Annotated in this window: 47 protein-coding genes and 1 tRNA gene (1 of these 48 running past the window's edge); 24 read left to right on the top strand and 24 right to left on the bottom strand. The window is 35.0% G+C overall.

The features are described from left to right. From AAC069_RS15250 to AAC069_RS15240, 3 genes are all read left to right on the top strand, one after another. A partial coding sequence (locus tag AAC069_RS15250; RefSeq protein WP_339921295.1) for an Ig-like domain-containing protein occupies positions 1 to 2,912 on the top strand: 2,912 nt, incomplete at its 5' end. A 64-nt stretch (positions 2,913 to 2,976) separates the two neighbouring features. Further along, complete coding sequence (locus tag AAC069_RS15245; protein ID WP_339921294.1) at positions 2,977 to 3,894, top strand: type IX secretion system membrane protein PorP/SprF; 918 nt, start codon at positions 2,977 to 2,979, stop codon at positions 3,892 to 3,894. An 18-nt stretch (positions 3,895 to 3,912) separates the two neighbouring features. Further along, entirely contained in the window at positions 3,913 to 5,784 is a 1,872-nt protein-coding gene (locus AAC069_RS15240) for an OmpA family protein (protein ID WP_339921293.1), read from the top strand. 69 nt (positions 5,785 to 5,853) lie between these two features. Here the strand turns inward: AAC069_RS15240 and AAC069_RS15235 are convergent, their stop codons facing one another. Continuing rightward, positions 5,854 to 6,435 (bottom strand): tRNA-(ms[2]io[6]A)-hydroxylase, encoded by a 582-nt coding sequence (locus tag AAC069_RS15235; protein WP_339921292.1) that lies wholly within the window; start codon positions 6,433 to 6,435, stop codon positions 5,854 to 5,856. 274 nt (positions 6,436 to 6,709) lie between these two features. On the opposite strand from AAC069_RS15235, the gene AAC069_RS15230 reads away from it, so the two are divergent. Further along, on the top strand, positions 6,710 to 7,954 hold the full coding sequence (locus tag AAC069_RS15230; RefSeq protein ID WP_339921291.1) for a glycosyltransferase: 1,245 nt from the start codon (positions 6,710 to 6,712) through the stop codon (positions 7,952 to 7,954). Between the two features lie 189 nt (positions 7,955 to 8,143). On the opposite strand, the gene AAC069_RS15225 is transcribed toward AAC069_RS15230, so the two are convergent. From AAC069_RS15225 to porU, 5 genes are all read right to left on the bottom strand, one after another. Next, a complete protein-coding gene (locus tag AAC069_RS15225) occupies positions 8,144 to 9,793 on the bottom strand; it encodes a 2-oxo acid dehydrogenase subunit E2 (RefSeq protein WP_339921290.1) in 1,650 nt (549 codons plus the stop codon). A gap of 7 nt (positions 9,794 to 9,800) precedes the next feature. After that, positions 9,801 to 10,799, bottom strand: a complete 999-nt coding sequence (gene pdhA / locus AAC069_RS15220) for a pyruvate dehydrogenase (acetyl-transferring) E1 component subunit alpha (protein ID WP_339921289.1) — start codon at positions 10,797 to 10,799, stop codon at positions 9,801 to 9,803. Positions 10,800 to 10,943: 144 nt separating this feature from the next. Then, positions 10,944 to 11,426, bottom strand: coding sequence for a cytidine deaminase (cdd, locus tag AAC069_RS15215; RefSeq protein WP_339921288.1), 483 nt, complete (start codon positions 11,424 to 11,426; stop codon positions 10,944 to 10,946). A gap of 72 nt (positions 11,427 to 11,498) precedes the next feature. Then, a complete protein-coding gene (porV, locus tag AAC069_RS15210; RefSeq protein WP_339921287.1) occupies positions 11,499 to 12,668 on the bottom strand; it encodes a type IX secretion system outer membrane channel protein PorV in 1,170 nt (389 codons plus the stop codon). Between the two features lie 38 nt (positions 12,669 to 12,706). Beyond that, a complete protein-coding gene (gene porU / locus AAC069_RS15205) occupies positions 12,707 to 16,537 on the bottom strand; it encodes a type IX secretion system sortase PorU (protein ID WP_339921286.1) in 3,831 nt (1,276 codons plus the stop codon). 210 nt (positions 16,538 to 16,747) lie between these two features. On the opposite strand from porU, the gene gldJ reads away from it, so the two are divergent. The 3 genes from gldJ to AAC069_RS15190 all read left to right on the top strand — a co-directional run bounded on the left by gldJ (position 16,748) and on the right by AAC069_RS15190 (position 21,380). Continuing rightward, the gene (gene gldJ, locus AAC069_RS15200; RefSeq protein WP_339921285.1) at positions 16,748 to 18,427 is read left to right on the top strand and encodes a gliding motility lipoprotein GldJ; all 1,680 of its coding nucleotides are present in this window, start codon (positions 16,748 to 16,750) and stop codon (positions 18,425 to 18,427) included. A gap of 62 nt (positions 18,428 to 18,489) precedes the next feature. Next, positions 18,490 to 19,776, top strand: a complete 1,287-nt coding sequence (gene murF / locus AAC069_RS15195) for a UDP-N-acetylmuramoyl-tripeptide--D-alanyl-D-alanine ligase (RefSeq protein WP_339921284.1) — start codon at positions 18,490 to 18,492, stop codon at positions 19,774 to 19,776. 176 nt (positions 19,777 to 19,952) lie between these two features. After that, positions 19,953 to 21,380, top strand: a complete 1,428-nt coding sequence (locus AAC069_RS15190; RefSeq protein ID WP_339921296.1) for a glycoside hydrolase family 30 protein — start codon at positions 19,953 to 19,955, stop codon at positions 21,378 to 21,380. A gap of 165 nt (positions 21,381 to 21,545) precedes the next feature. Here the strand turns inward: AAC069_RS15190 and AAC069_RS15185 are convergent. The 7 genes from AAC069_RS15185 to AAC069_RS15155 form a co-directional block, all read right to left on the bottom strand. Then, positions 21,546 to 21,620 (bottom strand) — tRNA-Val (locus AAC069_RS15185). 86 nt (positions 21,621 to 21,706) lie between these two features. Further along, entirely contained in the window at positions 21,707 to 22,927 is a 1,221-nt protein-coding gene (locus AAC069_RS15180) for a folylpolyglutamate synthase/dihydrofolate synthase family protein (RefSeq protein WP_339921283.1), read from the bottom strand. A gap of 192 nt (positions 22,928 to 23,119) precedes the next feature. Beyond that, positions 23,120 to 23,917 carry an energy transducer TonB gene (locus AAC069_RS15175; RefSeq protein WP_339921282.1) on the bottom strand — a complete coding sequence of 266 codons (798 nt, stop codon included), beginning with the start codon at positions 23,915 to 23,917 and terminating at the stop codon, positions 23,120 to 23,122. A gap of 34 nt (positions 23,918 to 23,951) precedes the next feature. Then, complete coding sequence (locus AAC069_RS15170; protein WP_339921281.1) at positions 23,952 to 24,344, bottom strand: biopolymer transporter ExbD; 393 nt, start codon at positions 24,342 to 24,344, stop codon at positions 23,952 to 23,954. A 2-nt stretch (positions 24,345 to 24,346) separates the two neighbouring features. After that, positions 24,347 to 25,051 carry a MotA/TolQ/ExbB proton channel family protein gene (locus AAC069_RS15165; protein WP_339921280.1) on the bottom strand — a complete coding sequence of 235 codons (705 nt, stop codon included), beginning with the start codon at positions 25,049 to 25,051 and terminating at the stop codon, positions 24,347 to 24,349. A 239-nt stretch (positions 25,052 to 25,290) separates the two neighbouring features. Continuing rightward, the gene (locus AAC069_RS15160) at positions 25,291 to 26,517 is read right to left on the bottom strand and encodes a Glu/Leu/Phe/Val dehydrogenase dimerization domain-containing protein (RefSeq protein ID WP_339921279.1); all 1,227 of its coding nucleotides are present in this window, start codon (positions 26,515 to 26,517) and stop codon (positions 25,291 to 25,293) included. A 67-nt stretch (positions 26,518 to 26,584) separates the two neighbouring features. After that, complete coding sequence (locus AAC069_RS15155; RefSeq protein ID WP_339921278.1) at positions 26,585 to 27,655, bottom strand: anhydro-N-acetylmuramic acid kinase; 1,071 nt, start codon at positions 27,653 to 27,655, stop codon at positions 26,585 to 26,587. Between the two features lie 223 nt (positions 27,656 to 27,878). Here AAC069_RS15155 and AAC069_RS15150 point away from each other — a divergent pair, with 223 nt between their 5' ends. From AAC069_RS15150 to AAC069_RS15105, 10 genes are all read left to right on the top strand, one after another. Further along, positions 27,879 to 29,018: an acyl-CoA dehydrogenase family protein gene (locus AAC069_RS15150; RefSeq protein WP_339921277.1), complete on the top strand. Its 1,140-nt coding sequence runs from the start codon at positions 27,879 to 27,881 to the stop codon at positions 29,016 to 29,018. Positions 29,019 to 29,156: 138 nt separating this feature from the next. Further along, positions 29,157 to 29,834 (top strand): Crp/Fnr family transcriptional regulator, encoded by a 678-nt coding sequence (locus AAC069_RS15145; RefSeq protein WP_339921276.1) that lies wholly within the window; start codon positions 29,157 to 29,159, stop codon positions 29,832 to 29,834. Between the two features lie 81 nt (positions 29,835 to 29,915). Next, positions 29,916 to 30,518 carry a peroxiredoxin-like family protein gene (locus tag AAC069_RS15140; RefSeq protein ID WP_339921275.1) on the top strand — a complete coding sequence of 201 codons (603 nt, stop codon included), beginning with the start codon at positions 29,916 to 29,918 and terminating at the stop codon, positions 30,516 to 30,518. After that, positions 30,518 to 30,976: a YHS domain-containing (seleno)protein gene (locus tag AAC069_RS15135; protein ID WP_339921274.1), complete on the top strand. Its 459-nt coding sequence runs from the start codon at positions 30,518 to 30,520 to the stop codon at positions 30,974 to 30,976. The genes AAC069_RS15140 and AAC069_RS15135 overlap by 1 nt, the downstream gene beginning before the upstream one ends. Before the next feature lie 9 nt (positions 30,977 to 30,985). Beyond that, complete coding sequence (locus AAC069_RS15130) at positions 30,986 to 31,375, top strand: DoxX family protein (RefSeq protein ID WP_339921272.1); 390 nt, start codon at positions 30,986 to 30,988, stop codon at positions 31,373 to 31,375. A gap of 1 nt (position 31,376) precedes the next feature. Continuing rightward, positions 31,377 to 31,865, top strand: coding sequence for a DinB family protein (locus AAC069_RS15125; RefSeq protein ID WP_339921271.1), 489 nt, complete (start codon positions 31,377 to 31,379; stop codon positions 31,863 to 31,865). After that, a complete protein-coding gene (locus AAC069_RS15120; RefSeq protein ID WP_339921270.1) occupies positions 31,853 to 32,563 on the top strand; it encodes an NRDE family protein in 711 nt (236 codons plus the stop codon). Before AAC069_RS15125 ends, AAC069_RS15120 begins: the two co-directional genes overlap by 13 nt. A 9-nt stretch (positions 32,564 to 32,572) precedes the next feature. Beyond that, positions 32,573 to 33,607, top strand: coding sequence for a D-alanine--D-alanine ligase (locus AAC069_RS15115; RefSeq protein ID WP_339921269.1), 1,035 nt, complete (start codon positions 32,573 to 32,575; stop codon positions 33,605 to 33,607). Between the two features lie 4 nt (positions 33,608 to 33,611). Next, on the top strand, positions 33,612 to 34,256 hold the full coding sequence (locus tag AAC069_RS15110) for a hypothetical protein (RefSeq protein ID WP_339921268.1): 645 nt from the start codon (positions 33,612 to 33,614) through the stop codon (positions 34,254 to 34,256). A gap of 9 nt (positions 34,257 to 34,265) precedes the next feature. Then, positions 34,266 to 35,243 carry a M28 family peptidase gene (locus tag AAC069_RS15105; RefSeq protein WP_339921267.1) on the top strand — a complete coding sequence of 326 codons (978 nt, stop codon included), beginning with the start codon at positions 34,266 to 34,268 and terminating at the stop codon, positions 35,241 to 35,243. On the opposite strand, the gene AAC069_RS15100 is transcribed toward AAC069_RS15105, so the two are convergent. Next, complete coding sequence (locus AAC069_RS15100; RefSeq protein WP_339921266.1) at positions 35,230 to 35,817, bottom strand: GNAT family acetyltransferase; 588 nt, start codon at positions 35,815 to 35,817, stop codon at positions 35,230 to 35,232. The two genes, AAC069_RS15105 and AAC069_RS15100, sit on opposite strands and share 14 nt — an antisense overlap. A 132-nt stretch (positions 35,818 to 35,949) precedes the next feature. On the opposite strand from AAC069_RS15100, the gene AAC069_RS15095 reads away from it, so the two are divergent. The 3 genes from AAC069_RS15095 to AAC069_RS15085 are packed head-to-tail and all read left to right on the top strand — an operon-like array spanning position 35,950 to position 37,629. After that, the gene (locus tag AAC069_RS15095; protein WP_339921265.1) at positions 35,950 to 36,627 is read left to right on the top strand and encodes an SDR family oxidoreductase; all 678 of its coding nucleotides are present in this window, start codon (positions 35,950 to 35,952) and stop codon (positions 36,625 to 36,627) included. A 21-nt stretch (positions 36,628 to 36,648) separates the two neighbouring features. Next, positions 36,649 to 37,002 carry a four helix bundle protein gene (locus AAC069_RS15090; RefSeq protein ID WP_339921264.1) on the top strand — a complete coding sequence of 118 codons (354 nt, stop codon included), beginning with the start codon at positions 36,649 to 36,651 and terminating at the stop codon, positions 37,000 to 37,002. 27 nt (positions 37,003 to 37,029) lie between these two features. Beyond that, positions 37,030 to 37,629, top strand: coding sequence for a SprT-like domain-containing protein (locus tag AAC069_RS15085; RefSeq protein WP_339921263.1), 600 nt, complete (start codon positions 37,030 to 37,032; stop codon positions 37,627 to 37,629). 187 nt (positions 37,630 to 37,816) lie between these two features. On the opposite strand, the gene AAC069_RS15080 is transcribed toward AAC069_RS15085, so the two are convergent. The 6 genes from AAC069_RS15080 to gcvP all read right to left on the bottom strand — a co-directional run bounded on the left by AAC069_RS15080 (position 37,817) and on the right by gcvP (position 45,302). Beyond that, the gene (locus tag AAC069_RS15080; protein ID WP_339921262.1) at positions 37,817 to 38,578 is read right to left on the bottom strand and encodes an ATP-binding cassette domain-containing protein; all 762 of its coding nucleotides are present in this window, start codon (positions 38,576 to 38,578) and stop codon (positions 37,817 to 37,819) included. Then, positions 38,575 to 39,324, bottom strand: coding sequence for an ABC transporter permease (locus tag AAC069_RS15075; protein WP_339921261.1), 750 nt, complete (start codon positions 39,322 to 39,324; stop codon positions 38,575 to 38,577). Before AAC069_RS15075 ends, AAC069_RS15080 begins: the two co-directional genes overlap by 4 nt. An 87-nt stretch (positions 39,325 to 39,411) precedes the next feature. Then, on the bottom strand, positions 39,412 to 40,263 hold the full coding sequence (locus tag AAC069_RS15070) for a glycosyltransferase family 2 protein (RefSeq protein ID WP_339921260.1): 852 nt from the start codon (positions 40,261 to 40,263) through the stop codon (positions 39,412 to 39,414). Between the two features lie 142 nt (positions 40,264 to 40,405). Beyond that, positions 40,406 to 40,930 (bottom strand): methyltransferase, encoded by a 525-nt coding sequence (locus AAC069_RS15065; protein ID WP_339921259.1) that lies wholly within the window; start codon positions 40,928 to 40,930, stop codon positions 40,406 to 40,408. A gap of 179 nt (positions 40,931 to 41,109) precedes the next feature. Then, positions 41,110 to 42,168 (bottom strand): 3-oxoacyl-ACP synthase III family protein, encoded by a 1,059-nt coding sequence (locus tag AAC069_RS15060; RefSeq protein WP_339921258.1) that lies wholly within the window; start codon positions 42,166 to 42,168, stop codon positions 41,110 to 41,112. A gap of 290 nt (positions 42,169 to 42,458) precedes the next feature. Continuing rightward, entirely contained in the window at positions 42,459 to 45,302 is a 2,844-nt protein-coding gene (gene gcvP / locus AAC069_RS15055) for an aminomethyl-transferring glycine dehydrogenase (RefSeq protein WP_339921257.1), read from the bottom strand. 138 nt (positions 45,303 to 45,440) lie between these two features. Here gcvP and AAC069_RS15050 point away from each other — a divergent pair, with 138 nt between their 5' ends. Next, positions 45,441 to 46,253: a hypothetical protein gene (locus tag AAC069_RS15050; RefSeq protein ID WP_339921256.1), complete on the top strand. Its 813-nt coding sequence runs from the start codon at positions 45,441 to 45,443 to the stop codon at positions 46,251 to 46,253. A 110-nt stretch (positions 46,254 to 46,363) separates the two neighbouring features. Here the strand turns inward: AAC069_RS15050 and AAC069_RS15045 are convergent, their stop codons facing one another. Further along, on the bottom strand, positions 46,364 to 48,391 hold the full coding sequence (locus tag AAC069_RS15045) for a M3 family metallopeptidase (protein WP_339921254.1): 2,028 nt from the start codon (positions 48,389 to 48,391) through the stop codon (positions 46,364 to 46,366). Between the two features lie 232 nt (positions 48,392 to 48,623). Between AAC069_RS15045 and AAC069_RS15040 the strand changes: the two genes are divergently transcribed. Then, positions 48,624 to 49,292 (top strand): hypothetical protein, encoded by a 669-nt coding sequence (locus AAC069_RS15040; RefSeq protein ID WP_339921253.1) that lies wholly within the window; start codon positions 48,624 to 48,626, stop codon positions 49,290 to 49,292. Between the two features lie 77 nt (positions 49,293 to 49,369). Here the strand turns inward: AAC069_RS15040 and purE are convergent, their stop codons facing one another. From purE to AAC069_RS15025, 3 genes are read right to left on the bottom strand one after another with little or no spacing between them, the layout of a single operon-like run. Further along, positions 49,370 to 49,858: a 5-(carboxyamino)imidazole ribonucleotide mutase gene (gene purE / locus AAC069_RS15035; protein WP_339921252.1), complete on the bottom strand. Its 489-nt coding sequence runs from the start codon at positions 49,856 to 49,858 to the stop codon at positions 49,370 to 49,372. 49 nt (positions 49,859 to 49,907) lie between these two features. Then, positions 49,908 to 51,065, bottom strand: coding sequence for a 5-(carboxyamino)imidazole ribonucleotide synthase (locus AAC069_RS15030; protein WP_339921251.1), 1,158 nt, complete (start codon positions 51,063 to 51,065; stop codon positions 49,908 to 49,910). 55 nt (positions 51,066 to 51,120) lie between these two features. Next, the gene (locus AAC069_RS15025; protein ID WP_339921250.1) at positions 51,121 to 51,651 is read right to left on the bottom strand and encodes a hypothetical protein; all 531 of its coding nucleotides are present in this window, start codon (positions 51,649 to 51,651) and stop codon (positions 51,121 to 51,123) included. A gap of 111 nt (positions 51,652 to 51,762) precedes the next feature. Between AAC069_RS15025 and hpt the strand changes: the two genes are divergently transcribed. Beyond that, positions 51,763 to 52,293 carry a hypoxanthine phosphoribosyltransferase gene (gene hpt, locus AAC069_RS15020; protein WP_339921249.1) on the top strand — a complete coding sequence of 177 codons (531 nt, stop codon included), beginning with the start codon at positions 51,763 to 51,765 and terminating at the stop codon, positions 52,291 to 52,293. 22 nt (positions 52,294 to 52,315) lie between these two features. After that, a protein-coding gene (locus AAC069_RS15015; RefSeq protein ID WP_339921248.1) for an adenylate kinase crosses the window boundary here: on the top strand, positions 52,316 to 52,587 show its 5' portion. The gene runs 301 nt beyond the window's last position; only the first 272 of its 573 coding nucleotides appear in the window; the start codon lies at positions 52,316 to 52,318; its stop codon lies off the right edge, out of view.

Here is a 52,587-nt window from a genome sequence, read left to right as displayed (position 1 = left end):
CTACTCCAAGTGTAGCTACGGTTAGTAGTTCTGGAGTTGTAACAGGAGTTTCAGCCGGTACAAGTGTAATCACGTACACAAATAGTAATGGATGTATAATAGATCAAACTTTTACTGTTTATGCGAGCCCTACTATTTCAGGTAATCCAATTGTTTGTGTTGGTTTAACAACAACATTAACAGGTTCAGGAACACCAAGTACTACAAGCCCATGGACGTCTGCTACTCCGAGTGTAGCTACGGTTAATAGTTCTGGAGTTGTAACAGGAGTGTCAGCAGGTACTAGTGTGATAAGATATACTGATGTAAATGGTTGTACTATTACGCAAACGATAACTGTAAATTCTTTGCCAACGATTACTGGTACTCCAAATGTTTGCGTAGGTGCTACAACAATATTAACAGGTTCTGCTACACCAAATGCTACCAATCCTTGGGTATCTGCTACTCCAAGTGTAGCTACGGTTAGTAGTTCTGGAGTTGTAACAGGAGTTTCAGCTGGAACAAGTGTAATTACATATACGAATGGTAATGGTTGTACTGTTACTCAAACAATAACTGTAAATCCTTTACCAACGATAACTGGTACTCCAAATGTATGTATTGGTTTTTCAACGACTCTAACAGGTTCGGCTACACCAAATGCTACCAATCCTTGGGTATCTGCTAATCCAAGTGTTGCTACTGTAAATGGTTCTGGAGTTGTGACAGGAGTTTCAGCCGGTACAAGTGTAATCACTTACACGAATAGTAATGGATGTACAATAGATCAAAGTTTTACTGTTTATGCGAGCCCTACTATTTCAGGTAATCCAATTGTATGTGTTGGTTCAACAACTTCGTTAACAGGTTCAGGAACACCAAGTACTACAAACCCATGGACGTCTGCTACTCCGAGTGTAGCTACGGTTAACAGTTCTGGAGTTGTAAGAGGAGTGTCAGCAGGTACTAGTGTGATAAGATATACTGATGCAAATGGTTGTACCATTACGCAAACGATAACTGTAAATTCTTTACCAACGATTACTGGTACTCCAAATGTATGTATTGGTTTTTCAACGACCCTAACAGGTTCAGCTACACCAAATGCTACCAATCCTTGGGTATCTGCTACTCCAAGTGTTGCTACTGTAAATAATTCCGGAGTTGTGATAGGAGTTTCAGCCGGTACAAGTGTAATCACGTACACGAATAGTAATGGATGTACAATAAATCAAATTTTTACTGTTTATGCGACGCCTACTATTTCAGGTAGTCCAACTGTATGTGTTGGTTCAACAACTTCGTTAACAGGTTCAGGAGCACCAAGTACTACAAACCCATGGACGTCTTCTACTCCAAGTGTAGCTACGGTTAATAGTTCTGGAGTTGTAATAGGAGTTTCAGCTGGTACTAGTGTGATAAGATATACTGATGTAAATGGTTGTACCATTACTCAAACAGTAACTGTAAATTCTGTACCAACGATAACAGGTACTCCAATTGTTTGTGTTGGTGCTACAACAACATTAACAGGTTCTGCTACACCAAATGCTACCAATCCTTGGGTATCTGCTACTCTAAGTGTAGCTACGGTTAGTAATTCTGGAGTTGTAACAGGAGTTTCAGCTGGTACAAGTGTAATTACATATACAAATAGTAATGGTTGTATCGTTACTCAAACAATAACTGTAAATCCTTTACCGACCATAACTGGTAGTCTAAACGTTTGTGTTGGCTTAACAACAACATTAACAGGCTCAGCTACACCAAATACTATAAACCCATGGGTATCCGCTTCCCCAAGTGTTGCTACGATAAATGGTTCTGGAGTTGTTACGGGAGTTACAGTTGGTACGAGCTTAATAACCTATGCCAACAGTAATGGATGTATAGTGACACAAACATTTACTGTAAATGCCTTGCCAATCGCGACTTTGTCTAGTAATGATTCTGATAATACATTTTGTTCAGGTACTTCAGTAATCTTTACTGCAGGGGGTGGTGTTAATTATAATTTTAGAGTAAATAGTTCAAGTGTTCAAAACGGAACTTCGGCAACTTATGTAACATCAAGTTTAACAAATGGTCAAAATGTAGATGTGGTTGTTACTAATGTGTCAGGTTGTATATCTACAAGTTCAGTAATCACTAATGTAGTGCTTCCATTACCAGTTCAGCCAATATTAAGTATTAATGCCCAGCCAAGTTGTATCTCTTCTTTAGGAAGCTTTAGGATTTCCAATTATAATGCCGCTTATTCATATACTATAAGTCCATCAACAGGGGTTGTAAGGTCTGTGGATTTAGTAACTGCTCCTTCAGGGAATTATGTTGTGATAGCTAATTTTGGAACATGTTCTACTTCAGCAAGTATTACGGTTAATCCAATACCTCCACAAATTCAATTTGAAATCGTCGGCGACTGCACAAATAAAGAATACGTGGCTATAGCTAGTCCATTGGCAAATTCATACAATCCAAATAATGTAGATTATCAATGGAAAGATAGCTCAGGTTCTCCAATAGGGACAAATTCAAATATTTTAAATGTTTCTGATTTGATTGAATCAACTTCTGCAAAAGAAGTTTTTCCTTTAAACTATACTTTAACAGTAGTGTCAACTGCAACAGGTTGTGAAACAACAAAAACGATTACAGTTGAAACCATTTATTGTAATATACAGAAAGGTATTTCCCCAGATGGTAATGGATCAAATGATTATTTTGATTTAAGATTAATGGATGTGAAAAAACTGGAAATATTTAATAGATATGGAATTAAAGTTTATGAACAATCTAATTATACCGATCAATGGAAAGGACAGTCAGATAAAGGAGATAACCTTCCAAGTGCAACTTATTACTATGTAATAGAACTGAATAAAGGCGTAACAAAAACAGGTTGGATCTATCTAATCAGAGAAAAGTAGTAAATTAATTTATTTTTGAAATCCATGTTAATTTCTGGATGAATAAAACGAAAAACAAATAGATATGAATAAAATATTTTTGACCTCTCTTTTAGTTCTTATTGCCTATATTGACTCAAATGCGCAACAGAACCCTCATTATACGCAATATATGTATAATATGAATATTGTTAATCCCGCTTATGCAGGTTCCAAGGAAAGTATATCTTTTGGAGCTTTATACAGAAAGCAGTGGGTTAATATTGAAGGAGCTCCCACTTCTTTTACTTTTTCTGGACATGCACCAGTGGGTAATAATGTTGGAGCAGGTTTGTCTTTTATCTCAGATAAGGTAGGACCAGTAACTGAACAGAACGTATTTGGAGACTTTTCATATACTTTAAAATTAAATGAGACCAGTCGACTTGCTTTAGGAATAAAAGCTGGCGTGTCGTTTCATCAAGTTGGTTTAAGAGACATTCAATCTTCCTTGCCAGATCCTTCAGAAGGAATTTTTGGCGAAGATATTAATGATGCATCATTGAATTTAGGAGCTGGGGCGTTTTATTATACAGGAAATTATTATGTAGCTTTTTCAATTCCGAATTTAGTAAAGTCTGCACATTTAGATTATAATGGGCGTGAATATGGTTCAGATGTATCTCATTATTTTTTAACTGCAGGGTATGTATTTGATGTTAATTATGATTTAAAATTCAAGCCGTCATTTATGCTTAAATCTGCAGCTAATGTGAATCCTTCTTTGGACTTATCTGCAAATTTTTTGTATAAAGAAAAATTTGAGATAGGAGCTACTTATAGATTAGAAGATAGTTTTGGTGGTATGGTAAATTTTGCTGTAACACCAGAATTAAGAATAGGTTATGCGTACGATCATATTATTTCAGATTTGAAAGTAACTAGTCCGTCTTCGCATGAATTTATTCTCTTGTATGATATATTTGTTCCGAAAAAAGTGTCTCGTTCTCCAAGATTTTTCTAATATTAAACTTTACGATTAATGAAAAAATTTACTATACTATTGTTTTTGGTGGTTTCGAGTATCTCACTGACAGCACAAAATAAAGATACAAAGATTGCTGATAAATTGTTTGGACAGTTTGAATATATTCAAGCAACGAAGGAATATCTGTCGTTAGTTGAAGATGGAAATACAGATTCGTACGTTTATAAACAGCTTGGCGATTGTAATTTCAATATGGCTAATACTGTAGAGGCTGAGAAGTGGTATGCAAAAGCTATAATGGGTAAACAAGATGCGGAAGTATATTATAATTACGCACAAGTGTTGAAATCGAATGGGAAGTATGCGGAGTCTAATATTCAGATGAAGCAATTTGCAAGTATGAAACCAAATGATAAAAGGGCTATTGATTTTATAGCTAATAAGGACTATTTGTCTGAACTTTTGAAGAAGGAGAAGTTATTCATGGTTAATAAATTAGAAATTAACTCTGATAAATCTGATTTTGGAGGAGTAATGCAGGGTAATGCCTTGTATTTTACAAGTGCTAGAAACGTAGGGGGTAAAACTTATGGTGTGAATGATGAGCCATTTTTAGATATTTATCAATCTACATATAGTAGTGATGGTAACTATTCTGAACCAATTTCTGTTTCAGAATTAAACACAAGGTTTCATGAAGGGCCGGTGTCGCTATCTAAAGACGGAAATACTATATATTTTTCCAGTGAAAGTTTTAACGATGATTTATATGAAAAAGATAAGGTTAATAAATTAAAAATTGGCCAAGTTAATTTATATAAAGCAACAAAACAAAATGGAAAGTGGACTGGAATTACGCCACTATCATTTAACAGTGGTAGTTATTCAACAAGTAATCCATCAATAGATAGCGAAGGAAAGATGCTTTATTTTTCTTCAAATATGCCTGGATCAATAGGTGGTATCGATATATGGAAAGTTAAAGTTAATAGTGATGGGAGTTTTGGAACTCCCGAGAATCTTGGGAGTACTATAAATACTGCTGGTGATGAAAGTTTTCCTTTTATTTCAGATGATAATGTGTTGTATTTTTCCTCAAAAGGATTAGCTGGTTTTGGAGGGTATGATATCTTTTCGGTAGATTTGAATAAAGTTAATCAACCTTATAATATTGGTGAGCCAGTTAATTCAGCGAAGGATGATTTTGCTTTTACTTATAATAAAGATAATAATATTGGATTTTTATCGAGCAACCGTTCTGGTGTTGATAATATATACAGTGCGATTCCAATATGTAAATCACAAATAGTAACAGTAGTTAAAAACTCCAAGACAGGTAATTTATTATCTAATTCTAGAGTGGTTTTGTTAGATAGAAATGATATTGTAGTTGATAGATTATTGTCTAATGAGAGTGGTGAGGTAAAATTTGATGTAGATTGTAGTAAAGAGTATTTTGTTGAAATAAATAAAGATGGTTTTATTTCTCAAAAAAGTGCCGCTATAAAAACTATCAAGGGGAGTTTAGTTGTTAATATTTCTTTGGATCCTATGAAAGAGGTTGTTGTTACGGAAAGAGAAATCGTTTTGAACCCAATCTATTTTGCTTACGATAAAAGCAATATAACCAAAGAAGGTGCTGCTGAACTTGATAAGTTAGTTTATGTAATGTCTAAAAATGAGGATCTAGTTATTTTTGTAAAATCGCATACTGATTCGCGTGGAGATGATAAATACAACCTTGATCTTTCCGATAGAAGAGCTAAGTCGACTATAAACTATATCGTTTCTAAAGGAATTAGTGCTGATAAAATAGATGGAAAGGGATTCGGTGAATCTGAGCTAAAGATAGATTGTCAACTTAATTGTAGCGATGAAGAGCACGCTACAAACAGACGTTCAGAATTTATGATAGTTAAAAAATAATAGTATGTTTTATAAAAAAAAGGGATGATCGAAAGACATCCCTTTTTTTATTTATCTATTTGTGATTCACTATCCGTGTACAGTTTCATTTTTTCCGTAATTTACAATGATGGATGTTTCAAAATCAATCCATTGTTGCCAACGTTTGTCTACATCAACATTGTCGGCATATTTTCGAGCAAAGCCTAAAAAAGTAGTGTAATGCCCCGCTTCACTAATCATTAGGTCTCTGTAAAATTTTGCCAATTCAGGATCTTTTATGTTTTCTGAAAGTACTTTAAAACGCTCACAACTTCTGGCTTCAATCATGGCTGAAAAAAGCAAACGTTCACATAAGGCGTCATTACGGCTTCCGTCTTTTTTCATGAATTTAAAAAGTTCGTTAACATAGCTGTCTTTGCGTTCTCTGCCTAAAATTAGCCCTTTGCTTTTTATTAAATCGTGCACCATCTGAAGGTGTTCTAGTTCTTCTCGAGCAATGATCATCAATTCGGTTACTAATTCTTCTTTTTCCGAATTTTGCGTGATAAGGCTAATGGCATTTGAAGCTGCTTTTTGTTCACACCAAGCATGGTCTGTCAAAATTTCTTCAATATTTGATTCAACTATATTTACCCACCTTGGGTCCGTGACTAATTTTAATCCTAACATGTCATTTTATTTAATTATTGCAAAATTAGTGTTTTCTTTCTGATTTCTTATTTAAATGATTGGCTTAGAGATATAATACCATTTTACATTCGAATTTACTGGAATAAAACGCACTTTTATCCTTTGTATTTCAACATAAAAGAAAACCGTAACAAAAGCTATGCTTTAATCGGTTGTTCTATTTTAAGAAAAAAATCATCATTTTATTTTACAGTAAAATCAAACATTAAATGGTATAAATTGTATTATTTTGTATCTGATATTAATTACAAAGATGGATCAGTTTAAAAAGCTTTTAATAATAGGTAGTGTGTGGCCAGAACCGAATTCTTCGGCTGCGGGGACCAGAATGCTACAGTTGATTTCTCTGTTTAAAGAGAATGGATTTGTTGTAACATTTGCAAGTCCTGCGATGGTCAGTGATTTTATGGTTGACCTGGTGTTAGAAGAAGTAGTAACAAAAAAAATCACTTTAAACTGTTCGAGTTTTGATGTGTTTGTGCGTGAACTAGATCCATCGGTGGTGATGTTTGATCGCTTTATGATGGAAGAGCAGTTTGGCTGGCGCGTTAGCGAAAACTGTCCAGAAGCCTTCCGATTATTAGACACCGAAGATTTGCATTGCTTGCGGGTAGCTCGTCAGAAAGCATTCAAAGAGAAACGAGCTTTTGTGGAGGCTGATTTATTAGTGGAAGATGTAGCTAAACGAGAAATAGCTAGTATTTTGCGTTGTGATTTGTCTTTGATGATTTCAGAATATGAAATGAAATTGCTTACAGAAATATTTAAGATTGATAGTTCGTTATTATTTTACTTGCCTCTTCTATTGGAAGAAATATCTAATGCCGATATGGATACGTTGCCTTCATTTGAAGAAAGGAATAATTTTGTTTTCATTGGTAATTTTCTCCATGAACCCAATTGGAATGCGGTTCAGTATTTAAAAGAAACTATCTGGCCTCTTATAAAAAAACAATTACCTCAGGCTGTTTTAAATGTTTATGGCGCTTATCCATCACAAAAAGTGTTGCAACTCAATAATATTAAGGAAGGTTTTATTGTAAAGGGCCGCGCCGCTAATGCGAGTGCTGTGGTGCAAGAAGCTCGAGTGATGTTAGCTCCATTGCGTTTTGGTGCAGGAATTAAAGGAAAGTTGTTAGAAGCGATGCAGTGTGGAACGCCAAGTATTACTACGTCTATTGGAGCAGAATCGATGCACGGTGATTTGGATTGGAGTGGTTTTATAGCAGGTAATTCGGTAGTTTTTGCAAATGAAGCGGTATTGTTATATCAAGATGAAAGACTTTGGCTTCAAGCTCAAAAAAACGGAGTTGATATAATTAATCACCGGTATTTAAGAGGATTGTTTGAGGATGATTTTATGGAGAAGATAAAATGGCCACAAGCTAATTTACAAAAACATCGTTTGAATAATTTTATGGGATCATTGTTGCAGCATCATACTTTGAAAAGCACCAAGTATATGTCGATGTGGATTGAAGCTAAGAATAAAGTATAGGGTATTTTTTGTAGTGGGGCGTTTTCGCATGAGGGATGGAAGCGGCATCCTTTTATGGAATGAAATGGAATAAAAGATATAGCGAACAGCCCGCCGCCGCTGAAACTTTAGTGGAAGCGGGGCCATGCCCAAATAAAAAACCCGTCAAGATTACGCAAGACGGGTTTTGGTTTTGTATAGAAACAGTAATTATGCAAGCATCGTAACTGGGTTTTCTATGTATTGTTTCAATGTTTGTAAGAACTGAGCTCCAGTTGCTCCATCGATAGTACGGTGGTCACAAGCTAGAGATAACATCATGGTGTTTCCTACTACAATTTGGCCGTTTTTAACCACTGGTTTCTCTACAATTGCTCCTACTGAAAGGATAGCAGAGTTAGGTTGGTTGATGATAGAATTGAATTCTACAATACCAAACATTCCTAAGTTAGAAACAGTAAAAGTACTTCCTTCCATTTCTGTTGGTAGTAGTTTTTTGTTTTTGGCTCTTCCAGCAAGATCTCTTACGCTTACGCCAATTTGAGATAAACTCATAGCATCTGTAAATTTCAATACAGGAACAACTAATCCATCCTCTACAGCTACAGCAACACCAATATTAACATGATGATTGATTGTAATTGCATCTTCTTTCCACTGAGAGTTTACCTTTGGATGTTTTTTTAATGCCATAGCACATGCTTTGATCACCATGTCATTAAAAGAAACTTTTGTATCAGGAATACTATTGATTATAGTTCTAGATTTCATTGCATCATCCATCGTAACTTCGATAGTTAAGTTGTAATGAGGCGCAGTAAATAAAGACTCTGCTAATCGCTTAGCTATGATTTTTCGCATTTGCGAATTCTTAATCTCTTCTGTAAATACTTCTCCAGCAGGAACAAATACTTTTGGAGTTGGTGCAGCAGTAGTAGCTGTTTTTGCAGCAGCAGCTGGTGCTGCGCTAGTTGGTGCAGCAGGAGTGAAATTTTCGATGTCGCTTTTTACGATACGTCCATTTTCACCAGAACCTTTTACTTGTGTCAATTGAATTCCTTTGTCACTTGCGATTTTCTTTGCTAATGGTGAGGCTAAAATTCGTTGTCCATCAGTTGAAGCTTCTTGAGTAACTGGTGTTGCTACGTCAGCTGGTGCTGATGTAGTTTCTTCAGTTGCTGCTGTAGATGAAGCTGAACCTTTAGCGCTATAATTTTCGGCAATACCTTTGATGTCTGTTCCTGCAGGTCCAATTATTGCTAGTAAGCTGTCAATTGGTGCAGCATTTCCTTCTTCGATACCTATGTATAATAAGGTTCCTTCGTTGAAAGATTCAAATTCCATCGTCGCTTTATCTGTTTCGATTTCAGCTAGGATGTCACCTTCGCTAACTTTGTCGCCTACTTTTTTTAACCAAGATGCTACTGTACCCTCTGTCATAGTATCACTTAAACGTGGCATAGTAACTACAACAACTCCTTTTGGTAAAGATGCTGATTCTGCTGCTGGTGCTTTTTCTTTTTTTGTAGTTTCAGATGGAGTAGGAGCTTTTTCAGTTTCAGATTTAGCTGCTTCGGTTTCAGGTGCTGATTGTCCTGCAATTAATGCAGCAACGTCTTCACCTTCTTTTCCTATAATAGCAAGTAAAGAATCTACTGGTGCTGTTTCTCCTTCTGGAATACCTATGTATAGTAGAGTTCCTTCGTTAAAGGATTCAAACTCCATTGTTGCTTTGTCGGTTTCAATTTCAGCTAGGATATCTCCTTCGCTAATTTTATCTCCTACTTTTTTAAGCCAAGTCGCTACCGTTCCTTCCGTCATAGTATCGCTCAAACGAGGCATAGTTATAATTGTTGCCATAATTGATTTATAGTTTATGAGGTATGAATGGATAGTTTTCTTGATCGTATACTACGTCGTAAAGTTGTTGCACTGGAGGGTAGTCAGATTCTTCTGCGAATGTTACACATTCTTGGACTAAATCTTTAACTCTTTGGTCAATTGCAGCAATTTCTTCTTCGGTAGCATATTTTTGCTCTTTTATCAAGTCTAAAACTTGAGTAATAGGGTCAATTTTTTTATATTCTTCTACTTCGTCTTTAGAACGGTATAGCTGAGCATCAGACATTGAGTGTCCTCTGTAGCGATATGTTTTCATTTCGAGGAATGTAGGTCCGTCTCCACGTCTTGCTCTATCGATAGCTTCTGTCATCGCTTCCGCTACTTTTACTGGATTCATTCCGTCGACTGGTCCGCAAGGCATTTCGTACCCTAAGCCTAGTTTCCATATATCTGTGTGGTTTGCTGTTCTTTCTACAGAAGTTCCCATTGCGTAACCGTTGTTTTCAACGATAAAAACAACTGGTAATTTCCATAACATAGCCATGTTAAAAGCTTCGTGAAGTGATCCTTGACGAGCAGCTCCATCTCCAAAATAGGTCATGGTAACTCCGCCTGTTTCAAAATATTTATCTGCAAAAGCTAATCCTGCTCCTACAGGAATTTGCCCTCCTACAATCCCGTGACCACCATAAAAACGGTGTTCTTTAGAGAAAATATGCATAGAACCACCCATTCCTTTTGAAGTTCCGGTAACTTTTCCTAAAAGTTCAGCCATTACACGTCTTGGGTCTACACCCATTCCGATTGGTTGAACGTGATTCCTGTACGCCGTAATCATTTTGTCTTTTGTCAAGTCCATCGCATGCAGAGCACCTGCAAGTACGGCTTCTTGACCATTGTATAAATGTAAAAATCCTCTGACTTTCTGTTGTATGTATAATGCTGCAAGTTTGTCTTCAAACTTTCTCCAAAGGAGCATATCTTCATACCACTTTAAATAAACCTCTTTTGTAACTTCTTTCATCTCAATTGTTCTTTTGCTAAAGTTTTTATTGTGTTATCAACTAGTACCTATAACGCAAAATAGTCTCCTCACACAAATTTGCGAATCGCAAAAATAAGACATTCCATCTAAGAAGTAAAATTAAAAGGCTTCTTTTTAGGTTTTTTACAAGAATTTTTTGTCGAACATAAATGGTAGCAAGTTTTTTAAAGAATCTGATTTGTAAATATCGCCTGTTTCTCCCATGAAATAAATTTCTATCGGAGTCTCTTGTCGGGTTTCGTATTCGGCTATTGATTGCCTGCAAGCTCCACAAGGTGGGATTGGTGCGATTGTTTTATTTGTATCTGAAGCTGCGGTGATTGCCATCTTTAGAATTTTTGCATCAGGATATACAGCACCTGCGTGAAAAATGGCGACGCGTTCAGCGCATAGGCCTGAAGGATATGCGGCATTTTCTTGATTTGAGCCTAAAACAATTTTTCCATTGTCTAATAGAAGAGCGGCGCCTACCCGAAATTTTGAATAAGGAGCATAGGCGTTTTTTCTAACCGCGACAGCTTGTTCCATCAAATCTTGGATGTCAGTAGGTAATTCTTGAAGTGAGTTATAAGCCGAAAATTGGCTGGTAATAGTAATTTTTCTCATCGTTTTTTAAGGAAAAAAAATCCAAATTTCATGGTGTTGAAATTTGGATTGTTAATTTGATTTTAGATATCGCTAATATACATCATATTTGTCTCCAAAATTAAAAGTAAGAGAGAAACGTAATGTGTTTTCTAATGGATTTTTAACTTTTGAAGCTGAAAACAAATAAGAGACGTCTACTTTGACTACATTATATTTAAAGCCGGCACCCATAGAGAAGAATTTTCTAGCGCCCTTTAATGGACTTTCATTAAAATAACCCACGCGCATAGAAAAGGAGTCTTGGTATGAATATTCAGCTCCTACCGCATAAGTTACTTCTTTCACTTCTTCGCTAAAACCGTCCGGAGCATCTCCAAATGATTTAAATACACCGGAAACCCAACCGATAGAACGATAATTATCTAAATTTTGTCCTCTTTCTTCAGGTGTGATTGTTCCGTCGCCATTTAAATCAGGATCTTGAGGTGTGGGTACTAATAATTTGTTGAATTCTACATTTAACGCTACTTTGTTGTAATCGTCTAAAATAAAATCAAATCCTGTTCCTACTTTTAAATTTGCCGGTAAAAAGTTAGTGCTTATTTCGTCATTATCATAACTGATTTTCGGACCTAAATTTTGAATATTAAATCCTGCTCTCCATCTTCCATTGAATTCAGTGTATGCCATTTCTTCTGATTGGTAAAACCCTGCAACATCTATTGCAAACGAATTGGCTGCAGAAGCATCTCCATTATCAGTTACCACTTTTAAATTCGAGTGGATGTATCTACCGGCAACAGCCATAGAGAATTTTTCGCTTAATTTTAAGGAATAAGAGCCGTCCATTGCAAACTCATTGGGCGAAACTGTTCTAGGAACCTCAGTTGGATCTCCGGTTTCACGTAATTCGATTTCTCCGAAGCCAAAATAACGGATGCTACCTGCAAAAGCACTTCGGTCGCTTATTTTATTGTAATATGTTAATTGACCTAATGAGATGTCATTTGCTAAATCCGTAAGATACGGCGTGTAGCTTATGGAAAACCCTTGCTTGTCAGTTGCGAAGGCATATTTTGCTGGATTCCATTGTTGCGAAAAAGCATCTGCTGATGTAGCAACTCCTATATCTGCCATACCTGCAGCCCTGGCATCAGCCGAGACTAATAAAAAAGGGACAGCGGTTGTAATTACTCTGTCTTGAGCATTTGCAAAAGAAATACCGAGTAAGCAGCTTGTAAAAAGTATTAGTTTTCTCATTTTTTTGTAGGAATTCATTAAACAAATATAGTGTTTTATTAAAGTATCACAAGTTTTTCAAACTTTTCAGCTTTTTGATTGGTTAGGGTTGATTTGACGGTGAGTTTGTATATGTACACTCCTTTTCCTATTCTATTTCCAAAATCGTCTTTTCCATCCCATGTAATCTCTTTTGATAAAAAACCTTCGGTTGAAATGATTTGGTTTGTTGTCCAGACTACTTTACCTGCTATTGTCATAATTTGTATTTGTGTCATTAAAGGTTCAAAAGGCCTGTTGTGTGTAAACCAAAATTCAGTGTAATTAACAAATGGATTTGGATAATTTAATACATGCGTCAACGTTATTGTTTCGTCCCCAACGACCAAAAACTGTATTTCTGTAGTTGTTGGATTATTGTAAACGTCCCACGCTTTAAATGTAATCGTATGTAAGCCAACCGCTAAATTACGCAAAGGGAATCGGAGGTTTCCTTTGGTGTAATCATCAAGATTTGTTTGGTAGTAATCATTTAATATAAATGGATTACTTACATCTCCGTCTAAAATTGCCACAATATCATGTCCTATACCGCTAGCGGTATTGATACCGTTTTCATCCTCGAGGAAAGCCAACAGAAATGGGGATGAATTTGTTATACTACCAGAATCAAAAGTTTCATCATTCATATATAACTTAACTTTTGGGCTAATATTGTCTTCGGTGGCATTTTCATTAATTCCGCCTATCTGGATAGTGGTGTCAAATCCAGTTTGGTTTTCTAATGCTTGGTCTTTTTTAGCATAAAAACTGATTTTGCCGTTTGCCAATGGAATACGAATGTCTCTAGGGACAACGAAGCTAAATTCAAACAAACCATTTGCAACAGAAGCATTTCCTCTAAAAATGGTTTCGCCTATAGTGTTGAATTTTATTGGCGTGCTATTGCCGTCATTATTTAATGTTGTCCTTGGGATGGTTTTGTCAAATATTGTAGTAGCGACTTCGCCGTTGTAGTTGGTTAGGCGCATGTCGTTTTCATCGGTTAATTCTCCGCTAACTTTCATACGAGCTAATGATTTGAAATCGTCAGTTGTTTGTGATACTGGAATGTCATTTACTTTTGTAAGCTTTATTTTTGGTTTAGGAATCGCTAGGACTAACGCGGGATCACCTATGTAGAATACTACATTTGTAGCGCTGTTTGGATTACTGTTTTTTGATATTCGTAACGCTTCAGCAATAGAGGTGTATTGGCTTGAGCCATAAGAGAACAGTTTTTCAGATAAAACATCATTGAAGTTTTCAGCGCTAAATTGTCCGATAGAACGAATAGTGGTGATCATTGCAATGGCGCCACCTTTTGGATTCCAATACGTGTATTCACCGGCTGTGGGTCTCGAAGGGTTATCAAAACGGGAGAATTCGCAGGTAATAGTTATAAATAGGGGGTATTTGTATTGGTTACTTAAATTTTGTCCGTCAGATTTCTCCCAAATTCTTTCAGATGATAATCCATCTTCGCCACCATGTCCCAGATAATTGAAAACCAAAGCACCTTTTTCAAATGCATTGAACAAATCCGTTCTTGCCTTTGGATATCTAAAACCTCCCGCAGATGCTTCTTGAACGTAAGAGTCCAAAATAATTTTATTAATATTAAAAAAAGGTTTTTGAGTGGTGATGATATCGGCTAATGTGTTTTGTCTGCTTTGTAAATTGGCATCGGAGGTGGCGTCTGAATCATCGCTAATCATCACGAAGTTGTTTCTCCAGCTTCCGTATGATTTTATATCATGGTATTCAATTACCTTATTTACCATTTCGTCGGCCTGTTGTGGATTGTTTACAATCATTCTTCCAACTGCGATGTCAATCCCTCCAAAAAAAGAAACAATATTTCCCTCATTACTATCCATCAGACCATAAAAATCATCAGATGCAAATGAAGCTTCTCCTGTTGTACGGCTGTTAAGTGCGTGATACGTGGGTACGATATTAGTGTTGTTTGCGATTCGGTTTTTATAGTCATAAGAAGCATCGCCAAAAAGGTTTACGTATTTTATTCTCTTAGCAGCGGTCGAAGCATTTTCATAAATATATTTGATGCAATTTCTAATTGCTGCGATATCTTGCTTTCCCGAAGAAAATTCTGGGTATATTGACTCTATTGTAATGACTTTTACATTCAGTTTTGAATAGGATCTATGGAAATTGGCTAGTTTTTCAGCCTGCGTAATTAAAGAATTCGGAGTGATAATTACATAGTCGATATCTTCAAATTGACCTTGATTATTTTTGAAAATGGTTCCTTTTATGTTTTGGTTAAGTACTTTAGGTTTGCTATCTTTTTTAGGGGTATAATAGTCAGAAGCGTCAATTGCGACATATTTTCTGAGTTCTCCTAAATTTGCTTTGAATGAAAAGCTCGTTTGATTAGTGTTTTCAGATTTACCTACATTATATAAGTCGGTAATATCCCAAACTTGACTAATTGCTCCTGCGTTTGAAATGGTGTAATTAACGATTCCTAAGCTAGCAATTGAAGCGTCGTATTGAAAGTTGAATTGTTTTCCATACCCTTGAAGTTTTCTTTTTGCAATTAATTGGATGTTATCCAGAAAGCCTTTTGAGCCGGGAACGCTGTTGTTGTTATAGGTAAGTTTTATTTTTATATTTTCAGATCCATTAAAGGAAGTGTTGCTCGGTAAAGTACCAGTGTTGAATTCAGTTTCTGAATTAGTATTTATTGCAGGAAAGGATATAGTACCAATATTTTGGGTATTGGAGCTTATTTGAAAAGAAGTAGGGGTGTAAGCTGCAGAAGCTACGGTAGTTTTAATTTTTATAGGGGTGGTGACGTCTATGTTTGGGAAATTAAATTCAAATTCCTGATCTTGCTTAATGTCAAAAGATTCACCAAACCATTGTCTACCTAGTTTTGCAATATTTATTAAATCTAATTCATGAAATTGATAGTCGTCAAATGTGTTTAAGTTAAGTGTACTGTTGCCGGCGGGTTGGTTTGTTTCTTTGATTCTTTTTCCGTCTTCTGCTGAAGTCGTGATGTAGTAATAGGATTTACTATCATAAAGATTGCTGTAAGTTTGGCTTTCTATATTATAGGTGTCAAGGCCTTCGGCATAGAATAAAATGTAATCGTCATTGTCGAAGCTTCCGTCATTTTCTCCAATAATTTGGATTGCATTTTCGGTTAAATCAGAAGGGTAATAAATATTGTTTGACAAGGGGAGCATTCTTCCTCCATTTCCATATAGTTTTATTTTTTTTGGATTAATGGTATTAGTATTAAGGCCCATGTCTTGCAAAAAACTTTTAGAAATTTTATAGACTCCAGATTTTTCAATGTAAAAACGATACCAGTCTCCGCTAGCTAAAATAGAGTTAGAGATTGAATTTACTGTTTTGTTTGATTTTGAGGTCTTTGCGGTTGTGTTATCGATGTTGTATGAAAAAGAGTTGATTCTTTTATAGCCATATTCATCTTTCACTATGGGGGATAAGCTGAGAAATGATTGTGTGATGCCTCGTGATTGCGTATTCCTTAGGGAAGGCGTTATTTTTTTTGGGATATTTTCAGGGGCTAAATCTCCAAGTTGATTAGTAGTGATTGATTCGTATACAATATTAGTGATTTGGACATTGCTGCCGTCAAAAAGGACAGGGTTTGCTAATTCTAAGCTGAATAAAAGTTTTTTTTCAGATGCGTCATACTGGTAACTGTTTCCTGTGAATTGAGGAATATTGATTTTATAATTCCCAAAAGAAACTTCTGTTTTTTCTATCCATGTAATAGTTACATCATCAGCAGTCTGTCCATGTGATATATAAGAAAGTAGTAATAAACTATAAAGTAGTAGTTTTTGCATTTTTTGCTTAAATTGCATGAATAGTTAATTGTTATAGAAAGTAAAAATATATCTTTTAGTATAAAAATAAATAATAAATAGTATAAATTTGCGTTTGATTTGTATAATATGTTTTATATCAATCATCAGAATAAAATTATCAAAAACGGTGTTGTGGGTTAATTGTTAATTATTATATTGCAGCACTTAAATTATTACCTTTAAAAGAGTATGAAAGTAAATAAAATTACAGCCTTACGATTGATGCTATCAATAACAATGATTATTGGTTTTGCCAGTTGTAGTAAAAAATCAAGTTCAAAAAATGCGTCAAGGGCTACTGGCTGGAATGTTGATAGTAAAAAAGCTTCTAGTAGTAAAAAACAAGTGGCTGGACCTGGATTAGTTTTTGTAGAAGGAGGAACTTTTACAATGGGTAAAGTACAGGATGATGTAATGCATGATTGGAATAATACTCCTACGCAACAACACGTTCAGTCTTTCTATATGGATGAAACTGAGGTTACTAACTTTATGTACTTGGAGTATTTAGATTGGTTGAAAAATGTATTCCCACCTACTGATGATAATTATCGACATATTTATGAAGGTGCTTCACCGGATACTTTAGTGTGGAGAAATAGATTGGGCTATAATGAGACGATGACTAATAACTATTTAAGACATCCTGCTTATGCAAGTTACCCTGTCGTTGGTGTAAATTGGATTCAAGCTGTAGAGTTTAGTAAATGGAGAACAGATCGTGTAAATGAAGCTATTTTAGAAAAAAATGGTTACTTGAAAAAGAATGCTAAAACAAATGATGTTACTGCAGAAAGTTCTTTCAGTACGGAGACTTATTTGAAAGCGCCAACAATGACTTACGGAGGTAATGAAGAAATTGTTTTGCCAAAAGGAGCTAAGAAAAGCCCTAAAGCGGGTAAAGACGGGAAAGTTGTTGAACAAAAAAATGTATACGCACAACGTTCATCTGGTATTATTTTACCTGAATATAGACTTCCTACGGAAGCTGAATGGGAATATGCTGCTGCTGCTGATGTAGGGCAGAGAGAATATAATATTTATAAAGGACAGAAAAAATATCCTTGGTCTGGTAGTTATACCCGTTCTGGAAAGAGACAAAGTAAAGGAGATCAGCTAGCTAACTTTAAACAAGGTAATGGAGATTACGGTGGAATTGCAGGTTGGTCAGATGATGGAGCTGATATAACTAATGCAGTGAAAAAGTATCCGGCGAATGATTTTGGATTGTATGATATGGCTGGAAATGTGGCCGAATGGGTTGCCGATGTTTACAGACCTATTATAGATAACGAATCAAATGATTTCAATTATTTTAGAGGAAACCGTTATACTAAAAATAAAATTGGAGCAGATGGTAAAGTAGAAATTGTCACTTTAGAGACAATGAAGCACGATACTTTAAGTAATGGGAAAATTATAGTAAGAAGTTTTCCAGGTCAAATTGCGCAAGTTCCAGTTGATGAAAACGAAACGTATTTAAGACAAAATTTTGATAAGAGTAATAATATCAATTATAGAGATGGTGATAAACAGTCATCTAAATATTATGATTTTGGGTCTTCTGAGTCAGATGCTGATAAATTAAAAGGGGATAAATCAATGTATAATTCGCCTAGGCATAATGTAACAACAGATAGCTTAGGGTCAATGGTTAGAAAATACGATAGATCTAATAAGAGAACAACTTTGATCAATGATGATGTAAGAGTTTATAAAGGTGGGTCTTGGAGAGATAGAGCCTATTGGTTAGATCCTGCTCAAAGAAGGTATTTTCCACAAGATATGGCTACTGACTATATCGGATTTAGATGTGCAATGTCTAGAGTTGGACCAAAATCTGATAAAAGAAAATCAGCGAGAAATTAAATTTTTATATAAAATAGTAATTAAAGCCCTTTCATTAGGGCTTTTTTTTTAATCGTTTTTAAATGGATATAGCTAGAATTCATAGTTTATTTTTGAAATGTAAATCAGTTTCAATTGACACGCGTAAAATAGAGTCAAATTCATTATTTGTTGCCATAAAAGGAGATAGGTTTGACGCCAATACATTCGCTAAGGAAGCTTTACAAAAGGGCGCGTCTTATGTGTTAATTGATAATGAAGCGTATTATCTTGATGAAAGAACAATTTTGGTGGAAGACAGTCTATTGGCTTTACAGGAATTGGCAAAATTTCATAGAAAATATCTAAAGTTGCCTATCATTGCGCTTACGGGTAGTAATGGAAAAACAACTACAAAAGAGTTAATTCAAGTAGTTCTTGCTAAGAAATACAAAACAAAAGCGACCGTCGGTAATCTAAATAATCATATCGGAGTTCCGTTGACTTTGTTGTCTTTTAATGCAGAAACAGAAATAGGAATAGTAGAAATGGGGGCCAATCATAAAAAAGAAATTGAATTTCTTTGTGAAATTGCAAAACCTGATTATGGTTATATAACGAACTTTGGCAAAGCCCATTTGGAAGGTTTTGGCGGCGTTGCTGGTGTTATTGAGGGTAAAAGTGAGATGTATAAGTATTTGTCTCAAAATGATAAATTAGCTTTTGTAAACTTTGAAGATCCTATTCAAATTGAAAAAACAAAAAATATAAAGTCCTTTACTTTTGGTGTAAATAGGGATAATACGGATATGTGTATTACATCAGTGAAGGCGAATCCATTTGTTGAGATAGGTTATGCGGATATTATAATTTCATCTCATTTAATAGGTCTATATAATGCTAATAATTTAAATGCAGCGTTGGCGATAGGAAAGTTCTTTAAAGTCGATGATTTGTCTATAAAAGGGGCTTTAGAAAGCTATGTTCCTGAAAATAACAGGTCACAACTGTTAACGAAAGGAACAAATCAGATTATTCTGGACGCTTATAATGCTAATCCAAGTAGTATGGCGGTTGCGATTGAAAATTTTCTTCAATTAGACAGTCCTAATAAGATAATGATCTTAGGAGATATGTTTGAATTGGGTGATGAAAGTGAAAAAGAACATCAGGAACTTGTTAATTCTCTTTTGAATGAGAAAGCAGTACGATGTTTCTTTATTGGTGCGGCATTTTATTTATGCAAGGTTGATAGTCCTCAATTTCAATTTCATAAAGCATTTGAGTCTTTTTCAATTGGTTTAAAGGATGAAGTAATCCAAAATAGTACAATACTTATTAAAGGATCAAGGGGAATGGCATTGGAAAGAACATTGGAGTATTTAGTTTAAGTAAGTGTACGTTTTTTTTTAATAGAGTCGTCTTCATAGATGATTGTAGCAGTGTTTTGACAATGGTTTTTAATTATTTGGTTTCTTTATAGAAGGGGAACCTATGTAAATTTACATTTGGTAAAATAAAATACAAAAATAAGAATGAAAAAATTTCGACAGTAGCATTGTTCGCAGTGACTCTTTTTGCTTGTTTTCCGCAAAAAAAACAAATTGAAGCGGCATCATTTTCTGTAGATGGTAGGAATGTAACTGTTTATACATCGGCAGATAATACAGATTTCCGATTAACAAAAACAGATGTAAACTTACAATTCAAAGATCTAAAACAGCCACTTGAAACACAGCTATGTGTTTTTGTGAACCCAAAGAAAACATTTCAAACCTATTTAGGTATTGGTGGGGCAATTACTGATGCGAGTGCTGAAGTTTTTGCAAAATTATCTAAGAAAAATAAGGAAGAGTTTTTAAAGGCATATTATGATAAGGAGAAAGGAATTGGGTATTCCATAATTAGAACCAATATACACAGTTGTGATTTTAGCTCAGGAAGTTATACTTATATCAATGAAGGCGATGCTGCCTTAAAAAGTTTTAGTGTTGCGCATGATAGAGAATTCAGGATTCCATTAATAAAAAAAGCAATTGCAACCGCAGGTGGTAAGGCAACGGTTTATGCAAGTCCGTGGAGCCCGCCCGCTTTTATGAAAGATACGAAGAACATGCTGCAAGGAGGGAGATTATTACCAGAGTTTTACCAAGCATGGGCAAATTATTATGTGAAATTTATCGAAAGTTATGAGAAGGAAGGAATCCCTATATGGGGTTTAACTGTTCAAAACGAACCAATGGCAAAACAAACGTGGGAATCATGTATATATACAGCTGAAGAAGAACGTGATTTTGTGAAAAATTATCTAGGACCCACACTACAAAAATCAGGACTTGGAGATAAAAAGCTAACGGTTTGGGATCACAATAGAGATTTACTGTCACAAAGAGCAACTACTATTCTGGATGATCCAGAAGCTAGTAAATATGTTTGGGGAATTGGTTTTCATTGGTACGAAAGTTGGAGTGGAGGAGATTCCATGTTTGAAACTGTTGGGCAAGTTCATGAGATGTACCCAGATAAAAATTTACTTTTTACTGAAGGTTGTGTAGAGAAATTTGATTATTCTAAACTACAACGATGGGCGAATGGTGAACGATATGGCGAATCAATGATTCATGATTTTAATAACGGCACTGTAGGATGGACAGATTGGAATGTTCTTTTGGATCAAAATGGTGGTCCTAATCATGTAGGGAATTTTTGTTTTGCGCCTCTACATGCTGATACAAGAACGGGAGGCTTAATTTATACTCCTTCTTATTATGTAATTGGACATTTTTCTAAATTCATTGGTGAAAAGGCTAAAAGGATTAGTAGTGTATCTAGTAGGAGCCAATTGCTAACAACCTCCTTCTTGAACCAAGATGGGAAAGTAGTGACGGTTGTTATGAATAAAACAAATGAAAAGCTGAAGTATAATTTATGCATTGGTACAAAAGCCACCGAAATTTTTATTTTACCACACGCTATTCAGACGTTAATTTATTAAACTAACTTTTTAGATTTGTATGCTTTTCTTGATTAAGTTAGGTTGAAGTTCGAGTAAAAAAACCGATTGTATTTATAGTAATACAATCGGTTTTTTTATAGGTTGTAGAAAATGATTATTTCAAAAATAAGCAAAAAAAAACTCCTCAATTTCTTGAGAAGTTTGTGGGCGATGAGGGGTTCGAACCCCCGACCCCCTCGGTGTAAACGAGGTGCTCTGAACCAGCTGAGCTAATCGCCCTAATGCAATTCGATAATTTTCATTTCCTTATTGCGAGTGCAAATATAAGGCTGTTTTTTGAATAAACAAGCAAAAAATAAAAAAAATTATAAAATTTCTGCAACCACAAAGGTACTGCCGCCAATGTATATCAAGTCAGTGTCTTCGGCTGCTTTCAATGCATTTTGGTAAGCTGTTGTAATTGAATTAAATACTGTTCCTGTTAAACCATGTTGGCTTGCTTTGTCCGCTAAAATTGTCGCGTCTAATCCGCGTGGATTATTTGGCTTTGAAAAATAATAAATGGCATTTTTTGGGAATAGCGGTAGGATTTGATCTAAATCTTTATCATTGACCACGCCTAAAACGATGTGTAATTTTACAAATGTTTCTTTTTGAATCTGATTCAAGACAATCTCTAGTCCGTGTTTATTGTGTGCGGTGTCGCAAATTATTTTTGGCGATTTGCCCAGTTGCTGCCATCTTCCTTGAAGCCCAGTGTTTTTTACCACGTTTAGAAGCCCAGCTTTACTATTGTCTTCAGTAATCTTGAATTCCGGCTGTGAGTTTAGTATTGCGACAGTTTGCAAAACAGCTTTTTTATTATGAACTTGGTAGTCACCTATTAAATCTGAAGTATAATTTTCTGAAATCAATTCAGAAGCAAAATAGATTTCTGAGTTAGTTTCTTTGGCTTTAGTCAAAAAAACAGTCTTAGTTTCTTTGGTGAATTCTCCAATAACTACAGGGATATTTGGTTTTATGATTCCCGCTTTTTCGCCAGCTATTGCTTTAATAGTATTTCCGAGGAACTGTGTGTGATCTAAGCCAATATTTGTAATTACTGATACTAAGGGAGTGATTATGTTTGTTGCGTCTAATCGGCCGCCCATTCCGACTTCGATAATAGCGATATCTACTTTCTCTTTTGCAAAGTAATTAAAGGCCATTCCAACGCTCATTTCGAAAAAACTGATGTCATGCGATTCAAAAAAAGGTTTGTTATCATTTATAAAAGTACAAACAAAATCTTCTGTTATATCAGCGCCATTTATTTTAATACGTTCCCTGAAATCTTTAAGGTGCGGAGACGTATATAAGCCTACTTTGTAGCCTGCTTCTTGAAGTACAGATGCTAACATATGAGAAGTAGAACCTTTGCCATTTGTCCCGGCAACGTGAACGCATTTTAATCCTTTATGGGGGTTGCCAAGATGATTGATTAGTAGGTACGTGTTTGTTAAATCCTTTTTATAGGCAGAGGCACCCTGAAGCTGATACATTGGGAGTTGGTTAAACATCCAATCTGTAGTTTCTTGATAGTTCATTTTATTTGAGTATTGGTTGTATTCGTGTGAAAACACTTTTAAAACAGTAAAAAAAAACACTTTTTAAAATCATTAAGAATTTAAGTTTTATTGACTCTTATGATTGTATTAGATTGCTGCTTTTTTTAAATGTAAAAATATTGAAAGTGCTTTCGCTGATTTTATAAACGGATCTTTAAATGCCAAAAAAAGTTATTCACCTAATTTGAAATTAACGGTAATGAAACCAATTTGAGTCTCCGGTGCATTGGAATCGGGTTGCCATTTGTATTTTCTGGCTGTTGCCAATGCTGGTTCGACTAGGCAGGGATTAGTGTTTGTCGTGCCTTTAGTATATTTGGCAGCAATAACATTTCCACTTCTGTTTACTGTTATTTGTACTACGACAGTACCAAATTCATTGCATTTTTGTACTTCTTTACCTCTTGAGCTGATACTTCGGCCATTTAAGCCCCATCCGCTACCATTTCCGGTACCGCTTCCGGATCCGTAATAACTGTTAGCATAAGGATCTCCATTTAAGCTTCCTTTGTCTCCCGCAACATTGTCATTTCCTTCTCCGCCTTTTGCTTTTCCGTCTGATTTGGGTCCGTTTAAGATGCTTGAAAGTGCATCAGAAGTACTTTTTGAGGGTTGTGGGTTTTCTTTCGGTTTTGGTTTAACCTCTTCTTTTGCTGTTTCTTTTGAAGGTTGTATTTTTTTAGTTTGCTTCATCACAACAGCTTCTTCAATATCTTGCGAAAGAATATCGTCATTACTTGATGCCGCTTGTTTCGCTGCAGTTGCTATTGGTGCTGATTGAATAGGTTCTGTTGGTTGAATGTTTCCAGATCCAAATTCAGTTGTTCCAAAGTTTATCGCAATTCCATTTTCAGGAGGTGGGTCTAAAGACGTTAATCCTAAATAAAAGAACAAAACAAGTAGAATCACAAAAATGATTGATGTGATTGCAAATGATTTTTTTTCTTCTTCTGTTTCTAAATATTTCATGTAGAATAGCTCTTTTTTTAAAGGACGGGTGTCGTTATTTAGGTCTTACTGCTAAAACAACTTTGATTTGATTTCGGTTTGCAATGTCCAAAACATTAACCGCTTTCTCAATTGGCACCCCTTCTTCAGCTCTTAAAATAATTGCCTTGTCTTTATCAGCAGTAAATAGGGATAATAATTTTGATTCCAATTCAGCTTCTAAAACTGGTTCTTTATCAATGAAAAACTCTAGTTTTTTATTGATACTTACTGCGATGTTTTTATTACTGTCTGTTTTTCCTTTTGCTTTTGGTAGCACCAAGTCTAAAGCATTGGTGGTTACCATTGTTGATGTAAGCATAAAGAATATCAGCAATAGGAAAACAATATCGGTCATAGACGACATATTGAATTCTGCACTAACTTTATTTCTTCCTCTTAAATTCATAATTATGCTGGGTCGTTTAATAAGTCTAAAAAGTCAACGGCATTCGCTTCCATCTGGTGAACAATTTTATCTGTTTTTACAACCAAATGATTGTATCCAACGTAAGCTATAATTCCAACCACTAGACCAACCACTGTTGTTGTCATTGCAGTGTAAATTCCTTCAGATAGTGCACCAACTTCTATTTGTCCGCCAGAACTTGCCATCTTGTGAAAAGCTTGAATCATTCCTACTACTGTTCCTAAGAAACCAGTCATAGGACCTGCTCCAGAAATGGTAGCTAGCATACTTACATTTTTTTCAAGTTTGTAAATTTCAAGTTTTCCAGCATTTTCAATTGCCGTGTTGATATCATCAAGAGGCTTGCCAATTCTTGAAATTCCTTTCTCAATTAATCTGGCAACAGGAGAATTGGAATGTGCACATGCTATTTTTGCATTGTCAATGCGACCGTTTCTAATGTTTTCTCTGATTTGTCCCATGAAATTAGTGTCGATTTTTGAGGCAGCATTAATTGCCATTAAGCGCTCAAAATATAAATAAAGTGCGACGAAAAACATTAGGAATAGCGAGGCCATGATGATGTTACCTGCTAATCCTCCGCTTGTTAGCAATTCGATAATGGATAACGTTTTTTCAACTGGAACCGCATCGGCTAAATTTTCTTGTGCAACAGATAGGGTGTCTGCTTGTAACAATATACTCATAGAAGTTTTCTTTATTATGGAAACGCTAATATATTATAAAAATTGTTACTTTTTTAGATTAATATCCTAAACAAATATTAAAAAAGTAGGAGGGGGATAGAGCTTTAAAAAAGGGATGTGAAGTGTAGTACAAAAAAAAATCAGTTCAACGAATTCGCTTTTTGGACGTTTTCGTCGAACTGACTTAAAAGTATTCTTTCAAACTAAATAGAATGAAAGTATTCTAATTTATCATTTACTTATACTAATTGTTTCAAAGCGATTTCAAAGGCGGTAGCACTAATATTAGTTTTTTCGCTGCTTAAAGCATGTGCTTTTTCAATTGCTTTTTTGATGATTTCTGAGGTGTCTTGGAAAATAGCCTCATCGGTCATTTGTACTTTTTTCTCCATGAAGTAAGCAAATACGCGAGCCATACCGCAATTAGATATAAAATCTGGAATCAAGCTTACTTTGTGATCTACATCTTCCATTATCGGACCAAAAAAGATTTCTTTGTCGGCAAAAGGAACATTAGCACCACAAGAAATTACTTCAAGCCCATTAGCGATTAGACTGTCAATTTGAGATTGAGCAACTAATCTTGAAGCAGCACAAGGTGTGAAAATTTCAGCGCCTATTGTCCATATTTTTTCATTGATTTCTTCAAACGGAATCATATTTTCGGCAACCAGTTTGTTTCCGTCTTTGGAAAGGAATAATGCTTTTATTTCTTCGAAAGTAAAACCATCTTCATTTATCAAACCTCCATCTCTATCGATTATACCAATAACTTTTGCTCCCATTTCAGCCAAATAGAAAGCAGCAGCTGAACCTACATTTCCAAAACCTTGTACAATAGCTTTCTTACCTTTCACGTCACCTCCATAAGTGGCATAATAATGACGCACCGCTTCAGCAACTCCATAGCCGGTAATCATATCTGCAATGGTATATTTTCTAGAAACGTCTGGAGAGAATTTTGGGTTTTCGATTACTTTAACCACACCTTGACGCAATTGGCCTATTCGGTTAATTTTGTCTGCTTCAGTAGGTTTGAAATGACCGTTAAACACTCCTTCTTGCGGGTGCCAAACACCACATTCTTCTGTCATGGGGATAACTTCATGGATTTCATCCACGTTTAAATCACCACCCGTTCCATAATAACTTTTCAATAATGGAGATACCGCTTTGTACCAACGTTGTAAAACGCCTTTTTTTCTAGGATCATTTGGATCGAAATTAATTCCAGATTTGGCTCCACCAATAGCTGGGCCAGAAACCGTAAATTTCACTTCCATTGTTTTTGCCAATGACAAAACTTCATTGATGTCTAATCCTTTTCTCATTCTAGTTCCACCACCGGCAGCCCCACCACGAAGAGAGTTGATTACTGTCCACCCTTCAGCTTCGGTTTCGGCATCTTTCCAGTTAAAAACTATTACAGGCTCTTTATTTTCGAATTTCTTTAATAAATCTTTCATTTATTGCGATATGTTTAATTTTGACAAATGTAAAAAATAGAATAATGTGAATTGTGTATTTTAGGTATTATTTTGGTTTATAGATATATCCGCTACAATGATCAGTTTCAGCGCCTGTTACACTAGACAATACGTTATTTTGGCCACGTAATTTTAGAACACCCAATAACGCAAAAATAACTGCTTCTTTGAATTCCAGAATTTTGTTTTCAGGAATTATGATTTTGATGGTAGGTAAGTGAAATTGGATTCGCTCGATAAGAAAGTCATTGTAGGCTCCGCCGCCAGTTATTAAAATAGTTCCTTCTTTAAGAGGTAAGGCTATTGCAATTTGCATCGCAACATGTTCTGTAAAGGTTCTCATTTTATCAGTAATGTCAATTTCAAACCGTTCTATAAGAGGTAAAACTGTTTCTTTTACAAATTCAAAACCTAGAGATTTAGGATGTTTTTGTTGGTAAAACTCGAGACTATTCAACTCGTTCAACAAGGAATTATTAATTAGCCCAGTTGCAGAAATTTGACCCTTATCATCATAATCGAATCCCAACTGATTGGAATAGAAATTCAAAACTGTGTTTACTGGTGAAATATCAAAGGCAATACGGCTGCTTTTTTCTTCGAACGATACATTTGAAAAACCACCTAGATTCATGCAATAATCATATTCTGGAAATAGAATGCGATCACCTATAGGTACTAATGGCGCTCCTTGTCCGCCTATATTTACATCCTGTACTCTAAAATCGCATACTACGGTTTGATTAATTAAGTCTGAGATTTCCGGTAAATTCCCAATTTGAAGTGTGATTCCTTTTTCGGGTTGGTGCAATATAGTGTGACCATGCGAGCAAACGGCATCAAGATTTTCTATTTTATGGAGAGATATGAAATCAGAAATTATGGAAGCGAGCAGAGAAGTATAGTCCTGATTTAATTTTTTCAGATTATTTTCAGAAAAATCTACTGCTGTTTTTAGTGTGTTTACCCAGATTGAACTATAAGAAATAGTCTCACTTTCAAGAATATTGAAGCTCCATTTTTTGTCTTTTACACTAAATTGAATATGCGCTAAATCAACTCCGTCAAGAGAAGTTCCTGACATCACACCGATAACGTTATAGTATTCTTCTTTCATCGTCCAAAATTACAAATCAAAATTGATAATTTCACAAGAAAAAAGTATCTTTGACTACTTTTTTTAAACAAAAAGCAAGGTAAATTAAGCAACATATAATAATCGTCTATTCTAAAAGCAAAAATACAATATAAACAATTCCGGATTTTGATTTTAAATTTGATCTTGTGAACGACGTATTTTAGCGCTAGAATTAACCAAATAAATAAAAAGAAATACAGTTATGGATTTTAATCTAACAGAAGAGCAGTTAATGATTCAACAAGCCGCTAGAGATTTTGCTCAAACCGAATTGTTGCCTGGAGTAATTGAAAGAGATGAATTTTCAAAGTTCCCAACAGAGCAGGTCAAAAAAATGGCAGAGCTTGGGTTTATGGGTATGATGGTTGATCCTAAATATGGTGGTTCTGGATTAGATAGTATTTCTTATGTTCTGGCAATTACTGAAATAGCTAAAATTGATGCTTCGGCTGCAGTTATAATGTCTGTGAATAACTCATTAGTTTGTGCAGGATTAGAAAAGTACTGTAATGAAGAACAAAAAATGAAATATTTAGTTCCTCTTGCTAAAGGAGAAGTAATTGGTGCTTTTTGCTTGTCAGAGCCAGAGGCGGGATCTGATGCAACTTCTCAAAAAACAACAGCTATTGATAAAGGAGACCATTATTTATTGAATGGTACTAAAAACTGGATTACTAACGGATCTTCAGCATCTACTTATATCGTAATTGCGCAAACAGATATCGAAAAAGGGCATAAAGGAATTAATGCTTTTATTGTTGAAAAAGGTTGGGCTGGTTTTGATATTGGAATAAAAGAAAAGAAAATGGGAATTCGTGGGTCTGATACGCATTCTTTAATGTTTTCTGATGTTAAGGTTCCAAAGGAAAATAGAATTGGAGCTGATGGTTTTGGTTTTGCATTTGCTATGGCCGTATTAAATGGTGGTAGAATTGGTATCGCTTCTCAGGCATTAGGTATCGCAACGGGATCTTATGAGTTAGCATTGAAATATTCACAAGAGCGTAAAGCTTTCGGAAAAGAAATTTTCAAACATCAAGCTATTGCATTTAAATTAGCTGATATGGCGACTCAAATCATGGCAGCCAAAATGTTATGTCTTAAAGCAGCTGCCGAAAAAGATCAAGGAATGGATATTTCTCAATCTGGTGCTATGGCAAAATTATTTGCTTCTCAAACGGCGATGGATACCACAATCGAAGCGGTTCAAATTCATGGTGGTAATGGGTATGTAGCAGAATATCATGTAGAGCGTATGATGCGTGATGCTAAAATCACTCAAATATATGAGGGGACTTCAGAAATACAACGCATTGTAATTTCGAGAACTTTGATTTCCTAGCATTCAAAATAAGCATTCAAAATAATTTAAACCATTAAGAGATTAAGAAATTAAGTAGTAAATTACTTAATGACGCTTAACCTCTTAATGGTTTTTTAGTTGTAAAATAGCGCTACATTTACCGTAAAGCAGGCTTTCATGGATGAAGATTTAAAATATTGGTATTTACGAGATCATAAATTGTTTAGAACTTTAAGTTTTAAACAAATGAAGCAGTTGTGCATCATAATGGGGTTTAAAGAAGCAAAAAAAGGAGAGGTTATTTATTTTTCATCTTCTGATGTGCCAAGGATTTTTGTGTTGAAAAAAGGAAATATCAAAATCGTGGCTGTTGATGAAGCCGGAAATGAAACAATTAAAGACATTATTAAAAAGGGAGATTTGTTTGGGGAACTTACTTTAGAAGCAGATGGCGAAAGCAATGAATATGCTAAAGTACTTTCTGATGATGTTGCAATTTGCAGTTTTCTGCTTTCTGATTTTGAAGAGGTATTATTAAAGAATCCTGGTTTAGCGTTGTCCTATACTAAAATTGTAGGACTCAAAATGAAGCGCATCAAAAACAGTTATTCTAATCTGATTTCGAAGGATGCTAAAACCAGATTAGTTTTGTTCCTAAAAGATTGGGCTGAGAAAGAGGGAGTGCAAATAGGAAATAAAGTGATTATTGAAAATTATCTAACACAAAATGATATTGCCCAAATCATTTGTACCTCAAGACAAACAGCGACACAATTGCTCAACGAAATGGAAGCAAAAGGGACGTTGCTCTACAATAGAAAAGAAATTATTATAGCAGATATTACCACATTATAATTTTTTTATGGGAATTGTAATCTAGCCGACATTTTAATTCAGAATTCAATAGTAGCTTTGTGATATTAAAATTATAGAATCATGAAAAAAATACTAAGCTTCGTTTTATTAGTAATTGGATTAATAGTAAATGCGCAAAATGACTTACCAAAATCAGCTACAGATGCAGCTCCATTATTGATTGGAGAAAAGATTCCGAATATCACATTAAAAACAATCGACAATAATTCCGTTAGTTTAGAAACGCTTTTCAGCAAAAAGAAAACTGTTTTAGTTTTTTATCGCGGCGGCTGGTGTCCGTATTGTAACCTTCACTTGGCAGCATTGGCGGAAGCCGAAAAAGAATTATTGAACTTAGGCTATCAGATTATTGCCATCAGTCCAGACTCTCCAAAGAACTTAAAAGCAACCGAAGAAAAGGATAAGGTAAATTATCTTTTATTGTCAGACAGTAATGGAGAATTAGCAAAAGCAATGGGTATTGCTTTTCAAGCTCCTGAAAACTATAAGACCATTTTGGCAAAAGGATCAGATGGGTTGAACAGTACTTTTCTACCAATTCCGTCTGTTTTTATTGTAAATTTAGATGGGGAAATTGATTTCGAACACATTACGCCTGATTATAAACACCGAATTTCTAATGATTTATTAGTTGCGGCGGCGAAATCTTTAAATAAAGAGTAATGAAAAAGCTTTTATTTGGTATATGTATATTGTTTACTTTTTCTGGATTTTCACAGAGTGAAGGTAAGAGAATAGACCAATTTAACTTGGACAGAAAAGTCGCTATACAAGGATATGATCCGGTGGCTTATTTTAAACAAGGTAAAGCTTTAAAAGGTAAAAAGGAATTGACTTCAATATATGAGGGAGTAACTTATTATTTTTCTTCTGCGTCGAATAAAAGTGCTTTTGCAAAATCTCCATTAAGTTATGAACCTCAATACGGAGGCTGGTGTGCTTTTGCCATTGGTGATTCAGGAGATAAAGTAGTCATTGACCCCAATACTTTTAAAATTATTGACGGTAAACTGTACTTGTTTTATAATGCCTTTTTTAGGAATACTTTGAAGAGCTGGAACAAAGATCAGTCGAATTTAAAATTAAAGGCCGATTCAAATTGGAAAAAAATAATTCAATAAACTAGCATTATGAAATCATCATTGTTTAGTTGGTTATTGCGTATCGTTGTTGCTGCGATTTTAGTGCAAACATTGTATTTTAAATTTACTGGAGCAGCCGAAAGTATTTATATCTTTAAGACTTTAGGAATGGAGCCTTATGGACGCATTGGTTCAGGTATAATTGAATTAGTTTCCTCTATTTTCATACTAATTCCAAGGACCACGTTGTTAGGGGCGTTACTTGGTCTTGGAGTTATGATTGGTGCTATTGTGTCTCACGTTTTTGTTCTGGGAATTGAAGTGCAAAACGATGGAGGGACACTTTTTATGCTGGCATTAATTACCTTTCTTTGTTGTTCTATTTTAGTGTATCAAAATAGGAATAAAATTACCGATTTATTAAAATTAAAAATATAAGATGCTTATTCCTTCCATAAAAAATAGTTTGAACGAATTGATTGATTTACTCGAGCAGATGTCAAATGCCGAGTTCTCTAAACCTTGTCAACTGTTAAGTAATTCTACCATTGGGGAACATACCAGACATATCGTCGAAATGTTTCAATGTCTCGAAAATAATTATTACTCTGGGATTGTGAATTATGATAAAAGACCAAGAAACATCCTAATTCAAACAGATACTACTTTTGCAATTTCGCAAATTGTAGCCATTCAGATTTTATTGGAAAAAGAAAATAAAAAAATTGAGTTGCAACAAATTATTGATAACGAAGAAGTTCGAATTGAAAGCAACTATTTTAGAGAATTACTTTATAACTTGGAACATTGTATTCATCATCAGGCACTCATAAAAGTGGCTGTTTTACAAAGTGAAACTATTTTTGTGAATGAAAATTTCGGTGTTGCACGTTCCACTATAGAATATAGAAAGCAATGTGCACAGTAAGCTTTGTAAAAACCGATAGTAAAATTGTCATTACGTCAAATCGGGACGAACAGTTAATTAGACCCAGTGCAATACCTCCAAAAAACTATACGGTAAATGGCAAGAACGTTATTTATCCCAAAGACCCGAAAGCGGGGGGAACTTGGTACGTCGTTGATGAAAAGGGTACGGTGCTCGTTTTGTTGAATGGAGCTAATGAAAAGCATGTTGGGGGCTTGGACTATAGGAAAAGTCGCGGATTGATTGTTTTAGATATTATTGGTAATGTATCGCCACGAAATTATTGGAATACAATTGATCTGGATTGTATAGAACCTTTTACCATAGTGTTATTTCAAGATCAGGAACTATTTCAACTCCGCTGGAATGGAGCTGATAAAGAAGCTGTAAAATTAGATGCAGACGAAAAGCATATCTGGTCTTCTTCTACTTTGTATCCCAAAAAAGTCAGAGAAGAACGGGCTGATTTATTTCGAGTGTTTTTAGAAAAAAACACCACCTTGTCGGAGGTCGAAATGTATAATTTTCATCGGTACACTGAAGAAGGAAATCAAGAAAATGGCTTGGTCATCAATAGAAATGGCGAATTGAAAACGCTGAGTATTACCCAGAGCATAATCGAAAAAAATAAAGTGACCATATTGCATCATGACTTGATTGCTCAAGAAAATTTCAGTACCTCATTTATCACTATTTAATCTACGACATTGAAATTACTACTACATAAGTTGACGCATTGGGAATATTGGCCTTTTCAGGTTGTGTATATTCCTATTTATTTTCTTTGGGCTTTTTATGCTGTCAAAGCAAAATCCATTTTTTTCTTTAATGCATCTAATCCGACGATCAAAAACGGAGGATTTATTATGGAATCAAAAAAAGCAATTTATAATTTGATTCCGCAACAGTATTACCCCAAAACGGAACTTATAAAAGAAGGTACTGCCGTAGTTGAAATTAAGGCAATAATCGAACAATCGAATATACGTTATCCTTTCATTGCGAAGCCAGACGTAGGTTTGCGAGGTTCAGGTGTAAAGAGAATAAATACGCTAGAAGATTTAGAACAATATGCATTAAAGGCAAATTTTGATTTTGTAGTACAAGATTTGATTCCGTTTAAAAATGAAGTGGGTATATTTTATGTTCGGTATCCTAATGAAGAAAAAGGTAAAATAACGGGTATCGTTTCTAAGGAGTTTCTAATTGTTACCGGAAACGGGGTTGCTACAGTGGAAGAATTGATAAAAGTAAATCCGCGTTACGAATTACAGTTAAAAGTATTGAAGAAAGAGTATGGTAATAAACTTTTAGAGGTTTTGCCAGAAGGAGAAAAATTAAACCTTGTGCCGTATGGCAATCACGCCAGAGGAGCAAAATTTATTGATGGAAGCCACTGGATTACTGGTAAGCTGGAAGCCACTATCAACGAAATGTGTTTGCAAATTCCAGGCTTCTTTTTTGGAAGAATGGATGTGATGTATAATACTTTTGAAGAATTAGAAAAAGGAAAAAACTTCGCCGTAGTAGAATTAAATGGTGCGGCAAGCGAACCAACACATATATATGACCCAAGGCATTCTCTGTTCTTTGCGTGGAAAGAACTAGCGCGACACATTACCTATATGTATGAAATTAGTGTCGAGAACAATAAGAATGGGGCTCCTTATTTAGCGCATAAAGCAGGTATGAAAGAATACCGACTGCATCTCGAGCAAAGCAATAAAATTGTAAATTTCTAATGTAATGAAAGTAATAAAGAATATTCTGGTCGGTTTTCTAGTGAGCTTTGTAGGCTCGATTCCGTTAGGGTATTTGAATATTATTGGATTCCAAATTTATACTGATTTCGGAATTGAAAACTTGGTTCTGTATTTATTAGGGGTCATTTTTGTTGAAGCTTTTGTGATTTATTTTACACTTATTTTCGCAAATCGATTGGTCAATAATATCAAGTTAATGCGGGTAATTGATATTTTTGGTGTTTTCTTTTTACTGTTTTTGGCGTATTCTTTTTACTCTTATTCGAATCAAACTGCAGCTAGTCCTAATTATCTAGAAAAGTATATGATTTACTCTCCTTTTTTAGTTGGGCTGTTATTGAGTGGTATTAATTTTATGCAGCTCCCATTTTGGACGGGATGGAATTTGTATTTGATCAATGGAAACTACATTACAACTACAAATACACTCAAGTTTTATTACGTTGGCGGAACATTGGCGGGGACTTTTGCTGGAATGATTGGGTTTGTGTTTTTTTTACATACTATTGCTCAAAATGGAGCGCATTTATCAAAATACTTGTTCGCTATAATTATTCCCTTAATTTTCATAGTTTTGGCTTGTCTTCAAGGATTTAAAGTCTTTAAGAAATACATTAGAAAACCATAAACTTAAAATATGAAAAAAGTAATGATGCTACTTCCTTTTATTCTTTTAGGATGTAAACCGAATGCTAGCCTGGTTTCAAGCCCAAATAACGAAAACGTAAATAAGCCAATTGAAATTCTATACCAAGTCAAAGAAAGTGATGTTGCTGCAACTTTGAAATACCTTTCTTCAGATGAATTAGAAGGAAGAGACACTGGGACAAAAGGAATGGAAAAAGCCGCAGTTTACTTAGAGCAATTTTTTAAAACCAATAATGTAAAGCCCTATTTCTCGTCCTATCGCGATACGATAACTAATTTTAAAGGAACGGCTTACAATATCGTAGGTTGGATAGAAGGAACGGATGCTGTTCTAAAAAAAGAGTTTTTATTGATTAGTGGTCATTATGACCATATTGGCTTTGAAAAAGCAGGAGTTAACGGAGATTTTATAAATAATGGGGCTAATGATGATGCTTCGGGAACAACGGCAGTAGCCGAAATAGCAAAGTACTTTAGCGTTTCTAAATCAAATAAGAGAAGCGCTCTCTTCGTTTTCTTTGTAGGCGAAGAAAAAGGACTATTGGGATCTAAGCATTTGGCTAAAAAGCTAAAACAGCAAAATTTTAATCTCTATGCACAATTTAATATTGAGATGATAGGCGTACCAATGAAAAGAGATTATCTGGCCTACCTTACCGGTTTTGAAAAATCCAATATGGGAGCAAAAATTAATGAATATACTGGTAAAAATAGTGTTGGCTTTTTACCTAAAGCTGCCGAATATAAGTTGTTTTACAGATCAGATAATTATTCTTTTTATGATGTTTTCAAGGTTCCTTGTCAGTCGGTCAGCACTTTCGACTTTGAGAATTTTGACTATTACCATCATGTGTCTGATGAGTTTAAAGCGATGGATATTGGGCATATGACTCATTTTATTCAGGAAATGTTGCCGGCGGTGACTCAAATGGCAAATTCTCCTACTCAGGAAATTAAAATGAATTAGAGGCTTGAGGGACGGACTGATGCATATCATAAGCTAAAATATGATAGTCGTTATTGTTGAATTGAAAATCAGCGATAATAGTCCATTTTAATTTTTCGGTATGTGCTTTGGTAGAGGGAATATTGATTTTGTTGATAAACGTTAAACTCAGAGGATATTTTTTCACCATATGGATTCTCATGAATTCGAAAAAGAAATTAATGAGTCCTTTTCCGCGATATTCTTGAGCGATGCAAATAGGGCCATATTGAAAAGTATGCTTTGTTGTGATGTTAAAATCTAAAAATTTAAGATTGGGAAATTGCGCTGTAATGTGATTAAAAATAGGCCATTGACTAAAGAAATCCCAACTTCCAGCAAAGATGTACGCGATGATTATGCTGTCGTCTTTAGCGATAAACAATCCTTCTTGTCCAATAATTTCAGTTAGTTGAGATATTGTGAATGGAGTGGTCACAAATCCAGCTTCTTTTTCTTTATCAGATAAGTTAGCAACAAGATATAATTCCTGTAGTGCTAGTATTCCATTGATATCGTTTAATTGAGCCACTTCTAGTTGTATGTTTGCAATCATCGGATGTGATTTTCGGCTTAGGTTATTTGACTGTAAATTTAAACAAAATCACTATGATTTCAAGTTTTCTATGTGAGAGAATCATTAGCGCTAAATGTTCGATATTTTAAAGCTTTTGTTTATTTTTGCTATATGAAAAAGATTATTATAACGGGAACAAGTAGAGGAATAGGATATGAATTAGCATTGAAATTCGCTAATGCAGGATATCAAGTGTTGGCTATTTCTAGAAAAACACCAAGAATACTTATAGAACATGAGAATATCAGTTGTATTTCTGTTGATTTGTCAAGTGAATCCGATTTAGCGAAAGTTGAAAATGTATTGTCTACGTCATGGAAAACGGTAGATGCCATTGTGCATAATGCAGGAAGCTTCTTGTCGAAACCTTTTGCCGAAACGACCCAGGAGGATTTTGAAAATGTCTATAAAGTGAATGTTTTTGCAGTTGCTAATCTAACGCGTATCTGTTTGCCATACTTGCAAAAAGGTAGTCACGTCGTTACCATAAGTTCTATGGGAGGGATTCAAGGTAGTTTGAAGTTTCCTGGACTTGCAGCATATAGTTCAAGTAAAGGAGCCGTAATCACCTTGTCAGAGTTATTGGCTGAAGAATATAAAGAAAGAGGCATTTCATTTAATGTATTAGCTTTGGGAGCAGTTCAAACAGAAATGTTAGAAGAAGCTTTTCCAGGATACCAAGCGCCAATCAAAGCAAACGAAATGGCAGACTACATCTATGATTTCACATTAACGGGAAATAAATATTTCAACGGAAAAGTATTGCAGGTGTCGTCTACGAATCCTTAAAATAGTTATAAGTCATGAATTATGAGTGAAAGTATCGTTAAGACAAAGAGCTTTGAGTTAGCTGTTAGAGGAGTTAATTTCTATAAATATATTGTTGCTGAAAAGAAAGAATATATTATGAGTAAGCAGTTTTTACGGTCTATAACCTCAGTAGGAGCAAATGTCCGCGAAGCTGTAAATGCCCAAAGCAAACCGGATTTCATTCATAAACTAGCTATTGCACAAAAAGAATGTGATGAATCGATGTATTGGTTAGAACTACTAAAAGTAACAGACTATATTTCTGAAAATGAATTTAAATCAATGCATGAACAGAGTAATGAAGTTTTAAAAATTATTCGAAGTATAATCATCACCTCGAAGAAAAACTTATAACTCATAATTTATAATTCCCAACTCATTTTGAGCGAAACCTTAGCAAGATATATTCCGGAGCACGCGGTGAAACCCGTTTTTGAACTCATCGTTGTCAATCAAGTCCATCTTAAGATTGTTAATGAGAGGCAAACGCGTCATGGAGATTATCGAAAGGGACTCAACGGAAAACACGAGATAACAGTCAATTCAAGTCTTAATAAATATAAGTTTTTGATTACCCTAATCCATGAGATTTCTCATTTGGTGGCTTTTGAGAAATTTGGACGAAAAATTAAGCCCCATGGTAATGAATGGAAATATTCTTTTCAACGGTTGATGATTCCTTTTATACGTCCAGAAATTTTTCCGAGCCATTTGTTGCCTTTATTGGCACGACATTTTAAAAACCCAACGGCCAGCAGTGATACTGATGCGACTTTATCGTTAGCGCTAAAGCAGTTTGATGAGCAAAATGATAAAAATTATGTATTTGAGATTCCATACGGCAGCATTTTTAGAATCGAAAATGGTAAGATTTTCAAGAAAATCGCAGTAAGAACCAAACGCTTTGAATGTCTTGAAGTAAGCTCTGGAAAAATGTATCTTTTTAATCCAAATGCTGAGGTAGAACTACTGCCCAATTAGTTATAAATGAAAAAAGCACAGTCATCAATAGACTGTGCTTTTTTTGTGTGATTATGGAATTTAAATTTTATTTGTAGCCCCGATAGTAGTGAAAATCCTTTTATTCTGAATTTAGTTCAGGATAAAAGATTGCAACGGATAGCGGGAGGGAAGTTATTATGAATTAAAGAACGTTCCGCTCCTAATTTCAATCTTTTAAATACGCTTCTCTTACTTTCTTGAATAAATTAGAAGAATAAACAAAGTCTACAACCGCTTGATTATCTGTCCTGAAAATTTCTTCTTTTGTTCCTTCCCAGGCTTTTAGTCCATCTTTAAGAAACAAGATGCGCTCGCCAATTTCCATCACGGAGTTCATATCGTGCGTGTTAATTACGGTAGTGATATCGTATTCTTCGGTGATTTCTTTGATCAGGTTGTCGATTAATATAGCGGTATTCGGGTCTAATCCAGAGTTAGGTTCATCACAAAACAAGTATTTTGGCTTGTTAACTATAGCGCGAGCAATCGCAACACGTTTTTGCATTCCTCCAGAAATTTGTGAAGGCAATTTACTATGAGCGTCTGTTAATGCGACTCTTTCTAGTACAAAGTCAACACGTTCTTTAATTTTAGCTTTGTTGTCATTAGTGAACATCTTTAATGGAAATGCCACATTTTCTTCAACGGTCATGGAATCGAATAAGGCGCTTCCTTGAAAAACCATTCCGATTTCAGTTCTCAGTTCTCTTTTTTCATCTGGTTCCAGTTCAGAGTAGACTCTACCGTCAAAACAGATTTTACCGGATTCTGGAGTATGAATTCCTAAAAGACTTTTTAGTAAGACCGTTTTACCCGATCCACTTTGTCCAATGATTAGATTCGTTTTTCCAGTTTCAAAAACAGTTGAAATGCCTTTGAGAATCTTGGTACCTCCAAATGATTTTTCTATGTTTTTTATTTCTATCATGCTCCTAGTAACAATTGCGTTAATATATAATTGAATAATATTATAGAAACCGATGTCCAAACAAAGGAAACTGTACTGGCTTTACCTACTTCTAGAGCCCCACCTTTCATATAGTAACCATGAAAAGAAGGTATAGTCGCTAATAGCATGGCGAAAATTAAGGTTTTTAAGAAAGCATAAACAATATGAAAAGGAATGAAATCCATTTGGGCTCCATTGATAAATTCTGCACTGGAAGTAAATCCTCCATATACACCTGCCATCCAGCCTCCTAGAATCCCAAGAAACATACTGATGCCAATTACAAATGGATACAATAACAAAGCAATAATTTTAGGAAAAACTAAGTAATTTAGGGAGTTAACGCCCATAACTTCTAATGCGTCAATTTGTTCTGTAACACGCATCGTACCTATGCTTGAGGTGATAAATGAACCCATTTTTCCTGCCATAATCACCGAGATAAAAGTAGGAGCAAACTCCAATATTACTGATTGTCGTGTGGCAAAACCAATAAGGTATTTCGGAATTAATGGATTGGTAAGGTTTAGTGCGGTTTGAATAGCAACAACTCCTCCAACAAAGAAAGAAATGAAAGCTACGATTCCAAGGGAATCGATGATTAAATCGTCAATTTCTTTGAAGATTAATTTTTTCATCACAGACCATTTGGTTTGTTTGATAAAAATTTCTCTAAGCATCAGACAGTATCTGCCTATTTGCGTTATGTATCTAATGAGCATCATATGTTTACAAATATGGGCTAAATTAAGAATTAGTAGCCGGTTTTCAGTTTAGGGTTTGTAGTTTTTTAATAATAACGAAAATTCAAATTATTTAAAAAGCTTTTCTTTCATTTTTTCTATGCGATAATCTCGTATGAATTTTGCTTGTACTTGTGTCACTAATAAAGGGGTTTTTGCTGATTTTGCTTTTAGAAAACCGCGGATGTAGTCAAAAAACAACAAGGGTTTCTTTTTCATGAAAGCCAATTTAGCCGAAGCTATTGCCGTAATTAGAAATCCGTAACCTAGCGTGTAAAAAGCTTCTCCTTGTTTGTAACGTGCCGTTTTGTTGTAATTAGCTCCGGTTGGTTTTAAATGCTTCACAATTAGTGTAGCGTCAGTAACTACTTTCCATCCATAGTACTTAGTTAACAATTCGTCTACAGTATCCCAACCCATTGCGGGTTTTAATCCACCTATTTGTTTAAAACAAGCTTTGCGATACGCTTTAAAAGCACCACGAATATGGTCTTTGTCAGTTAAGTTTTCTAAAATCCACTCTCCATTTTTCTCGATGTAAGCAAATCCACCAGCCATTCCTGTTGTTGGATTTTCTTCGAAATGTTTAACAATAGTCTCAAAATAATTGTTTGGTAAAATTAGATCGGCATCTAGTTTTACAATGATGTCGTAATTATCGTCTACTGTTTCAAAACCTTTTTGAAACGCCTGAATGACTTTGCTTCCGGGTAAATGGATAGCACTTGATTTTTTTTCTACTAATGAGATAAACGGATTTTCTTTGGCGAAACCCAGAACAATTTCGGCAGTTTTATCAGTAGAGTTATCATTGACCACAACTACTTTTGAAGGTAAATGGGTCTGCGAAATCAAAGACTGTAAGGTTAATGAAATAAATGCCTCTTCATTGTGTGCGGGAATAACTATGTAGTAGTTCATTATTTGTATGTTTGACTTTTCAGCTCTGTCAAAGTTCAAGAATTTGACAGAGCTATCGAAGCGTATTTTATTTTATCAACGTAAATGATATAGTATCGATCAGTTTTCTCAAAGTTCAAAACCTAGACGGAGCTACTGGTGCTTATTTTATTTTTTCCGCATAAACGATATAATACCTATTGGTAAAGTAACGCAATAAAGGGCGAACACCAATTTTCTTAACCGGATTAGTCCATTTTTGGCGGTCAATAATTTTCCATCCTGCTTTTTCCAACAACCAATCTAATTGCCAATCTTCAAATTCATGGTAATGTCTGTCCCACATATCGGTCTTACTTCTATATGCTGGAGAAAACCACAAACGCATCGGAATAGATATGAATAGTTTATCCGATTTTATTTCACTTAAAATAGTATATGGGTTTAGTAAATGCTCGAAAATTTCGAAAGCGGTTACTACGTCTTGTTTTTCTTTAGAAAACACGGATTGGTCTAGATCTAAGTCTTCACCAGTGGTATTCTTAACTGTGTATCCATCTTCTTTCATGATCTTTGAAAATGGGTTTTCGACACCTAAGTCTAAAATGCTCTCTGAAGTTGAGATGTGTTTATTTAAAAATTCTAAGGTGTGTTTGAATCTTTTGTTAGGAAACGTTTTTTCGTACATAGTCGTTGCGAGGAACGAAGTTACCCCTCGTTCATTATAGTTTATAAAGTTACAAAGATACAAACATATGGTTCTTATTTTACAGATTTTTGGTGTAGATAGAAATGAAAAAACCACGGTTTAAAAAGACAACTTTTTAAACCGTGGTTTTGTATCGGTAGAGTAGCTTTTGTAAAAACTTAGTATCTATAAATAAATGCATTTACATTCATTCCAGCTCCAACAGAAGCAAAAAGTAGAATATCACCTTTGTTGATTTGTTGGTCTTTTATTTCGCCTCTAATTAGTAAGTCAAATAAAGTAGGTACAGTTGCAACGCTGCTATTTCCTAATTCATGAATACTCATAGGCATGATATCTTGAGGAACCGGGCGGTCATGCAATTTGTAGAAACGTTGTATGATTGCTTCATCCATTTTCTCATTCGCTTGATGAATAAGAATTTTTTTGACATCATCAATGGCAATGCCACTTTTGTCCAAACAGCTTTTCATGGCTGCAGGAACAGTAGTTAATGCAAATTCATAAATCTTACGGCCGTGCATTTTTATATAGCGCGTATCTGGGTCTAAATCTGGGTTGTATGATTTTCCAAAGAACAAATAGTTAGCTTCGTCCATAGCATAAGTACCACTTTCATAAGAAAGTAATCCAGCTTCATCATCAGAAGCTTCGATAATTGAAGCACCTGCACCATCAGAATAAATCATAGAATCTCTATCGTGGTCATCCACAACTCTTGATAAGGTTTCAGAACCAATAACTAAACAACGTTTAGCCATTCCTGATTTGATATAAGCATTTGCTTGAAGTACACCTTCGATCCAACCCGGGCATCCAAAAAGGATATCGTAGGCAACGCATTTTGGGTTCTTTATTTGTAATTTATTCTTGACACGAGTCGCTAAACTTGGAAGCATATCAGATTGTGAAGTTCCACACTTTACATCTCCAAAATTGTGCGCAAAAATAATATAATCGATAGTTTCGGGATCAATAGCTGCATTCTCTATAGCTTTTTTGGATGCCAAAAATGCTAAGTCAGATGAGTTTAAATTGTCATCGGCATAGCGCCTATGTTCAATTCCAGTTATGCTTTTAAATTTTTTGATGACCACGTCATTCGGATAACCAAAAGGTGTACCATCTTCATTTAAAAAAACGTGATTGCTAAAGTCTATATTACTTACTTTTTTCTCAGGAATGTAACTTCCTATTCCAGTTATTTTTATTTTCATCGGTTTGTTTTCCAAAAAATTTATGCTAATTTAATGATAAAAAAATGATTATAGCCATGTTATTTACTATGCGTGCATATAATTATAGAATAATAATTTTTTCGCTAAAATACTGATGATTTTTTAATAAATATTAGAAAATGCCTTAGTTTTTTTAGTAATGATTAACGTCTATTGATTCTTGCTTTTTTTGACAGAAAAATTACCTAATGTTCTTGTGCTGAGAAATAAACTAAAAAAAATGCCTCGATAGTTTCGAGGCATTTTATAGTTATTTGTAATGCTAAATATTACATGTAAGCTTCAATAGGTGCACAGCTGCAAATTAAATTTCTGTCTCCGTATGTTTCATCAACGCGACGAACACTTGGCCAAAATTTATTATCGGCAACATAGTCTAAAGGATAAGCCGCTTTTTCTCTTGAATAAGGTAATGTCCAAGAATCAGCAGTTAACATCGCTAAAGTATGAGGTGCATTTTTCAATACATTGTTTGGTTCATCAGTTGATGCTGCTTCAATCTCTTTACGAATTGAAATCATCGCATCACAAAAACGATCTAATTCAGCTACATCTTCAGATTCTGTTGGCTCAATCATTAAAGTTCCAGCAACAGGAAAAGAAACTGTTGGCGCATGGAAACCATAATCCATCAAACGTTTCGCAATATCCGACACTTCGATTCCTTTTTCTTTGAAACCTCTACAATCTAATATCATTTCGTGGGCTGCTCTTCCTTTTTCTCCAGAATACAAAATTGGATAATGCTCCTCTAAACGTGCTTTCATATAATTTGCATTTAGAATAGCGTATTTAGTAGCATTTGTAATTCCTTCAGAACCTAACATACAAATGTATCCGTAAGAAATCAAACATACTAAAGCTGAACCATAAGGAGCGCCAGAAATAGCGGTAATTGCTTTTTCTCCACCTACCTGAACTAATGGGTTGCTTGGTAAAAACGGAACTAATTTTTCGTTTACACAAATTGGTCCTACACCTGGTCCACCACCACCATGCGGAATGGCAAAAGTTTTGTGTAAATTTAAGTGGCATACATCTGCACCAATTGTTGCCGGATTTGTTAACCCGACTTGTGCGTTCATATTTGCCCCATCCATATAAACTAAACCACCATTATCGTGTATGATTTGTGTAATTTCTCTAATAGCACTTTCAAAAACACCATGTGTTGAAGGGTATGTTACCATTAAACAAGATAATTGGTCTTTATATTGTAATGCTTTTTCTTTTACGTCTTCTACATCTATATTACCGTTTTCCATTGTTTTGGTAACGATAATTTTCATTCCAGCCATCGCAGCCGAAGCAGGATTTGTTCCGTGAGCCGAAGCAGGAATCAAACAGATGTTTCTTTGTTCGTCACCTCTTGACTGGTGATACGCACGAATAGTCATTAATCCTGCATATTCACCTTGCGCACCAGAATTTGGTTGTAATGTAGTACCGGCAAAACCTGTAATTACATTCAATTGATGCTCTAGTTTCTTAAGCATTTTAGTATATCCTTCGACTTGGTCTAATGGAGCAAATGGATGAATAGTATTCCAGTAAGGCATACTTAAAGGCAACATTTCAGCTGCCGCATTCAACTTCATCGTACAAGATCCTAAGGCAATCATCGAATGGGTTAATGACAAATCTTTACGCTCTAATTTTTTGATATAACGCATCAAACTAGTTTCAGAATGGTAGTTGTTGAAAACGTCATGTTTTAAAAACTCGGTTGTTCTGTTTAAGCTCGTTGGATAGTTGTTTTCAGTTGTGTATTCACTTACTTCAAAAGCGTCTTTCCCTAATGCTTCCGCAAAAACAGCAATTACTTCAGTAATGTCTGTGAATAAAATCGTTTCGTTTAGCGAAATAGAAATTGTTTCGTCATCTATATAGAAGAAATTGATTTCGTTTTTTTCTGCAATTGCTTTAACTTTTTTAGCATCGGCTTTTACCACAATGGTATCGAAGAAATAGGTGTTCGTTTGTTTAATGCCTAATTTATTTAACGCATCAGCCAAAGTCACTGCCATTGAGTTGACTTTGTTTGCAATGTATTTCAATCCTTTTGGTCCGTGATAAACAGCAAACATTCCTGCCATTACAGATAGTAAAACCTGAGCAGTACAAATGTTAGACGTTGCTTTTTCACGTTTGATGTGTTGTTCACGGGTTTGTAATGCCATACGTAAGGCGCGATTTCCGTCAGCATCTTGTGATACACCAATGATTCTTCCTGGCATAGAGCGTTTGTACTCATCTTTTGTAGCGAAATATGCAGCATGTGGTCCACCATAACCCATTGGGACACCAAAACGTTGTGTCGTACCAACTACTACTGCAGCTCCCATTTCACCTGGAGGGGTTAACTTTACTAATGATAAAATATCAGCAGCAACAGCTACTTTTATTTCGTTTTTAGCCGCCTTTTTGATAAAATCAGCATAATCATAAACTTGACCGTATTTTCCAGGATATTGAAGTATTGCTCCAAAAAATTCAGTTGAAAAATCAAATTCTTGGTGGTTTCCAACAACTAATTCTACTCCGATAGGTGCAGAACGAGTTTGTAAAACTGATAAAGTTTGTGGTAATATTTCTTCAGAAACAAAGAATTTACAAACATTTGCTTTCTTTTGATCTCTTGTACGAACATCAAACAATAAGGCCATTGCTTCAGCAGCGGCAGTACTCTCGTCTAATAATGATGCATTGGCAATTTCCATTCCAGTTAACTCAATAACTGTAGTTTGGAAATTTAAAATTGCTTCCAGTCTTCCTTGTGCAATTTCTGCTTGGTATGGTGTGTAAGCAGTGTACCATCCTGGGTTTTCAAAAATATTTCTTTGAATGGCCGGAGGAACAATTGTTGGGTGGTACCCTAAACCAATATATGATTTGTAAACTTTATTCGTTCGTCCTAATAATCGAATGTGATTTGCATATTCGTATTCAGTCATAATATGCTCCAAATCTAAAGGTTTTTTCAAACGAATATCAGATGGAATAGTTTCATTAATTAGTTGATCTAAAGTTTCAACACCTATGGTTTCTAACATTTTAGGCAAATCGTGATCTCTTGGTCCTAAGTGTCTTAAAGCAAATGAGTCTGTTTTCATGTAAGTGTAGTAATGTTGTGTTTTTTGAGTGCTGCAAAAATAAGTATTATAAACAATCTAATCCGTGTTTTGACATTGATTTTTTATCAATTTATCAACTAAATGATGTATTTGCTCACAATTGATTAATTTTGTTTAATGATTAGTTTTAAAAGAATATTTGATTTTTATCTTAGGAGTAGTATTCACGTGGCTTTGTCCGTGTATGCACTAGTGCGTATGACGCATTTCATGTTCCACATTTCTACTGATCAAGCCATGGCTAATTTTGCTTTTTTTGGAACAATTGTAGGTTATAATTTTGTGAAGTACGATGCTTTGGCAAGAGCCCAAAAAAAACAAATGCGAAATGAGTTAAAAATCATTGCCGTTTTGAGTTTCTTTTCATTAGCAGGTGTAGGGTATTATTTTTTCCAATTGCAACTAATAACACAATTGGTTTCCATAGGCGTTTTAGCATTGACATTGTTGTATACACTGCCTTTTTTTCCGAATAGAAGGAACGCCCGAAATTGGGCAGGAGTCAAGATTTATATTGTGGCTTTGTGTTGGGTAGGGGTTACATTAGTGTTGCCTCTGGTTAATGCACATATTGATTTGGGACTCGATTTTTATCTCAAATGCATACAGCGTTTTATTCTCGTTTTTGTGCTGATTCTGATTTTCGAAATTCTTGATTTGGCTAATGATGATCCACATTTACAAACAGTACCACAGCAAATAGGAGTAAAAAAAACGAAGATCGTTGGTTTGCTATTGTTGCTTCCGTTTTATTTTTTAGAGTTTTTAAAAACTAATTTTATAGAAGAGCAGTTGATTGTAAACTTGGTTTTAGTGGTAGCACTTTCTCTTTTTTTAATTTTGGCTAACGAAAAAAGATCTAGGTATTATACTTCTTTTTGGGTCGAAAGTATTCCCGTTTTTTGGTGGCTGATGGTGGTGTTTTTTTAAGAAATTCAATTTGGTAGACAATGATCTGTTTCATGACGTTTTTGAAATAAAAAAACCGAAGCATTTCTACTTCGGTTTATATTAAAAAATGTTAATCTATTTTCTTAAATCTACAACAGTCCTGCTCTTTTTAATAAAGCATCCGGACTTGGTTCATGTCCCCTGAAACGTTTGTATAAAGTCATAGGATGTTCTGTTCCACCTTTAGAAAGAATATTGTCTTTGAATTTATTAGCAACTTCTTTATTGAAAATTCCTTTTTCTTGGAAGAATTCAAAAGCATCCGCATCGAGAACTTCAGCCCATTTGTAGCTGTAGTATCCTGCAGAATATCCTCCTTGGAATATATGAGAAAAAGAGGTGCTCATCGCATTTTCTTTTACCTCAGGATATAATTTAGTGTCTGCAAACTGTTCGATTTCAAAAGCTTTAATATCTGTAATAGCCGAAGGATCTTGTCCATGCCATCCCATGTCTAGTAAGCCAAAACTCAACTGACGCATCGTCGCCATACCTTCTTGAAAGTTAGAGCTTTCCTTTATTTTTTGAACTAATTCGATAGGTATGATTTCGCCTGTTTGGTAATGTGTTGCAAACAAAGCAAGAGCTTCTGGTTCGTAACACCAGTTTTCCATTACTTGGCTTGGTAGTTCTACAAAATCCCAATATACTGAGGTTCCAGATAGACTTGGATACGTAGTGTTTGCTAGCATACCGTGTAATCCATGTCCAAATTCATGGAACAAAGTCAGTACCTCGTTAAAAGTCAATAAGGAAGGTTTTGTTTCTGTAGGTTTTGTGAAATTACATACGTTTGAGATGTGCGGTCTTTCATTGATTTCGTTTTTTACAAATTGTGATTTGTATGAAGTCATCCAAGCGCCATTTCGTTTTCCTTTTCGAGGGAAAAAATCGGCATAGAAAATAGCGACTAATTCGCTTTTTTCATCCGTTACTTCATAAGTAGTCACTTCTTCGTGGTACTTGTCGATATCAAAAACTTCTGTAAAAGTTAAGCCATATAATTTACTCGCGATGGTAAAAGCACCATCTAGTACTTTTTCCAGTTGAAAATAAGGTTTTAATTTCTCGTCATCTAAACTGAATAGCTCTTGTTTTAGTTTTTCGGAGTAATAGGCGCCATCCCATTTTTCTAGTTCTTCTAAGCCATCTAACTTTTTGGCGAAAGCCGTTAGATCTGCAAATTCTTTTAGGGCAGCTGGCTTTGCTTTTTCCAGTAAATCCTTAGAGAAGGTTTTTACTTTCTCTGGACTCTCAGCCATTCTTTCTTCAAGTACAAAATGGGCATGAGTAGCATATCCTAAAAGTTGTGCTCTATCAAAACGCAGTTTAGCAATTTTAAAAACATTTTGCTGGTTGTCCAATTCATTGTTTTGAAAACCTTTGGCTCCAAAAGCAATTGCCATCTTTTTGCGTAACTCCCTATTATCAGCATAAGTCACAAACGGAACGTAGCTAGGGTAATCTAAAGTAAAAATCCAACCTTCTTTTTCTTGACTTTTCGCCAAAGAACGAGCGGCTTCTATCGTGCCTTCTGGTAAGCCTGATAAGTCTTTTTCGTCCGTAAGATGCATTTGAAAAGCTTGGGTTTCTGCTAATACATTTTCGCCAAACTGTAAACTTGTCTTTGATAGTTCTTTGTCAATTTCACGAAGTTTGGTTTTTTTGTCTTCCGTTAGATTGGCTCCATTTCGAGAAAAACTTTTATATTTTTCGTCTAATAAAGTGGTTTGCTCTGGGTTGAGGTTCAAACTTGCTTTTTGTTCGTATACTGCTTTAACTTTAGCAAATAATTCGGCATTCAGTCGGATGTCATTCCCAAAATCGGATAACAATGGAGAAACTTCCTGAGCGATTTTTTGAATTTCGTCGTTGGTTTCTGCTGAATTCAAATTGAAGAATATGCTCGAAAGACGATCCAGTGTGTAACCACTAAAATCTAAAGCTTCAATGGTGTTTATAAAAGTAGGCGTCTCTTTGTTTTGTACAATCGCATCAATTTCGGCTTTTGCCAATGCTATTCCTTCGATAAAAGCAGGAAGAAAATCCTCATTTTTTATTTTAGAAAAAGGTGCTGTATCGTATTTTGTATTAAATTTCGTCGTTAGTATTTTCATTATGTAGTCATTAATTGTGATTGGTTGAAACCAAATGTTTCTAATTACAAAGGTAGCGATTTATTAAAAAAAGGAGATTACAAAGCAGTAGTGATTTCACGCTTTAAGCTAAAATGGTTATGTTATATAAATGTTATTTATTTTTCTTGCTTCTTTAAAAAGCCTAAATTGTCAAATTAGATTAGATTTTGAATAAGCTAATTAGTAACAATAATATAATAGTATATAAGTAATGAATTATCAAATTATAATAAAGCGCATTGATACTGTAAACGAAGTGGAATGGTATTGGTCAGATGAAGATTATATCCAGTTGTTAGAGAAATTCAATTTCCCAGATGCAGCTACAGCAGAAAAAAAGAATTTACCGGAATTGCTAGAAATGGCTATATCTGATTATGAGCCAAATGAAGCTGCCGAAATTTTACTTGCTTACAAACTGGGCGAAGAATTAAATGAAGGGCAAATTGAGCAAATTTCGCACAATATGTTAATTGATAAAGTATGTGAAGAATATCCTGAAATTCATATGCAAGCGAGATTGTTTCATATCAATCAATTGCTTTTTAAAGCGTATAACGGAAAATTTCCTAATACCAAAGCGTCTGTTGTTCATTTCTCAATGACTCCAGCTGACGGTGAAGTGAAAGAGCTTACGGCCGAAAACGTATTGAAATTATTGAATAATGGATTGTCTGATAGAAACTTAATCAAAAGATTATTTGAAGATCAGATGACTAAAAATATTCCTTTTCCTACCGCCGAAGGGATTGTTTGGGAATTAAAAACAGACGATAATGTAAATTTCAGCTTGGTTACCTCAGAGAATTGGATTAATAATGAAGATGTAATTGCATCTGAATTTGAAAGTGTTCTTGAAGAAATTGAAGTAGAGGACTAATTTGAGCCAAAAGATAAAAAGCTTTAAAAAAAACAAAGGCTTCCTTAATAGGAAGCCTTTGTTTGTGTAGGGAAATTTTATTGTTTAAGAAGACTTTCTGATGCAATAATTACCGATTCTTTTAGTCCTAATTTGTATGCTATTACTTTATCTAATATTTTTTTGTCGTGGCTCCCAATGATTTGAGCGGCCAATATTCCTGCGTTTTTAGCTCCGTTTAAAGCAACAGTTGCTACAGGCACTCCTCCTGGCATTTGAAGAATTGACAGAATACTGTCCCAGCCATCAATAGAATTACTTGATTTAACAGGAACTCCTATTACCGGAAGTGGTGACATTGAGGCTACCATTCCTGGTAAGTGCGCTGCTCCTCCAGCACCAGCAATCACTACTGAAATTCCGCGAGTGTGTGCGTTTTGACTGAAGTCGAATAATTTTTCAGGGGTTCTATGTGCTGAAACAATATCTACTTCGATATCGATTCCGAAGCCTTTTAATACCTCGATGGCTTCTTGCATTACGGGCATATCAGAGATACTTCCCATTATTATGGCTACTTTGCTCATTGTATTTTTTGTTTGTAGTTTATGGTGTTTGACCGCTGCTGCAAATTGATTACTGCAAACTGATCACTCTAATTGTGTTCTTCACCTCCTCAGCAATTCTTCGTGCTTCTTTGATGTCGCTATTTACAATGGTCACGTGTCCCATTTTTCTGAAAGGGCGCGTCATTTTTTTACCGTAAATATGTGGCGTAACACCATTCCATCCTAATATTTTTTCGATGTTTTCATAAATAACGTTGCCAGAAAAACCTTCAGCACCTACTAAATTAACCATAATTCCGGCTACTTTGCTTTCTGTATTACCTAAAGGTAGGTCAAGAATTGCTCTTAGGTGATTTTCAAACTGGGAAGTATAACTAGCTTCAATAGAATAGTGTCCTGAATTATGAGGTCTTGGCGCTACTTCGTTTATTAAAATTTCATCGTCTTCTGTTTGAAACATTTCGACAGCCAATAAGCCTACGTGATTGAATTTCTCAGAAACTTGTAAGGCGATTGCTCTCGCTTTTTCAGCTACTGCATTATCAATTCGTGCTGGACAAATAACATATTCTACTTGATTGGCTTCTGGGTGAAATTCCATTTCGACCACGGGATACGTTCTGATTTCCCCTGAAGGATTACGACAAACGATAACTGCTAACTCGTTTTTAAACGGAACCATATCTTCGGCAATACATTCGACATTGGGAAGGTGATCTAAATCTGAGATCTGTCTAATCACTTTTACTCCGTTTCCGTCATAGCCAAATTCAGTACATTTCCATACGAAAGGCATTTTTAATTTAGAATCAAGGATGTCTACAATTAAACTTTTAAGATTTTCGAAGCGTTTGAAAGCGGCTGTTGGGATATTATGTTCTGAATAAAAGGTTTTTTGAACGCCTTTGTTTTGAATGAGTTTTAATGTTTTTGGAGAAGGATATACTTTCAATCCTTCATTTTCTAATTTTACCAAAGCTTCAAGATTAACGAGTTCAATCTCGAACGTTAAAACATCGACTTTTTTTCCAAAATTGTAAACGGTGTCAAAATCCATCAAATCTCCTTTGAAGAATTGATTACACGCGATTTTGCAAGGTGCTTCATCGCTTGGATCCAAAACGTAGGTTTGTATGTCAAATTTCCGAGTGTCAAACAAAAGCATTTTACCCAGTTGTCCACCGCCTAATATTCCTAGTTTAAAATCAGAAGAAAAATAATTCATTGTATTGTTGTTTGTTACTGGCAAAGATACTTTATATACACCAAATGCGAAAACCCTATTTTATTTTCTTTAGAATTTCTCTGGCAACGGCTTTGTAAGCTGCAGAATGTTTGTGGTAGTCGTCAGTAAGAATGCGCTGTAGTTCTGGATAAATCCAATCGTATTTTTTACCTAGTTCATACAAAGCCCGGATGGAGTAGGCTTTTGTAGCTACTTTTCGGTCTTCGCTAATAAGCCAGTCAAAGCAGCTTTCGGTAATTTGTTGTTCCTCTACGGTGGTTAGAGTTAAGTGTTGGCTTAAGAACATGCAAATTTTTGAAACAGCACGCGTGGCACTTTCGTTTCTGAATTCTGAAAGGCTAATACAAAATACAGGAAGATGATCCGTCAGTAAGTGGAGCTGTTTTTCTAGAACTAATTCTAGAACCCAACAGGCTTTGTGATGGTTTTTGTCGGCTACGTTTAAAGCTAGTGTAAGTAAATCAGGAAATAAGGCCACATTGGCTAAAATAAGTTGGGTATTTTCGTCTCTACTTATTCTATAGGCAGAGCTGTTGGCTATATTTTTATAAAGTTCGCTATTCATCTTAGGCTAAAAAACATATTATTTTCAAATGTACGGTATTCTTATGGTTCTAAATCTGGATTCTCAATTCAGAAATTCCTATCTTTGCGAATTATTTTAAATAGGATAATAATGATTCAACTTCACGATAAACAATTTGTTCCGTTTATTTCTGCTAAAGAAATAGAGTTTGCAATAACAAAAATGGCAGCGCAGGTAGAGGCTGATTTTGCCGATGAAATTCCTGTATTTGTAGGAGTTTTAAATGGTGCTTTTATGGTTGTTTCTGACTTTATGAAAGCCTACAAAAAGCCTTGCGAAGTCAGTTTTTTAAAAATGGCTTCTTATGAAGGTACCTCGTCTACAAATGAAGTAAAACAATTAATTGGTTTGAATCAAGATTTGACTGGTCGTTCTGTTGTTGTTATCGAAGATATCGTGGATACAGGGAATACCTTGGTTGAATTAAAAGAACTATTTAAAGCACAAAATGTAAAACATTTTAAAATAGCGACTCTTTTCTTTAAACCAGAAGCGTACAAAAAAGATATCAAGATCGATTATGTTGGAATCAGAATTCCAAATAAATTTATAGTAGGTTTTGGTCTTGATTATGATGGATTAGGAAGGAATTTACCAGAAGTATATAAACTAAAAGAATAACTACAACTACTCAACACACATTATGATCAACATTGTTTTATTTGGAAAACCAGGAGCAGGAAAGGGTACTCAAGCAGAATTTTTGAAAGAAAAATATAAATTAACTCACATCTCTACAGGCGATGTTTTTCGTTTTAATTTAAAAAACGATACGGAGTTGGGTAAACAAGCCCGAGTTTATATGGATGCAGGAGATTTAGTACCTGACGAATTGACAACTAAAATGCTTATTGATGAGGTGAATAAACACCCGGATACAAACGGGATTTTATTTGATGGTTATCCAAGAACGAT

It is taken from the genome of uncultured Flavobacterium sp., from assembly GCF_963974175.1.
Taxonomy (GTDB): Bacteria; Bacteroidota; Bacteroidia; order Flavobacteriales; family Flavobacteriaceae; genus Flavobacterium.
This window is presented reverse-complemented; position numbering and strand designations above follow the sequence as displayed.

Excerpts from the sequence above, each read along its gene's own strand:
- AAC069_RS15245 (WP_339921294.1), top strand. The coding sequence starts at position 2,977 with ATGAATAAAATATTTTTGACCTCTCTTTTAGTTCTTATTGCCTATATT.
- AAC069_RS15240 (WP_339921293.1), top strand. The coding sequence starts at position 3,913 with ATGAAAAAATTTACTATACTATTGTTTTTGGTGGTTTCGAGTATCTCA.
- AAC069_RS15235 (WP_339921292.1), bottom strand. The coding sequence starts at position 6,435 with ATGTTAGGATTAAAATTAGTCACGGACCCAAGGTGGGTAAATATAGTT.
- AAC069_RS15230 (WP_339921291.1), top strand. The coding sequence starts at position 6,710 with ATGGATCAGTTTAAAAAGCTTTTAATAATAGGTAGTGTGTGGCCAGAA.
- AAC069_RS15225 (WP_339921290.1), bottom strand. The coding sequence starts at position 9,793 with ATGGCAACAATTATAACTATGCCTCGTTTGAGCGATACTATGACGGAA.
- pdhA (WP_339921289.1), bottom strand. The coding sequence starts at position 10,799 with ATGAAAGAAGTTACAAAAGAGGTTTATTTAAAGTGGTATGAAGATATG.
- cdd (WP_339921288.1), bottom strand. The coding sequence starts at position 11,426 with ATGAGAAAAATTACTATTACCAGCCAATTTTCGGCTTATAACTCACTT.
- porV (WP_339921287.1), bottom strand. The coding sequence starts at position 12,668 with ATGAGAAAACTAATACTTTTTACAAGCTGCTTACTCGGTATTTCTTTT.
- porU (WP_339921286.1), bottom strand. The coding sequence starts at position 16,537 with ATGCAAAAACTACTACTTTATAGTTTATTACTACTTTCTTATATATCA.
- gldJ (WP_339921285.1), top strand. The coding sequence starts at position 16,748 with ATGAAAGTAAATAAAATTACAGCCTTACGATTGATGCTATCAATAACA.
- murF (WP_339921284.1), top strand. The coding sequence starts at position 18,490 with ATGGATATAGCTAGAATTCATAGTTTATTTTTGAAATGTAAATCAGTT.
- AAC069_RS15180 (WP_339921283.1), bottom strand. The coding sequence starts at position 22,927 with ATGAACTATCAAGAAACTACAGATTGGATGTTTAACCAACTCCCAATG.
- AAC069_RS15175 (WP_339921282.1), bottom strand. The coding sequence starts at position 23,917 with ATGAAATATTTAGAAACAGAAGAAGAAAAAAAATCATTTGCAATCACA.
- AAC069_RS15170 (WP_339921281.1), bottom strand. The coding sequence starts at position 24,344 with ATGAATTTAAGAGGAAGAAATAAAGTTAGTGCAGAATTCAATATGTCG.
- AAC069_RS15165 (WP_339921280.1), bottom strand. The coding sequence starts at position 25,051 with ATGAGTATATTGTTACAAGCAGACACCCTATCTGTTGCACAAGAAAAT.
- AAC069_RS15160 (WP_339921279.1), bottom strand. The coding sequence starts at position 26,517 with ATGAAAGATTTATTAAAGAAATTCGAAAATAAAGAGCCTGTAATAGTT.
- AAC069_RS15155 (WP_339921278.1), bottom strand. The coding sequence starts at position 27,655 with ATGAAAGAAGAATACTATAACGTTATCGGTGTGATGTCAGGAACTTCT.
- AAC069_RS15150 (WP_339921277.1), top strand. The coding sequence starts at position 27,879 with ATGGATTTTAATCTAACAGAAGAGCAGTTAATGATTCAACAAGCCGCT.
- AAC069_RS15145 (WP_339921276.1), top strand. The coding sequence starts at position 29,157 with ATGGATGAAGATTTAAAATATTGGTATTTACGAGATCATAAATTGTTT.
- AAC069_RS15140 (WP_339921275.1), top strand. The coding sequence starts at position 29,916 with ATGAAAAAAATACTAAGCTTCGTTTTATTAGTAATTGGATTAATAGTA.
- AAC069_RS15135 (WP_339921274.1), top strand. The coding sequence starts at position 30,518 with ATGAAAAAGCTTTTATTTGGTATATGTATATTGTTTACTTTTTCTGGA.
- AAC069_RS15130 (WP_339921272.1), top strand. The coding sequence starts at position 30,986 with ATGAAATCATCATTGTTTAGTTGGTTATTGCGTATCGTTGTTGCTGCG.
- AAC069_RS15125 (WP_339921271.1), top strand. The coding sequence starts at position 31,377 with ATGCTTATTCCTTCCATAAAAAATAGTTTGAACGAATTGATTGATTTA.
- AAC069_RS15120 (WP_339921270.1), top strand. The coding sequence starts at position 31,853 with ATGTGCACAGTAAGCTTTGTAAAAACCGATAGTAAAATTGTCATTACG.
- AAC069_RS15110 (WP_339921268.1), top strand. The coding sequence starts at position 33,612 with ATGAAAGTAATAAAGAATATTCTGGTCGGTTTTCTAGTGAGCTTTGTA.
- AAC069_RS15105 (WP_339921267.1), top strand. The coding sequence starts at position 34,266 with ATGAAAAAAGTAATGATGCTACTTCCTTTTATTCTTTTAGGATGTAAA.
- AAC069_RS15100 (WP_339921266.1), bottom strand. The coding sequence starts at position 35,817 with ATGATTGCAAACATACAACTAGAAGTGGCTCAATTAAACGATATCAAT.
- AAC069_RS15095 (WP_339921265.1), top strand. The coding sequence starts at position 35,950 with ATGAAAAAGATTATTATAACGGGAACAAGTAGAGGAATAGGATATGAA.
- AAC069_RS15090 (WP_339921264.1), top strand. The coding sequence starts at position 36,649 with ATGAGTGAAAGTATCGTTAAGACAAAGAGCTTTGAGTTAGCTGTTAGA.
- AAC069_RS15080 (WP_339921262.1), bottom strand. The coding sequence starts at position 38,578 with ATGATAGAAATAAAAAACATAGAAAAATCATTTGGAGGTACCAAGATT.
- AAC069_RS15075 (WP_339921261.1), bottom strand. The coding sequence starts at position 39,324 with ATGATGCTCATTAGATACATAACGCAAATAGGCAGATACTGTCTGATG.
- AAC069_RS15070 (WP_339921260.1), bottom strand. The coding sequence starts at position 40,263 with ATGAACTACTACATAGTTATTCCCGCACACAATGAAGAGGCATTTATT.
- AAC069_RS15065 (WP_339921259.1), bottom strand. The coding sequence starts at position 40,930 with ATGTACGAAAAAACGTTTCCTAACAAAAGATTCAAACACACCTTAGAA.
- AAC069_RS15060 (WP_339921258.1), bottom strand. The coding sequence starts at position 42,168 with ATGAAAATAAAAATAACTGGAATAGGAAGTTACATTCCTGAGAAAAAA.
- gcvP (WP_339921257.1), bottom strand. The coding sequence starts at position 45,302 with ATGAAAACAGACTCATTTGCTTTAAGACACTTAGGACCAAGAGATCAC.
- AAC069_RS15050 (WP_339921256.1), top strand. The coding sequence starts at position 45,441 with ATGATTAGTTTTAAAAGAATATTTGATTTTTATCTTAGGAGTAGTATT.
- AAC069_RS15045 (WP_339921254.1), bottom strand. The coding sequence starts at position 48,391 with ATGAAAATACTAACGACGAAATTTAATACAAAATACGATACAGCACCT.
- AAC069_RS15040 (WP_339921253.1), top strand. The coding sequence starts at position 48,624 with ATGAATTATCAAATTATAATAAAGCGCATTGATACTGTAAACGAAGTG.
- purE (WP_339921252.1), bottom strand. The coding sequence starts at position 49,858 with ATGAGCAAAGTAGCCATAATAATGGGAAGTATCTCTGATATGCCCGTA.
- AAC069_RS15030 (WP_339921251.1), bottom strand. The coding sequence starts at position 51,065 with ATGAATTATTTTTCTTCTGATTTTAAACTAGGAATATTAGGCGGTGGA.
- AAC069_RS15025 (WP_339921250.1), bottom strand. The coding sequence starts at position 51,651 with ATGAATAGCGAACTTTATAAAAATATAGCCAACAGCTCTGCCTATAGA.
- hpt (WP_339921249.1), top strand. The coding sequence starts at position 51,763 with ATGATTCAACTTCACGATAAACAATTTGTTCCGTTTATTTCTGCTAAA.